This window comes from Pelorhabdus sp. sgz311001, from assembly GCF_055901755.1.
Window position 1 is genome coordinate 572,369 of sequence record NZ_JBVXUT010000001.1, and the last position, 55,434, is coordinate 627,802.

The window sequence follows — 55,434 nt, forward strand, 5'->3', positions numbered from 1 at the left end:
TGATATATAAACTTAATTTAGAAGAGCTTCAGCGAGCGGATTAACTGTGACAACGGGAATATAATAGTATAGGCAATTTTTTATTAATCTGGGAAAGAGGGCTGTCATGTTAATCAAACGCACTCATCGTTTAGATGTATTTTTCATAATCATTGTTTTGGTGTTTGCCGCGCTGATTAGCCGTCTTACCTTTTTACAGATCCTGCAAGGTAAAAATTATGAGCGGCTTGCTGATGGCAATCGTATACGTTTGATTCCCATAATGGCGCCACGAGGCAATTTTTACGATCGGAACGGTAATTCGCTAGTAACAAGTCGACCAGGCTTTACAGTATCAATTATGCCAACGTCAGGACCTCTTTCTAATGAAGTGATTCAAAAATTGGCAGCGATTCTCGGTATGACTCCAGAGGAAGTACGAGCAAAAGCAAGTCAGCCAACGCAAAATTTCGAGCCAATTCGCATAAAAAATGATATTGGCCCAGATGTTGTAACGAAAATTGAAGAGCGTCGTAGCGAAATGCCTGGCGTTATGATCGAAATTCAACCGATTCGTAGCTATGTTTATAATGAATTGGCAGCTCATGTATTTGGTTATGTAAGTGAAATCAATGACGCTGAATTAGAAACAAAGAAAAAAGACGGCTATAAGATGGGCGATATTATTGGTAAATTTGGCTTAGAAAAAGTTTATGATAAGGAAATTCGTGGGGTTGACGGCGGCGATCAAGTAGAAGTCGATGTAACTGGGCGGCCTGTTCAAGTACTGGGGAAAAAAGAACCTATTCCTGGTAAAAATCTTGTGCTGACTATTGATGCTAATATTCAGAAAGCCGCAGAAGATGCGATTGATAAACAACTTGCATATTTGCAGGCTCGTACGCAATTTAAAAAGGCAAAAGCGGCCAGCGCTGTTGTTCTAAATCCTAAGACCGGCGAAATTTTAGCAATGGTATCGCGACCTACTTTTAATCCGAACTTATTTAGTACAGGGATTTCCTCAAAAGATTGGAAAGTGTTAAATGAAAATCCCTTTAATCCTATGGATAATAAAGCCATTTCTGGTGAATATCCGCCAGGGTCGACATTTAAAGTTGTTACTGGTACAGCTGCTTTGGAACTTGGTAAAGTAACACCAGAAGAAAAAATTCTTGATACAGGAAAACACTGGATTATTCCAAAGGGAAATTCGGAGGGCGAGGCTCTTGGCTGGATTAGTTTCCAAGAAGCTTTGGCCAAATCTGATAATGTTTACTTTTATGAAATGGGTAATCGGTTAGGTATTGATAATTTAGAGAAATACGCGCGAAACTTTGGTCTTGGCGTACCTACCGGGATTAATCTTCCTGGTGAAGCTGAGGGGCTTGTAGCCAATAAAGCTTATAAAGAAAAAGTATATGGCGAAGACTGGTATTTGTCGGAAACTTTTGATGCTGCAATCGGTCAGGGATTTCAATTAGCTACACCCCTTCAGGTTGCTCAGATTATGGAGCAGATTGCCAATGGGGGTCATCGCTATCGGCCTTATCTTGTGAGTAAAATGACTGGAAATAATGGTGAAACATTAAAATCTTTCAGTCCAGAAGAAACGGGTCGTGTAGATATTTCACCAAGAACGTTAAATCTGATCCGCGAATCTTTGCGCGATGTAGCAAAAGAAGGCGGTACAGCTGGTAGCATATTTCAAAACTTTCCAATTCAAATTGCTGGGAAAACGGGTACTGCCGAAAATCCCCATGGCAGTGACCATGGCTGGTTTGCTGCCTATGCTCCCTATGATGATCCCGAAGTGGTTGTAGTTGTCATGGTTGAACAAGGCGGTTTTGGTACCTCCTCGGCAGCGCCAATTGCCCGCAGTATTTTTGAAGCCGCTTTTCATTTACCGTCGCAGCCTTAATTACTGAAAGACCCGCTTATGCGGGTTTTTCTCATGGAAAAAGAATAAAATTATCAGAAGGAGATCAGCGAAAGAAAGCGAATCTTGTACCTGAGTATAATCTTTTTATTTGTTATAATGTAGGAGAACGCACTATGCGCAAAACCGTTGTTTTCAAAGGGTATCGAGATGGAATTGAACTTATTATTGATCAATCGGCTGATTTTAGCGCAATTCTCGCCCAACTGCGTACGAAACTAGAATCAGCGGCTAATTTTTTTATGGCTGGCGCTGTTGTAAAAGTACCGACAGCACCTGAGACTTTTTCCGAAAGTCAAAAAGGACAACTTTATAGCTTACTGGCGGACTATGGACTTACGATGCAAGAAGTGGTTCCTGATGAGTCTGCGGCTTTGTCTGAAAAAGAATTAGATACGTCTGATGAATTTTTGGGATCAGAAAGCTACCAAACAAATGCTCTTGTTGTGCGTAAAACTTTGCGCAGCGGGCAGGTTATAAAATATACAGGATCTGTTGTTATTTTAGGGGATGTAAATCCCGGCGCGGAAGTGGTTGCTGACGAAGATATTATGATTTTCGGTGTTTGCCGCGGCATTGTTCATGCTGGTGCCAGCGGTAATGAGGCAGCTACGATTATGGCGAATCGTCTTCAGGCAATGCAGATTCGCATTGCTGGTTTGATTGCTCGTGCGCCTGATGAGAGACTTGAGCCGCCTGGTTGCAGCGAATTGGCGCGGATTGTTGAAGGCCAAGTTGTTATTGAACCTGTAAATAAATAAGGGGGACCACGCTAGATGGGTGAAGTAATTGTAATTACATCAGGCAAGGGCGGCGTAGGAAAAACTACTACTACAGCCAATTTGGGCACAGGATTTGCGTTACTTGGTAAAAAAGTTGTACTAATTGACGCTGATATTGGGTTACGGAATCTTGATGTAGTAATGGGACTAGAAAACCGAATTGTCTATGATCTTGTTGATGTCACAGAAGGGCATTGTCGGCTGAAACAAGCTTTAATTCGTGATAAACGTTATGAGAATTTGTATTTATTGCCTGCGGCGCAGACGCGTGATAAAAATGCTGTGAATCCTGAACAAATGAAAGCGCTTTGTGCAGAGCTGATAGAGGATTTTGATTATGTGTTAATTGACTGTCCTGCTGGCATTGAACAAGGCTTTAAGAATGCGATTGCTGGTGCAGATCGCGCTATTATTGTTACAACGCCGGAGGTATCAGCAGTACGTGATGCTGACCGAATCATTGGGTTATTGGAATCAGAAGGGAAAAATGGACCTAAGTTGATTGTAAATCGGATTCGGCCGCAAATGGTTAAAAAAGGCGATATGATGGATATTGATGATATTATTGAAATCTTATCCATTGATTTATTAGGCATTATACCGGAAGATGAGTATATTGTCGTATCAACAAATCGTGGTGAACCAGCTGTTGTGAATCCAGGTTCACTTGCTAGTACAGCCTACAAAAATATTGTTCGCCGTTTGATTGGTGAAAATGTACCGTTGATGGATTTAACGGTTCATGAAGGCTTTTTAGATCGACTGAAAAAATTATTCGGTATGTAAGGAGGGTGCTTCATGCTAAATTTGCTGCAGAAAATGTTTGGACCAAGTAAAGCTTCGTCTAAAGACATTGCTAAGGAGCGCCTGCGCTTAGTTCTTGTTCATGATAGGGCTAGTGTTTCGCCTGAAGTACTTGAGCTGTTGAAAGAAGATATGATTCGTGTAATTTCAAAATACATGGATATTAATGAAGCGGAAATGGAAGTTAATTTTACGCAAGAAAGCAGCTCTGTCGCATTAATCGCGAACATTCCCGTCAATAGCATGAAACGCCGCTAAGGGCGACAGACGGGAAAGACAAATATTTATTTTTTAGATGGGGGGCATTTACCGTGCTGAGTCAACGCCTGCTCCGCAATTTGGATTATGGATTGATTACAGTTACAGTACTTTTGCTGCTTATCAGTTTAGTTATTATTGGTAGTGCGACCCATATCAATACTCCGAGTGATGACCGTTACTGGTATGTACAGCGGCAAGGTATTTTTGCTGTAGTAAATGTTTTTATTATTTTTATTATGCTGCATTTTGACTATAAGTCTTTGGGCCGTTGGGCCAATGTATTATATGGCGTTAATTTAGTTATGCTCTTAGCTGTTATGTTTTTAGGTCAATCGGCTCTTGGCGCCCAGCGATGGATTCAGATTGGGCCGATTAATTTACAGCCTTCGGAGTTTTCTAAATTGATCATGATTGTTTCGTTAGCCCATATGCTAGATAAACGAGAGGGGCATTTAAATACCTATCGGGAAATCTTACCGATTTTTGTCTATGTTGGGATTCCTTTTCTCCTTGTATTAAAACAGCCTGATTTAGGAACGGCGCTTGTCTTTGGTGCAATTCTTCTCGGAATGATTTTTATTGCCGGTGTGAGCATGAAACATCTTCTCACGTTAATGGGAGGCGCTTTAGCGTTAATGCCGATCTTCTGGCACTTTCTGAAAGATTATCAGAAAAAGCGTCTGACTGTTTTTATTGATCCGAATGTAGATCCTTTGGGATCAGGTTATCACATTATTCAGTCGAAAATTGCGATTGGTTCAGGCATGCTTTTTGGTAAGGGTCTTTTTGGCGGCACTCAAAGCCAATTGAATTTCTTGCCGGAAAATCATACTGACTTTATCTTTGCCGTCATTGGTGAAGAACTTGGCTTTATCGGTGCTGTTATTATTTTATTGTTGTATTTTCTCTTGCTTTATCGTGGTGTAAAAATAGCTGGCGTAGCCAGAGATAATTTTGGCATGATTTTGGCGACAGGAATTACCTCTATGCTGACCTTTCATGTTCTCGTAAATGTAGGTATGACGGCAGGCATTATGCCAGTAACGGGAATTCCGTTGCCACTGATGAGCTATGGTGTTAGTTCGCTTACGACAAATATGATTAGCATTGGTATACTGCTCAATATTTATATGCGGCGTCAAAAGATCCTGTTTTAATTAGTTGAATGCTATTGTTTAGAAAAATATACAAGGCTACTTGTGTATTTTTTTATTCTACGGTTAAAAAAATCCTCACTGTCATATAGTAGTAGTAAAGTTTTAAGGCAGTGAGGTGATTGGATGTTTCAGCGGTGGAAAAAGCAGTTATTGCATCGAGATTTTGAACGTGATTACTGGCCTTATGGCGAGGAACCGTCTAATTATCTCTGGCTGAAGCGGACTATAGTGGCAACAATGATTTTCTTTTGTCTGTATCTCGTGAAACTTTCTAATACAGAAGCTGGTTTTTTTCTGCTTGATGGAGCAAAACAGATTCTTACTGTGGAGACAGATTTAACGCTGTTGCAGTCAGCGGTAACTCCTTATATAACTTCGACTGTTGCGGCTATGACCGGAAAGGATTTTGCCGCCGCGTTTCGACCGATTGATCCCTTTCAATATATGATTTTTCCGGTTCATGGTCAGCTGATTGCATCCTTTGGCGCGCCGAATAAAATAGCGTCTAAAGGTGTGATTCCTGCTTCAAGCCAGCCAGCTAGCACGGGTATTGTAATTAGTGCGCCGCAGGGGACTGCTGTGCGGGCAGCCGCCCAGGGAAAGATTTCTGAAGTGAGTGGCGACATGAGCGGACGGCAAATTGTGATTCGTCATAGCGCGGAACTTGAAACGATCTATGCTGGAATGGCTGAGGTCTTGGTAAAACCGCAAGAACTAGTGTCACAGGGGCAGATACTGGGATATTTAGCGCCACGTGACAAACAAGAAGGTGCTCTGTTTTTTGAAATTCTGGTCAATGGGCAGCCGACTGATCCGTTAAGCCGACTTGTGGATAAATCCCGTTAAGGAAGGGATGCTTTTGCGCGTAGGGAGAATTGGTGATGTTACAATTCATGTTCCGTTACTCCTTCTGATATTTATCGGATTTTTTAGCGTAGTTGGTTTTGGTAGCAAAATTTTGCTTTTGCTTACTGCTTTGTTGTGGCATGAGGCCGCTCATGTTTTAGTGGCAATAAAGTTAGGTTTCCCCGTAGAAAAAGTAGAACTTACGGTATTTGGCGGCGTTGCTTTGGCGCCCAGTCTAGGTGAGGCTGCGGTTCTCGAAGAGTGCCTTGTAGCAGCTGCTGGGCCCTTAGCGAGTTTTTTTTTGGCGGGCGTCGTTTTTTTATTGTTGCATCAAATCGCTTCTGAGTTACTTTCCTTTTATTTTACGGTAAATTTATCGCTAGCTTTGTTTAATTTATTACCAGGCCTGCCGCTTGATGGCGGGAGGATTTTTCGCTCTCTATTGGCTTTAACACTAGGCTATAGCCGTGCTACGGTCTTTACCATTACCGTGAGTCGCTTTATTGGCTACTTCTTAGTCATTCTCGTAGGGTATGAATTTTACTATGTCCATACCATCAATTTAACTTTTTTACTTGCCGCTTGTTTTTTGCAGAAAGCGGCTAAAGCGGAATCAATTACAGCTTCGCTGCGAACAATGCGCCTGCTTGCCTTTAAAAAAGAGCGTATGAAGCGGCTTGGCTGTTTGCCATTACGGCAGTATACTGTATTAAGCCGACTCTCTGTAAAGCGTTTATTACCGCTCTTTCAACCGGATGTGTATCATGAACTCATTATTGTTGATGAACAATGGCATGAAGTCGGTAAGATTTCTGAAGCAAGGTTATGGTTTTTGATTCAGCAAAAAGGTATAAGTCTTTCCTTCGAAGAGCTGCTAAGAGAATAGCAGAAAATGATTATCTTTGAGATGAAAGTGCTATATGATTCTAATTAGGAGGTCTTTTATGATTACTTTGGATCCTGCATTATTAAGTAAGGTGACAAAACCAGCTCGGTATACGGGTTATGAACATAATAGTATTATTAAAGAGCATAGTTCAATTGATGTGACCTTTGCCCTCGCTTTTCCCGATATTTATGAAGTTGGGATGTCTTACTTAGGTTATAAGATTCTTTATCATATTTTGAATAAGCGTTCTGATACGGCGGCTGAACGTGTTTATGCGCCCTGGGTCGATATGGAACAGGAAATGCGGCAGCGAGAAATTCCGTTGTTTAGCCATGAAACCTTTACGCCGCTTTATGAATTTGATCTGCTTGGCTTTACGCTTCAGTATGAGATGAGTTATACCAATATATTAAATATGTTGGATCTTGGTCGGATTCCGCTACGGTCAGAGGCAAGAACCTTAGAACATCCCTTTGTGGCTGGCGGCGGTCCTTGTGTTTATAATCCTGAGCCTTTAGCGCCATTTTTTGATTTCTTTATTATCGGTGAAGGCGAAGAAGTGATTGAAGAAGTTGTTGCTGTTTATAAAGAGTGGAAACTTGCCGGTAAACAAGGAGGCCGTTTAGGCTTTTTGCGTTTAGTTAGTAAGCTTGCGGGAATTTATGTGCCGTCTTTTTATGAAGTAACTTATTTGGCTGACGGCCGTGTTGACGCAATCAACGTCATAGAGAAAAATGCGCCAACAACGATTGCTAAGCGTGTTGTCTGTGATCTCGAAAGCATTGATTATCCCACAAAGCCTGTCGTACCTTATACGGAAATTGTCCATGACAGAGTCATGTTGGAACTTTTCCGCGGCTGTACACGGGGCTGTCGTTTTTGTCAGGCGGGCACGATTTATCGGCCCGTACGGGAGCGAAAACTAGAAACCTTAGTCCGCTTAGCCAAAGAACAGATTGCTTCGACTGGTTATAATGAAATTTCTTTGACTTCTTTAAGTTCAGCCGACTATTCGCAACTGCCGGCATTAATTGAAATTTTAACTAAGGATTTAAAAGAGGACAAAGTCAGTGTTTCGTTGCCGTCGCTGCGTCTTGATAGTTTTTCGATTGAGTTGGCGAAAAAAGTGCAGCAAGTCCGCAAAAGCGGTTTGACCTTTGCGCCAGAAGCAGGTACGCAGCGGTTGCGTGATGTAATTAATAAGGGTGTTACCGAAGAAAATCTAATGGAAGCCGTTGGCGCTGCTTTTCGCTCAGGGTGGACAAGCGTTAAGCTATACTTTATGATCGGACTGCCAACGGAAACAGATGAGGATATTAAGGGGATTGCCGACCTTGCGTATAAGGTAGTCCGTCTCTATCAAACAATTAAAGGTCGACGCGGGGCTAAAGTGACTGTGAGCGTGTCTTCTTTTGTACCGAAATCGCAGACGCCTTTTCAGTGGTTCGGTCAGAATACCTTGGAAGAAATTCAAAGAAAACAGCAGCTGCTGCGCAGTTTTATTAAGGATCGCAGCATTACTTATAATTATCACGAAGGGCCTGTCAGTATGCTGGAAGGCGTTTTTGCCAGAGGCGATCGCCGTTTAGGCGAAGTCCTGTATCAAGCATGGCAAGGCGGTGCGAAGTTTGATAGTTGGTCAGAACAATTTCGTCCTCAAGCCTGGCAAGACGCTTTTAATGAATGTGCTTTAGATCCTGATTTTTACAATCATAGGACGCGTGAAGCCGATGAAGTTTTACCTTGGGATATTCTTAGCCCTGGGGTGCATAAAGACTTTTTGTTGGCGGAATACAGCAAAGCCTGTGCTGAGACTTTGACTGTCGATTGCCGCCGGGAACTGTGCGGTGTCTGCGGCGTTTGTCAGGATCTTAAGGTGAACGTGATTGATTGGAGTGACGAAAAATGAAGCTGCGCTTTCAGATTACTAAAGAAGAAGAAATTCGATTTATTTCCCACTTAGATTATACGCGTACGATCGAACGGGCGCTGCATCGGGCAAAACTGCCGATGGCTTATTCAGAAGGCTTCAATCCGCATATGAAATTTTCTTTTGCATCCGCTCTCGCTGTGGGAACGACAAGCAGCGGCGAGTATCTTGATATTGAATTAACGAAAGAGTTACCGTTACGAGATGTTGTTGCTGCTTTGCAAAACGCTTTGCCGCGCGGCATTTCTCTCCTTCAGGGAAAGGCGATGAAGCCGCCTGTGCGGGCCCTTATGGCTGTCGTTAATTTGGCTGTTTATGATATCGTTATTCCGTCTTCCGTAGACCTAGATTTTCCATGGGAAGCAGCACAGCAAGCGGTAGAAGCTTTTACGAAAGATCCTATTGTTTTTTATACGAAGCTAAAGAATAAAGGGCCCGCCAAGGAGATAGACTTAAAAGAATTTATTGCCGCAAAGCCACGCTTAACAAGGGAAGCGGACAAGGTGATTTTAACACTAGCCCTCCATATTAAACCGACTGGCAGCGTAAAAGCGGAAGAGGTTTTAGCTGCGCTAATTGCTCAGTACGGTTTTCCAGCCGAAGAAAAACAAGCATTAATTCATCGTCAGGGACTCTTTATTTTGGATAAGGGCCAGAAACTGACCCCTTTAGATTTGTAAAGGAGGTGAAGGACCTGTGAAAAAGCAGATCCTTGTGGATATTTGGCCGGAAGAAACGCGTATGGCCCTACTGGAAGCCGGACAACTGGCGGAAGCGGTGATTGAAAGAGTTTCTTTTAGTCATCTTGTGGGCAATGTATATAAGGGAAAAGTGAAGAATGTCTTACCAGGCATGCAGGCGGCCTTTATTGATATTGGCCGTGAAAAAAACGCTTTTCTCTATGTAGGTGAACCAAATAAGGCGCCGCAAGAATACGGCAGCCGGGTTTTAAAGCCTACAGTCGGTCAAGATCTTTTGATTCAAATCTTAAAAGATGAAATTGGGACAAAAGGGCCGCGGGCGACAACTCATATTTCGCTGCCAGGTCGTTATGTAGTACTGATGCCGACGGTTTCTTATATCGGAATATCCCGTCGCATTGAAGATGCGGCAGAAAAAGAACGGCTACGAGGACTGGCAGAGCAATTAAAACCTGCTGACATGGGGCTTATCGTTCGAACCGTAGCAGCAGGTCAAAGTGAGGCGGTACTTGCCAAAGATATCGCCTATTTGACGAGTTTGTGGCATGCAATTTCGGCGCGGGCTAAAATCACTAAGTCACCGGCGCTGTTGTATCACGACGCGGATCTCGTGATTCGTCTGGTGCGGGATTCCCTTGATGACACAATTGAAGCCTTTGTAGTGAACCACAAGCAGGCCTATGAACGAGTCATTGATCTTGTTCGATTTATGTCGCCTAATTTACTGGATCGAATTCACTATCACGAAGGTAATCAGAGTCTGTTTAACGTCTATGGTGTTGAAGAGTCCATGGAACGAATCGGGCAAAGAACTGTAGAATTGCCGTCAGGCGGTTATATTGTCATTGATAAGACGGAAGCACTTACTGTAATTGATGTAAATACCGGTCGATTTATTGGACGGACAAGTTTAGCCGATACAGTGTTGACAACGAATTTAGAAGCGGCGGCGGAAATTGCCAGGCAGCTAAGGCTGCGTGATATTGGCGGCATTATTATTATTGATTTTATTGATATGGATAAGACCGAAGATCAGCAACAAGTTCTTAGTGCGTTAGAGCAGCATTTAAAGCAAGATCGGACCAAGACGAATATTTTAGGTCTGACGCAGCTAGGCCTTGTGGAAATGACCCGAAAAAAGACGCGGCAGAATGTGGAATCGACGTTGTTTACGCCTTGTCCTTGCTGCAAGGGCCGTGGCCGCATTCCTTCGCCGGAAACAGTGGCGCTTCGCATTAAGCGGAAATTGCGTAATTTGGCTGCACAATCTGTTTTAGCGGGAAATGTGAGAATTCAAGTTCATCCAGCGGTAGCAGCCATCTTATCAGAAAAAGAAGCCTTAACTGAACTGGAGACGGCGATTTGTCGCAAAGTTTTGCTGGAAACGGTAGATTCTTTTGATTTTGCTTCCTTTTCGCTCCTTTATGATGAAACGTAGACTTTTGTTTGACAAGAAAAGGGGCTTGTGTTAAAATTTAATTCTGTAGACGGCTGTTTTATAGTCGTTCTTCCTAAACCGCTCGACAAAGGTTATAAATCCGTTAAGGTACCCTACTCGGCGAGTCGAATATAAGGGAGGTGTAATGGATGTACGCAATTATCAAAACTGGTGGCAAGCAGTATCGCGTTGCTGAAGGTGATGTTGTAACAATTGAAAAATTGGACGTAGCTGCAGGCGAAACTGTTGCTTTTGATTCTGTTTTAACAGTTGTTAAAGAAGGCGAAGTTTTGATCGGCAAACCTTTCGTAGCTGGTGCAAAAGTATCGGCTAAAGTTGTTGATCATGGCAAAGATAAAAAGATTCTTGTTTTCAAATACAAAGCAAAATCAAACTATCGTCGTCGTCAAGGTCATCGTCAACCTTTTACTAAGGTTGTTATTGAAAAGATTGAAGCATAATGATTTCGATAGAAATATTTTATTTAGCTGGTCAAATCAAACGATTTTCTGTAGCGGGGCATGCTAATGTAGCGACTCGCGGGAAAGATATTGTTTGTGCCGGTGTATCGGCTTTAACGCAGTCAGCCGTACTTGGACTTATGAATCACTTGGAGCGCGAGCTTGATTTGCAAGTGGCGGAAGGGCAGCTTGACTGTACTTTACGAGAAGTTCCTGATGATCTGACAGAAGCGGTTTGCCAGACTATGCTTTTGGGATTGAAAGAAATTGCAAAAATTTCTCCCAAAAGTGTTCGAATTATAGAACACAGGAGGTGAAGACATGTTTACTTTTGACTTACAGTTATTTGCTCATAAAAAAGGGGTAGGTAGTACCCGTAATGGTCGTGACAGTGAAGCAAAACGCTTGGGTGTAAAACGTCAGGCTGGTGAAGTTGTTACGGCAGGAAGCATTCTCGTTCGTCAAAGAGGAACTCATTTCTACCCTGGTAAGAATGTGGGAATCGGCAGCGATGATACGCTTTATTCATTGATTGAAGGAAAAGTTGCTTTTGAACGCAAAGGCCGCTTGAATAGACAAGTCAGTGTCTACAAAGTGGAAGAAGCAATCTAATACTTAAAAAAGCGCCTGCAACGTCTCTGGTTGCAGGCGTTTTTTAATAATAAAACAAAAATAGCGATTTTTAGGAGACTGACAGGAAATTACGTCCAAGAAGCCGAAATTTTCATCTAATGGTGAATAAGGAGGCTTTACTTATGGATTTAACGCTTCCCGAGGGTGTTTGCCCTGAAATAGTTCGGCTGCTTCGGGCGCAGCGTCATGACTTTGTGAATCATCTGCAAGTAGCTCATGCGCTATTGCAGCTTGGCAAAGCCGATCAGGCTCAAGCTTATCTCGAAAAAGTGGCGCAAGATACGAATATGGTCAATGAAACGCTGCGGCTTCACTACAAAGGGGATCTTTGCTGCAAAGGGGAAAAAGAGTAATTTTTTCTTTATTGGCAAATAGTAAGACCTAGCAAGCAGAGTTAGTGCTTGACCATTGCAATTTAAAGGAGAATTATCATGTTTATCGATAAAGCAAAAATTACCGTCTTGGCCGGCGATGGCGGCAATGGCATGTCCAGTTTCCGCCGGGAAAAATTTGTGGCGAAGGGCGGCCCTAATGGCGGTGATGGCGGCCGCGGCGGCAATGTAATCTTTGTGGTGGATTCTAATATGAATACACTCATTGATTTTCGCTATCGTCGTAAGTTTAAGGCTGAGCGCGGCGCCAATGGCCAGACAAGCAATATGCATGGTCGTGGTGCAGAAGATTTATATGTAAAAGTACCGCGCGGTACTATTGTAAAAGAAGAAGAAACCGGCCGTATTTTGGCTGATTTAACAGAAATAGGCCAAGAAGCAGTTCTCGCAAAGGGTGGTCGCGGTGGCCGTGGTAATGCTCGCTTTGTCAGCAGCACCCATCAAGCGCCGACTTTTGCTGAAAAAGGCGAACCTGGCGAGCAGAAAAATCTGCTGCTAGAGTTGAAGCTGTTAGCTGATGTGGGCCTATTAGGCTATCCTAGCGTTGGCAAATCGAGCATCTTGGCCAGTGTTACGGCAGCAAAACCGGAGATTGCCTCTTATCATTTTACGACACTCATTCCAGTTCTTGGCGTTGTACGTCTGCAAGAAGGAGCGAGCTTTGTTTTAGCTGATATTCCAGGCTTGATTGAAGGCGCTCACGAGGGAGTCGGCCTGGGACACGAGTTTTTGCGCCATGTAGAACGGACCAAAGTGCTCATTCATGTTCTTGATGCAGCGGCGCTGGATGGACGTGATCCCCTCGAGGATTTTGTGAAAATTAATCAAGAGTTGCGTTTATATAGCGAACGTCTGGCGAAACGACCGCAGCTTATTGCTGCTAATAAGGTAGACTTGCCGGAAGCCGCGGAGAATTTGGCACGGATTACCACTGAGCTTACGGCACAAGGCTATGAAGTGTTTCCTGTATCGGCTGCTACGGGCGAAGGAATGGAGCCGCTGTTATGGCGGGCTATGCAGCTTGTCGAAAGCTATGTAGAAGAACCGGAAGCTCTAACCGAGACGATTCTCTATCAGCCGGAAGATGAAGATGCGATTCAGATTAGTCGGACTGATGATGGCGCTTTTGTTGTGTCAAATCGAGAAATTGATAAAATGGTAGCAATGATTAACTTTGATGATGATGAAGGCCTAAGACGTTTTCAATTGGCCTGGCGCCGCTTAGCTGTTGATGAGGCTTTGAAGGCTAGAGGGATTAAAGAAGGCGACACAGTTCGTATTCGCGATATGGAGTTTGAATTTAAGGAGTAGGTGAAGAAAGTTTGTCAGAAATTATATTAACAGGAAAGCAAAAACGTTATCTTCGGTCTTTAGGAATGGATTTAGATCCGATCGTACAATTAGGCAAGGGCGGTATTGCTGAATCGGTAGTAATCAGTGCAAAGCAGGCGCTTACCGCTAGAGAACTTGTTAAAGTCCGGGTGTTGCAAAACAGTCCTCTAGATCCTAGTGATGCAATCTATGAACTCGGCGAGGCTACTGGCGCTCTAGTTGTTCAGGTAATTGGCCGTAATGGTCTTTTATATCTGCCTAACGAAGAAAAGCCTGTTATCACTTTACCCTAAGGGAATGTCAGCGCTAAAGGAGATCTTTATATGGTAACAAGAGCAGATTTGTCAAAGGCGAGGCGGATTGTTGTTAAACTGGGTACAAGCACCTTGACTTATGAAAATGGCAAGTTGAATTTGTTTCGTATAGAAAAACTAGTTCGTGAATTGGCTGATTTAGCCAACCAAGGCAAGGAAATGATCTTAGTAACCTCTGGTGCTGTCGGTGTTGGTATGGATCGGTTAGGGCTTATAGAAAAGCCCAAAACGATCCCGGAAAAGCAAGCTGCGGCGGCTGTGGGGCAAGGGATTTTAATGCATGTTTATGAAAAAATCTTTGGTGAATACGGGCAAACAGTAGCCCAAGTACTGCTTACAAGGGAAGATTCCGTCAATCGGCGTCGTTATGCCAATTCGCGTAGCAGTCTCTTAACGTTGCTAAAGATGGGAGTTATTCCTGTCATCAATGAAAATGATGCTGTTGCTGTAGATGAGCTTAAGATCGGCGACAATGATACGCTTTCGGCTACGGTCGCTGGCCTTGTCGATGCGGATTTACTAATCATCTTATCTGACGTAGAAGGTGTTTATACGGAAAACCCTGCCGTCAATCCGGCTGCTCGACTGATTGGTGAAATTGCTGATATTACGCCGGAAATAGAAGCTCTTTCTGGAGAACCGGGGTCGCTGCGCGGTACTGGCGGTATGTATACGAAGATACAAGCAGGCAAAATTGCTATGAATAGCGGTGTGTCCATGGTGATTGCTTTAAGCAGTCGTGACGGTGTGATTCGCGATATTTTGGTGGGAAAGGCCATTGGAACGCTGTTTTCCCCGAAAGAAAATAGTCTTCATGTAAGAAAACGCTGGCTGGCTTTTGGTTCGCGCCTTTATGGCTCGGTAACGATTGATGCTGGCTGTGAAAAGGCTTTATTAGCTGGTTCAAGTTTGCTTGCTGCGGGGATTCTTGCCGTTAGCGGTGATTTTGAACAAGGCAATACCATTCGCATTGTAAATGAAAGCGGTCGCGAAGTGGCGCGTGGTCTTGTAAATTATAACAGTAGTGATCTTGATAGCATTAAAGGCTGTCATAGTCACGAATTTTCTTCTGTATTAGGTTCTAAACCGTATGATGAAGTCATTCATCGCGACAATCTGGCTTTGTTGGTATAATATACAAAAAAGGAGCAGAGGGAGTCATGGAGCGAGAGTTAGAAGAACAAGCAAAACAGGCGAAAGCGGCTGCCAGAAAGTTGGCTGTCATTTCATCTGAAATGAAAAATCAGGCGCTGCTTCAGATGGCTGATGCTCTATTAACAGAGCAGGCGGCTATTTTTGCCGCCAATGAACAGGATTTGACACAAGGCAGGGCCAACGGTCTCAGTGAGGCTTTATTAGACAGGCTTCGCCTTGACGAAGGCCGTCTTCAGGCTATGGCTGACGGCCTTAGACAGTTAGCGGCTTTATCTGACCCGATAGGTGAAACCCTTTCGGTGCAGCGGCGTCCTAACGGCTTGGAAATTCGTCAAGTCCGCGTTCCACTCGGTGTGATCGCGATGATTTATGAAGCAAGGCCTAATGTAACGGTTGATGCGGCGGGAATTTGCTTGAAAACGGGAAATGCTGTTGTTTTGCGGGGGGGATCGGAAGCCTTTGCTTCCAATCAAGCTTTGGCGAAAATTTTGGTTACAGCCGCCGAAGCGGCAGGGATTCCTCAAGGCGCGATTTCTCTTGTTGCAACGACAGACCGTCAAGCTGTGCAGCTGCTGCTTAAAATGAATCGCTATATTGATGTGATTATTCCCCGCGGCGGCGCCGGACTCATTCAAACCGTAGTGCAAAATAGTACAGTACCAGTCATTGAAACAGGCACAGGCGTCTGCCACACTTTCATTGATGAGTCGGCTGATCTTATGATGGCTACAGAAATTGCTTTTAATGCGAAAGTGTCGCGTCCTGGCGTTTGCAATGCTATGGAAACCCTTTTAGTTCATAAGAATATTGCGGACGCATTCTTGCCGCTCATGCTTAAACGCTATCGCGAAGCTCAGGTAGAACTACGGGGCTGCGAAATGACACAGCGCTATGATTCCCAGGTGAAAGCAGCAACGGCAGAAGACTGGGCTACGGAATATCATGATTATATCTTATCAGTCAAAGTTGTGGCCGATCTGGAAGAAGCTTTAGAACATATTGCCAAGTATAGTACGGGCCATTCTGAAGCGATCGTAACAACCAATTATTTTCAGGCTCGTCGTTTCCAGCGGGAGGTTGATGCTGCAGCTGTGTATGTGAATGCTTCCACTCGCTTTACCGATGGCGGTGAATTTGGTTTTGGCGCCGAAATTGGCATTAGTACACAAAAGCTTCACGCGCGCGGTCCCATGGGATTGAAAGAAATGACGAGTACAAAGTACTTGATTGATGGTGACGGACAAATTCGCTAGACTTTCGTATAAAAGCAGACAGTTTTTCGCTGAAAAGCGGGATTTTGTCTGCTTTTTTTCAAGAGCAAGCAGAGGAGGCTTTTATTCATAAGAAAGGGTTTTCTCGTTGCTTTGTCAAATTTAATTAAAGATTTTACTTTTTAGGGGGAAAGCATGGGTAGAAAAATCTTTTTTTGGGGATGTTTGTGGGTATTCCTTTTTGGCATATTTATGGGAAATAGCGGTGAAGCAGCGCCTTTCCGCGAGGCAAAGCCGATTGTTGTGAAGACGGAAGCTGGTTATGCGCCAATTTCTGATGCGGCCTATGTCAATGCCAATGAAATTCTTGTTTCTTTTGAAACCTTGAAGAACTATGTAGATGGAGACGCTGTTTACCGTAGTGAAGAAAATCGGGTCTTCTTAACTGTACCTAGCGGACGCTTAACTACAGACAATCAAGCAATCAAAAAGTCGCTGCAAGAAAAAATGGTGATGAGTTTTCCGGCGGTAAAGCTTGGCGGACGTCCTTATGTTGATGTAGTTAATCTTGATATGATTACTGGTCTGGCCAGTTCCTTTGACTATAGCGGTCATGTTATTTTAGAGCCGAATAGTAAAACGATAGCGCCTTATTCTGTTCAAGCCTTGCCAGCGAAAGGGATTCCGGCGGGCAAAATTAATTTAGCTTGGGATGTGCGGGCAACAAGCAACGATTTAGCCAAGGAAGAGACGGTGGCAGGTCTAAATGTTCTTTCACCTACTTGGTTTTCTATTGTGAGCGGTAGTGGCGCTATTATGAGTAAGGCTGATAGTCAGTATGTAGATTTGGCTCATAGTAAAGGCTATAAAGTATGGGCTTTAATTACTAATAGTTTTGACCCTGATTTAACCCATGAATTATTGGCCAGTGAAACGGCACAAAACAGAGTAATTGCATCTTTATTATTTTATAGTTCTTATTATGGACTTGATGGGATTAACTTTGATATCGAAAATGTTTATGATCAAGATAAAGAAGCGTTGTCTGCTTTTATCGAAAAAGCATCAGAGATTCTCAAAAAACAAAATCTCGTAGTTTCTGTTGATGTAACCGTACCAAGCAATGTACCGAATTGGTCGAATTGCTATGATCGATCACGACTTGGCAAGGCGGTTGATTATGTTATGGTTATGACTTATGATGAGCATTGGTCGAAAAGCCCGATAAGCGGTTCAGTAGCATCGCTTGCTTGGGTAAAAGCCGGTATTGATAAGACGCTTCGCTTTGTGCCCAAGGAAAAAGTGTTAATCGGTCTGCCTTTTTATATGCGTGAATGGGAAGAGCGGGAGACCGAAGAAGGAACTGTAAAAGTGCGTGCAAGGACCTTATCTATGCCTGATGCGGAAGAAAAAATCAAAAATAATCATTTAACAGTAAATTGGCTGGAAAAAGAAGGTCAATATTATACAGAATATGAACGAGAAGGAAAGCGCTATCGAATTTGGCTGGAAGAGGAACGATCTATCGGCTTAAAGGCTGCTTTAGTCGATGAGTATAAATTGGCTGGCGTTGCTTCTTGGCGCAAGGGTTTTGAAAAAAAATCAATTTGGCAGGTATTACAAACTAAGTTGGGGCAGTAAACTTTACTAGGAGGCGAGACAAGATGGAGCAGATTAAGCGAAAAAAATACTGGATTATAGCTTTGCTTGTTGTTCTTGTTCTTGCGAAGGCTGCTTATTCCTATTATCAAGAGCGCAATAAGCCAAGCGTAACTGTTCAGGTCGTACGAGTAGAGCAGGGAACAATTCATTCTTATGTAAAGGCTTCTGGCGCCCTTTATGCGCGCGATACTACACGAGTTTATGCAAAAAGCGCTGGCGTAGTCAAAGAAGTAGCTGTTAAAGAAAATGATTTTGTCAAAGAAGGCCAGATATTATTGAAGCTTGATGATAGTCTTTTGGCAAAACAGGTACAGGAGCATCAACAGAAACTGCAGGAAGCCGTTCAAAAGCTCGAGCAGATGAGCAGTTTAGTGAAAGACGGATCCGTTTCCGCGCAGCAATTTGCGGCTGCTCAGTTGGAGCGCGATACGGCCCAGAAAACTTATGATTTAGCTGTGGGAGCTTTGCAGCAGGCTACAGTCTCTTCGCCGGTAAATGGCATGGTCATCGGTAAACCGATTGCTGCTGGCCAAAGCATTTTGCCAGGGCAAGAGAATTTGCTGGCATTAGTGACGATTGCCGACTTATCAGAACTGGAAGTAGAAGCGAAGGTTGAGGAAAAAGAAATTAGCAAAATTTTTCCTGGCCAGGAAGTTTCTTTTTCAGTTAATGATTTAGGACAGCAGACTTTTGCGGGAACGGTAAATCGTGTTTTGGCCAAAGCGGAGCTGCGTGATGAAAAGGTCTATTACACTGTTTTAATTACGGTAGATCCTATTCAGGAAGTACTGCGGCCTGGGATGGCGGCAACAATTTCGTTTTTAGCAGGAACCAAAGAAAATGTCTTGCTTGTTCCCAAAGCTGCGTTGAAAGAAAATAACGGCATTTTTTATGTCCAGATGATTGTAAAGGGGCAACCTGTCAATCAAGCGGTTAAAGTGGGGCTGATCTCTGATCGGATGGCCGAGATTACCAGTGGCGTTGAAAAAGGCGATGAAATTCTTGTTACGGAGTCTGTTAAGAATCGGGCGACTCCATGAGAAAATGGCAGAAGACTGCTGCGCTTTGGGATTATTTTATCTATGGTAAAGGTCGTCGCGATGGCCTTGATTATCTAAAGGCAGGGCTTATTATCGTCTTTGTCATGGTTCTTTGCTTTTATTTATTTCGATTATTTGGTGTATAGGACGTCAGGGAGGAACGCAGCTATGAATAGGCCAAAGCAGCGAATTGGATTGATGGGAGGAACTTTTGATCCGATTCATATGGGTCACCTAGTGACGGCTGAGGCGGTACGCAATCAGTTTGATTTAGAAAAAGTCATTTTTATTCCGGCAGGCTCGCCGCCGCATAAGCTAGGCAGTGAGATTACTTCGGCAAGTGATCGATTGTTTATGACCCAATTAGCGGTGGAGTCAAATCCCTACTTTATGGTATCAACTATGGAGCTGGAACGAAGCGGCCCGTCCTTTACGATTGATACGTTGCGTCAGTTTGTCGCTGAATACGGTGAGCGAGCAGAATTTTATTTTATAATTGGCGCAGATTCTTTGGTGGAGCTTCATACTTGGAGTCATGCCGAAGAATTACTAAGGCTTTGTCATTTCGTTGCCGCGGCAAGGCCTGGAACGATTTATTCTCTAAGCGATACTTTGACACATTTTCCCGTAGGATTGCAAAGCCAAATTCATCAGTTGGCTACGCCAGAGTTGGCCATTTCTTCTACAGAAATTCGCCAGAGAATGGAACAAGGACTCTCACTGCGCTATATTGTGCCTGATCCAGTGCGTCAGTACATAATATATAATCGTTTATATGAGAAGTAGTAGTTTCTTAGGGAAATAAAGGTAGGCATGAATCTTGGCAAAAAAGTCAATAATGTGAAGGTACTAAGTTTTGACCTTTTGCGAAAGAGAGGTGACGCTTTATGGGAACCACAACTCTTTATGTAGGAAATCTGCCATGGTCTACTACTGAGGGAATTCTGGCAGACGCTTTTCGTCCTCATGGGGCTGTAATTTCCAGCCGAATCATTACTGACAAAGAGACAGGACGCTCACGCGGCTTTGGCTTTGTGGAAGTATCAACAGATGATGCTTCTAATATGGTTGACGCGATGAACGGCTCTGATTTTTCCGGACGACAAATTGTTGTAAATGAAGCAAAACCCCGCCAGGGATGAGAAGGCAGCCTCCTTACTTGTAAGGAGGCTTTTATAATGGCAGGATATTTACGACCGTTAGCGAAATACAAACACGAGGTGAACTTATTTGTTAATGGAAAAATATGAAGCCCTGTTGCAGGAAAGACTGTCGCCTAAACGGTTTCGTCATTCGCTCGGCGTACGAGATACTGCACTATTTTTAGCGAAAAAATTTGGTGTTGATGAACAGACTGCGGCTCTAGCTGGTCTGCTCCATGATTATGCGCGCGAAATACCTGCTCGGGACCTATTGCAAAAAGCAGAGGCTTTTGGTATAGTGATTAGTGCTGCTGATCGAAAAAGTCCGATTTTACTTCATTCTCCTGTCGGTGCCGCTTTGATTGCAGCAGAGCTCAAAGTGACAGATCCGGTTATTGCCCGGGCAATCTCTGTTCATACAACAGGCATGCCCCATATGACAAAACTTGACAAGATTATTTATTTGGCAGACTGTATTGAACCAAATCGAAAATATTCCGGCGTAGATAAACTGCGTAAGAAAGTAGAACGCGGGCTTGATGCCGCGGTTTTGGCGGCGATGAACCATTCCTTAATTTTTTTAATTGAACATGACGCCTGGATTCATGAAAATACGATTTTAGCGCGTAACGAATTATTGGAAGAAATTGCACCTTTGCAAGGCGCAGATTGAAGGAGAGGTCTAGAAGAGCAACGATGCGTAAATCTTTATCAAGGCAGCCGCGGCGTAAAATTCGTTGGGGGCGCGTTTACTTATTATTGCTGATTTTTGTCGTTATACTAGGCAGTGCCGTCCATGCAGCCTATCAGACTATTCATCGCTTTTTAGATTCCCCAGTGACTGCTACTGCTTCAAGTAATTCTACAGCACCTGTAGTTGATTCATCACGCATTAATATTTTATTATTAGGTCTTGATGACGGCGACATCGACGTTCCTGGTTCGCCTAGCCGGTCTGATGCGATGCTGCTTGCCAGTGTGGATTTGACGCAAAAAAATGTTCATGTTATTTCTATTCCTCGTGACACACGTGTGAATATTCCCGGTCATAAAGGTCTCGAAAAAATTAATAATGCCTATTTTTATGGCGGATCTACCTTGGCTTTGAAGACCCTAGAAGACTTTCTTCATATTAGCATACCTTATTATATGACAGCTAAGTGGCAAGGATTTATAGAAGTAGTCGATATTTTGGGCGGCGTCGATCTGTATGTAGAACATGATATGGATTATGAAGATCCTTATGCCAATCTTGCGATCCATTTACATAAAGGCTATCAGCATTTAAATGGTGAGCAAGCTGGAGAATATGTTCGCTTTCGGCATGATGAGCTTGGCGATATTGGCCGGGTCGAACGACAGCAAAAGTTTCTCAAGGCTTTGTCCGAACAGTTTTGGCGTGCTGAAACAATTGTAAAAATTCCCTACTTGGTTTCGGCTGTTCATCGTAACTTAGAGATGAATATGTCCATTGCTACATCCTTACAAGCGGCAAATGTGCTGCGTGGGTTGAAGTCAGGTCAGTTCGTAGCGGAAATGTTGCCAGGGAATTTTGCTACTATTGATAATATTAGCTATTGGGAACCTGATAAGACCCAAATCAAACTGCTCATAGAACGTGCTTTTGCGGCACAAGCGCTTCCAGTGGCGCCATAATACATACTTTGGGTATTTACCTACAGTTCGCTGTAGGTCTTTTTCGAATAAGCCCGAAACAAGTGACAGATACTAGAACAGACAATTTGAGGAGGAAAATTATGAATCAAAATAATCAAAAACTTTCTAAAGCGATTGCCGCTGCGGCGAGTGATAAAAAAGCTCAAAATATAGTAATTTTAGATATGGAAGGAATTTCGCCTGTGACCGATTCTTATATTATTTGCAGCGCTTTTTCCACAACGCAGGTAAAAGCTATTGCTGATAATATTGAAGAAAAGCTTAGCGAGCAGGGAGTTGAGCCGTCCCGGAAAGAAGGATATAGAGAAGGACGCTGGATTTTACTTGACTACGGTGATGCTGTGGCTCATGTTTTCATCGAAGAAGATCGGTTGTTCTACAGTTTAGAGCGGCTTTGGGGCGATGCTTCCAGCGAGGTTTATGATGCTTAAAGCTGGTGATGTTGTTACTTTAAAAGTAGCTCGTCTTAGTGAACTAGGCGCTTTTCTTGATGCTGGTACGGGAAATACTTCCGATGATATCCTGCTTCATAAAGTACAACAGACAGACGCCGTTGCCATTGGCGACGAAGTGACTGTATTTCTCTATAAAGATCCTAAAAATCGTCTCACAGCGAGCCAAAAGCTGCCTAAAATGAAAGAAGGGCAAGTTGCTCGCGTGAAAGTAATTAATACAACAAAAGACGGCGCTTTTGTTGATATTGGTGCTGAACGAGGAATCTTTATGCCTTTTGCTGGTATGCGCGGACGACTAAAAGTCGGTGATACAGTTTGGGTTAAATTATATCGCGATAAATCCGACCGACTCGCTGTAACGATGGAAGTGGAAGATGAACTGCGTCGCGCTTCGCGGCCAGCGACAGAAGCGAAAATCGGTGATACTGTAACAGGAAGTCTTTATAATTTTGGTGAAAATGGCGCCTTTGTGTTTACGACAGATCGTTATATTGCTTTTCTACATGAGTCCGAGATGATCGGTCGACCTCATGTAGGTGAGGAAGTAACAGGCAGAATTACCTATATTCGCGAAGATGGTCGGATTAACATGTCGATGCGGCCCTTGAAAGAAAAAGCTTTAGTGAATGATAGTGAAGCGCTATTTGCTTTTTTGCTAGAACGAGGCGGGAAAATGCCTTATAGTGATACTTCGTCACCAGAAATTATTCAAGCGAAATTCGGGATCAGCAAAGCTGCTTTTAAGCGGGCTCTTGGCCATTTACTCAAAGAGGGCAAAATCGAACAAAAAGATGGTTGGACCTATAAACGGGAGCAAGAACCGACGGAATAGTCGTAAATTGCAAGCATCTGACAAAATTCATAAAAGTACTTGCTATTTTTATGTAAATGCAGTATAATAATTTTCGTTGGGATTTCTTCAACGAAAATCTTGGGGGTATAGCTCAGCTGGGAGAGCGCTTGAATGGCATTCAAGAGGTCAGCGGTTCGATCCCGCTTATCTCCACCAAGTAAATCAAGGCTTTGCGGTACTTTTCCGCAAAGCCTTTCTTATTTTTTTCTAACATTTTTCTAACGCACGAAACAATAAGCATATAACTAACTACCAGAATCCAGTAATGAATCAATTGCTTTTGCTGCCGTCTTTCTGGTATTTTTTGTTGAATGAGCATAAACGGCATGAGTGAATGAGGAAGAATAATGACCGAGCATCTCGGAGATAGTGGACATATCTACGCCCTGATCGCGCAGCAGCGTGGCGTAGCTGTGTCGTAAATCGTGTACCCTCATATCAGGTAGATCGGCTATTTTTAATAGCTTTTTGAACTCCTTGTAAAGATAATCAGGAGAATGCGGTCTACCGTCTTCCCATACCCACACCCAATCCTCGTCATGAAAGATATGATCGGGGATTTTTTTTATTTCTTCTTGATGATTTTTTTCTTTGGTTAGAACTTCTAACGTCTCTTTAGGAAGGGGAATTGGTCGCTCACTTCGATCACTTTTTACTGGTCCTGGCTTAAGTTCTCCTCTTCTCCAATCTAATGATCTATTCACATAAAGTAGTCCAGTATCAAAATCAATATCCTTCCATTGGATGCCGCAAATTTCGCCGTTACGGAGCCCGCAGGTGATACCAACAGTAACAGGTACGAAAATCCTTGTTTTGCTGGCGAATTTGAGCAAAATCTTAACTTGATCAACATTTAAAATGACAGGCTTATATTTATCTTTTTCTGGAGGCTCTATTGCATCACATGGATTATAGGGGATTTTTCTTTTCCGAGTTGCTTTGTGTAGCGCTGCATTTAAGACGGAAAATTGGTACCGTAAGGAGGTGCGAGAGAGAGGCTTGATGGTTTTAGCTTTAGCTAAATCAGAGTCGGGATTGTTTAAGCGAGCTTCCTTTTGTTCTTTAGCTAGTTTTTTATCTTTTTCCATTTTTTTGCGCTGTCTGATAAAATGACCATCTATATGGTCTGGTGTAACTTGCGTAAGCTGTAGGTGACCAAGGGATGGTTTTAAATAGCCGTCTATGGCCCATTTGTATGTTTTGAGAGTAGAATCGCTTAGATCTAAAGAATCAATCCATTCGTCAAGATATTCAGCCAGTGTTATCTTAGTTGGCCTGATAAATATGCCTTGCCTCATTTCGGATTTTATTCGATCCTCTGCGGCCTTGGCATCTTCTTTTTTGTCATAACCTGAATACCATTTTTGCTTACGCTTTTTTGTTACAGGATCGCGGCCTTCTTCGATTGCAACGTAAAATTTTTTTCCTTTTTTTATTATAGCCATAGCCTTACTCCTTCAGTACGTATGTTCGATTTGCTGGGCGAAAAATTTACCCCAAAGAGGGGTAATAGATACGCGCTTGTATATATTTTATTTAGTGCTCTTTTATTTCTTGTTGCTTTTTTAGAGCTACTAGCACAGAATGCATAGCATTAAGATCGTCAATCGAAAGCTCCTGGAATTTCTCAAGCTTCTTTGCAATTTCTCCGATTGTTTCATCACAGTAGGATGAAGTATGGTCGCGATTAATGAAAAATGTTGCAATTGTTCCTGTTAGCATGCTTAAAAAACCAATTCCGATAAGCATTAAAACCACTGCGATTAATCGGCCTCCTAGAGACTGTGGAGCTATGTCACCATATCCGACGGTTGTTGTTGTAACAAATGACCACCAGAGTGCATCACCTATATCCATATCATCAACGTAACTGATTGCAATTCCTCCGCAGAATACAGTTGAAAAAGTAAACCAGAGAACATGATGAAAATCATTCGTTGTAACAAGAGCACTTAGGCGAGAATGAATTCGGTTGAGATAGACGAATACTCTGAGCATATAGATTAAGCGAAGGATTCTTATAGCTCGGAGGCCTTGAAAGGCCACTTCAAACGGGAGGATAGAAATCAGATCGATAATATTATGACGAAGAAATTGCACTTTGTCTTTGGCCAGTAGAAATCTAGCAATATAATCAATTACAAAAATGATCCACACTGCATAGTCTATTTCTTTAAAAATAATTGTTTGATTATCGCTTAATTCAAAGCGTGCTTCAGCAAATAAAGAACCTATGATTACAACCGCTAAAATAGCCATCAGCGTATCGTAATAGATTTTGTATCGCTGGGGCAGCGTAGCAATATTCATTATTATCATCTCAAATCTGATTGGAATTAGATATCAGTTTTTTTTATTAACATCCACAGCTAGGACTATATCTACCATCACAACATACAGTTCGTCCATTTTCACAGCCGCATACTCCGTGGTGGTGGCTGCAGCATCCTCTTGTAAGCGGGATAACATCTGGATCTTTTATGCCAGCAATTGAGTTTTTATCGGGAGATTGGTGTAAGTCTGCATCAAGGCTGCCAGCAATTGAGTTTGCATCTATTTGAGGGGCGTCAGTAGCTGGAGAACCAAAAACAACAGCGGGAAAAATCATAAAACAGAATAGAGTACAAAGAATTAGCTTTTTCATGATTCTTTTACCTCCTGAATAGGAACTGTTTTTACACCGGAGTCAGTCAATGCTTTCCATCCACCTTGAAGTACGGATACATTTTTAAAACCATTTTTAGTTAGAATCTGAGCAGCGCGTATGCTGTAATTGTCATCAATACAAGAGCAAAAAATAGTATATGAATCACTTTTATCAGCAGAATTCATAAAGCTTTCGAGTGCTGGACCACTATAAGGATTGATCCACTTTGACCCGGAAATTTCTTGCTTACTCTTCTCGCGACTAGAAACAGAGCGTACATCCAACACTGTCGTCTGATCGGCAGCGGCCTTGTAGGCGTCTGCAGTCACAAATTTGACTTCGATTTGGGCTGCGAAGGAAATTGAAGTCATTACCATGAGTGCCATGCATATAAAAATAGGGTAGAATAGATGTCTTTTCAAAAGTGTCACTCCTTTGTGATATAAAAATAATCCGGCGGCATAGTTTTTAAATTCCTAAAGCTGAGCTGGTTTGAGGACCTATTATGCCATCGACATATAGACCTTTGTCTTGTTGAAAACGCATTATTGCTTGAATAGTCATATCTCCGATGATTCCGTCGATCTGACCGCAAGCATATCCGTGAGCAATGAGAGCTCTTTGGATCTTCATTTCATATGTATCAGTGATATAGGGGGCATAACCTTGATGAGGAATGGTGTTAGTAGATAAATTTAGATTGCTGTCTATTACTTTAGGTCCTGGTTTTCCTGTGAATGGATTTACATTTCCTTTAGTACTCCAGTTATTATCAAATATGCTATCAGGCGAGCTGCGATAATGTTCATGAACGTAAGTGCCATCACTTTTATAGTAGCCATTTACATGTACAACCCCAATATGGCCACTATGTCCACCAGAACCACTAGCAAAAGAGATAGGAACTAAAAGTAGAATAATTGTTAAAGCTATTGCAAAAGAAGAAATGATTTTTTTCAAAATTACTCCTTCTGTGCCGCCGGAAGAAAACTATAGATTAATTTTTGTTGATAAAATGCTTAGCTATTAAGTGTTGGTGATGTGTTTTTTCCATTAGACTCGCGTAAGAAAGGCGCAACGATTAAAAAGATAGCACCAATAATGACTAAGGCAAATCCCCATTCAATTTGGACGGAATTAATCATTGTTTCAGCAATACCTTTAAAGGGATTGCCTCTTAATTGCTGGTTCATTTGACTCTGTATTTCTTTGATCTTGTTTTGAAAGTTAAAGAATGTAAAAGCAACCATTCCAAATGATATCAGTCCAGTTGCAATCAATGGATTGTAGTATTTTAAAAATACTAAAATTAATGATATGATGCCTAGGCCTAATACAATAGAGCCATCACCCTGACCATTTTGAAAATAGGTTACTTCGCCTACAATTGGAATTTTTACTATAGGAGAAAATGCTCCAACTATAAGCATTATTGACCCAAGTAATCCGACTAGTTGTTTTGCTGGCATAATTAATCATTCCTTTTAGAGTTTTTTAGATCCCTTTGTTATATTCTTCGCGGAGATCGCAAGTTAAAATATAGTTCCAGTCTTTTAGTGTTTCAGAAGGAATTTCGATTTTTTGTGTCGTTCCATCTGCTAATGCCATTACAATAAAAACTTTTTCTGCCGATAAAAGTTGAGTTAGGTTTTTGTTATTAGTGCTGAAGTTTACAAGGTCATTTGAAATAGTGATGATTTCTTTTAGTTCTAAATCTTTTTCTTTTCCATTTTTTATAAAAGTTATAAATGGTAAATTTCTAGAAGTAAAAGAAATAGTTGTTAGAGGATTGGCATTTTTATTTTCATATCTATCATATACAAAAAATGTTACTATATGGGAGGTATCAACTTTAGTTAATCCAATAAAAGAACTTATATATCCACTTCGAGATATTATTATTTGTATCATTCTATTTGTGGAATTGACACTAAAGTCACTTGTTACATGCATATCAATGTTTTTAATTGCAGGGTTTATCGTTTTTTTTACTTCAGCTGAAGTTATAGATTGAAACATAAATAGAAAAAGAAAAACGAATAAGAATATTTTATTCATAAGAACACCCTTTCTTGAGCTATTTCGCATATTTAGCTAATTCAGTGATCCCCTCCTCACGAATATACCTATCAATATCGCCGTCATAGTGATATTGACAAAATCCCTCGTCAAAAAGTAAGTGCCAAGCAAATTCATTTGCTTCTTTTTCAATTTTACCTGGCAAGAAGAATGTATGCTCAATCATAAAATAATAACCAAAGCCTTTATGCATTTGAGAATGGCCAATTTCATGTGCACAGGTTTGTTTTTGGCGGTGTTCGGGAATATTACTATTTATAACTATATATTTACGGCGAAGTACACGATCCCAAAAACCGTGTACTGGTCCACGAATTGGTTGAAAAATAACGGCTATATCTAAGTAGCCAGCTAATTCATAAGGATTTCTAGTTCTATATTTTTTTGCTAAATTATTCGCCCGAAGTTTGATATTCATACTAGCCCCCTAGGATAGAACATGTGTTCGGAAAGTGAATTAAAATAATACACGACTAAAGGATTAAAGTCGTGTACTAAATCATTCTAATAAAATTGTGCATACCCCAGCTTTAAGTGATACTCCATGGGCTATATATCTTTCTTCGTGGGCCTGCAGACGTTCCTCCATGATCGTCACCTCAAGTCTTTGGTTTTCGTTTATTTCTTTCCTTTGAACGTTTATAAAGATCAAATTCAATGATATGAAGAATGTCTTCTTTAGATTCTTCACTTAAAGGAACACCATCAAACCATATTTCATGTTGCTCAAGGATTTTACGAAGATCCTTGGGCTTTTTATCTGTGTTTTTAGTTTTAACTGAACTTGGATCGTCGGTAAAGCCTAATAGATAATCGCTTGACGTTCCGTAGCGTTCAGCGAGTTTTTCTAAAACATTAGAGCGAGGCACTTTTCCCTTGACTTCCCAATTGGATACAGCTTGCTTAGAATATCCAAAAAGAGTAGCAAGAGATTCTTGGCTATCTCCGAATTCTTCTCTTTTTTGTTTTATCCGTAAAGCAAAGAGCTTATTACCTTCCAAAATACCACCACCCATCTACCTATATTATAGTAAACTTTTAATTTACTTTCTACGTCAACAAAAAGTTTACAAATAACTATTGACGAAAACTTTTAGTTTACTGTATAATGGAGTCAACCAAAAGATTACTACTGAAAGGAGAGCTATGATGAAACATATTGGTATTTTAATTCGCGAGCAGCGAAAAAAGAAAAAAATATCTGCTGAATTTATTGCGAGAAGTCTTAAAAAGCCTATAACTAAACAAGCATTTGCCAAAAAAGAGCGAACTGGTAGTTTTTCTTTTGAACTTGTTGAGGAAGTTGCACAAATTATTGGCTGTGAGATGGATATTTTTTTACCAAATAAGTCAACTAAAAGATTACAAAATTCTAATGGAGAAAAAGGGTCTGAATCAACTAAATCTGCATAATTGTTGCGTATTAATCGTCCTGGTCAATAATGACCTCGCCATTTTCTTCTTCGAAATAGGTGCTTAACTAATCATTTAGTACTATTTCAGTAAGCTTTTTCCATTCATCAATTATCTTTATTGGAATTTCAACTGTCATGGGAGGCTCTTCTTGGACTCTTTCAAAATAGAAAGTTGCAGTTATTTGTTTAGCATTAATCATCTTTTGTAATACATCGATCGGAAGATCAAACGCAGCATAACTGAAGTAACCTTTTGTTTTCATTGGTCCTGTATTACGGAAATATGTCTGGGGCTGATAAATGTAGCCGTCAATATTTATCATGGGAAGCTTGTTTTTATCAAATAGCCAGTAGTACCCAGAATAGGCACTAGAAAATTCAAGCGTAAATCCAGACGGATTTGTTGTCTTTGATGAAAAATTATAGCGCAGTGAAGTATTGAAATACCCTTTTGGTTCAGTGAATTGACTCTTAAAGTCAAGTAGTTTGGCTTCAGTATGACTAATGAAGCCAAATGAAAGAAAAAGGCCGAGACAGAGTAGGCTTAATATTTTTTTCATAAACATCTTCCTTTTGAATTAATTAGTGTGGGGGTGAAAAAGTTGGAAAAACACTTTTCCTGTAAAGCAATTGAGGCATTACCTGGAGTAACGGTCATTTCAACCAATGACAAAGCTTATTATTCTCAGTTAATTGCAACAGGCGGAAAGATGCTTTGTTGCCCCGAGCTTTTCAACAGTTTTAGTCATCAACAGGATATGCCAATACCCCTAAGTCAATCCGTTCCATATGTGGTTCTTCTTCATAGTCCTTTGGATAAATCGGATCAGAATGCTCATCTAGCCACTGATATATGCGAAAGGTATGTAACTGATTTATATCGTGGCAGTCCAATAGAAGAATTGAGTAGTTATAGTATTGCGAAGGAAGAGCTTGCACTATGGGAATTGCGAAAAGCTAGATTAAAGAGATTGCATGAAAAAGCTACTGATTCTAAAGTACGCCAAGATCTTGTAGATGCTTTAGTAAAGCTTGATTGTTACGTTCAATCATTGAAGCAATTGTACGAATCATAGCTTCTTCGCTAGCGACTATTCGTGCAGCATTTAAAGTTTGTGGATCATGCTTTAATTCGTCAAATGCTTGGCAAGTAAGTTCACCATTTATGGCAGCGTATTCCGCTAGTGCTAAAGCTACCATTTCATCTGAATTTAATCCGATTTCAATAATTGATTTCTTATTATCCATTTGAATCATCCTTTCTATCTTTTAAATATTTCATCTTTCGACTGAAAGGATAATATTTCCTGTAAAAATATAGGGATTGCAAACATAGGAGGTGCTGTTTTATGAATTGTAAGTGCGGGTATGAATTAAAAGCTGAAACAAAATTTTGCCCTAATTGTGGCAAAAAGGTGCCTAAACCGAAGAAAGATCCGGTACCGCTGACCATTATTCATACTGATTCAAAACTATCATTTTCAGTGAAAGAAGCCGCTGTAGCGATTGGCGTGAGTCAGTTTTTGATTCGAGAGTTAATTAAGCAAGGCGAGCTTCAGGCAACGATGATTAGGAGGCGGATTGTTATTCGGCGCGCGACACTTGAACAGTATCTCAAAGATCATGAAGTTAGCAATGAGGCATGTCATCTTGACGATGAAGTAAGTTGAAATTTGAAAGGAGTTGTTGTTGTGATTGCTCGTCATAGCGTCAAACAGATTCCGATCTGTAAGAAGCCTCAACCGATATTGCAGAATTCCGATATGGTTTTAATTTTTGCCTTTGTCGGCTTTGTTGCATTAGCTGCATGTCTAACTTTATAAAAAGAGCCCGCCCTGGGGGCAGGACGGGCGATGGGGTGAGGATCTATCTTTATTATCTCCTGAAAGGAGGTGAAAAACGATGCCAAGAAAAGGCAGGACGATTTATCAAAGCGCTAGATTTAATACAGGTTTGACTGGTGAACAAGCCGCCGAGATTCTAAATGTGAGCATTGAATCCATTCGCGATTATGAAAGAGGAGCTACATTGCCGCCAGCAGCCGTTGTTCTTCAAATGGCTCAGATTTATGAGCAGCCATGGCTTGGGTATGAATACCTCAGGACAACGAATCCAGTTGGCGAATGGCTTCTTCCAGAACTTTTATATAGGGATATTCCGGCCAGCCTTTTGGACCTACAAGTAGAACTGCTTCATGCGAATGATTGCCAACGTGAAATGGCTGAGGTTGGTAGAGATAATCACATTGATGAGCATGAGCAGCCAATATGGTCAAAAGGGTTGTTAGAGATACGACATTTGCTTAGAGCGGCATTTTCCGTAATCTTAGCGCCAGACAAAAAAGAAAAAGCCGCCTGCGTTGCACCGCAGACGACTACTTCTGTAAGCCCTACAATTAATAATTTTCGAAATCAGTATAACATAGCCAAATAGTCAGCGTCAACGGAGGCGAGGGCATGAGAAATTTTTTGGTTTATGACTACCCAATTGAGTTTAGTGTTTTTCTCGGTTTTCTCCTGGTGATCACTGAAATTTACATATGGGGGATACGCGTATGACTGAGTTGACAGAAAAGTATGTTGCGCGATTGGATAGGGCCAGAGAATCGGAGGACGCTGGCTATCACAAAGCCAGAACATTTCATCTTTCGACTGGCAGAAAGCCAAGTTTGAAGAAGCTGCAGCATTTTGTAGAAAGTCTTCACAAGTATAAAAAGCCTTATTTTCATGGTATTCGACTTTACCTGATTGAGTTATTGGAAAAACAGCGGCAGAGCGAGGCGGTGCGCAATGAAACGGCCTGAAAAATGTGAGATTTGTGAAATGAATCCACCTCGGCGCCGACCGACGATTGCTGTTTGGTGCTGCCGCATCTGCTCTCAAAGAGTCATGCGCAGACGAAAGGCGATCAGGAAGATGAGTGCATGATGAGGTTTTATACCTTTCTACAATACTAAAAAATAGGGGGAATATTCATGAGCGTAGCTCTTGATCAACTGGAATTAACGAAGCAGGTTGAACTGCTGAAACGGCAACATGTTGCTTGCCTTGGCGATAATGAAGTTTTTGTGAAACGGCTGGCAACCGGTCAGATTCGTACAGTGAAAGGCAATGTGAAACTGAGCGAGTCGGCTAGTGAAATCGCCGTTATTCAAAATAAAGCCATGACTACCGCCAAAGGGTTTTATCATGCCAATCAAATTGCAGGTTTATCTATTATTACGCCGCAGAACTTGACTTTGCCAACTGGCGAAGTCGTTGTGAATCCTTATCCAATTATTGATCCGGACAGCCAAACAATCCGGAAAATTTGGGTTAAGAAAATGGCCATTGGCTACGGTCCTACAGGTAACTTGGTTATTACTTCGGCTACGCTTCTCTATGATATCAATATGTATTTTATCCAGGACCTTATTAAAAAAGTTCAATACAGTGCCGATGCAGGCCGTATTTGTATGGAAAACATGCTTACAGAGGACGAAAAAAAAACCGGCATATTCTACAAAATCGACGGAATTATGGGCGTTTGGGCTAAGGTTTCACACAAAGACATTTTAAAGTGCATTGATACTTTCGTAAATAAAAAGCAATTTGCCGAGCGAAACGCTCAAACAATTGCAGAACGACTTGCAATGCAAAAGCATCCAGCGCTTGCCCATATCGCTTATGTAGAGGCAAAAGGAAACGAGAAACAGCGAACTGCTACAGTCTCTGTTATTGGTTTTGTCCATGAGCTGACGCAGGACAAAATGCTTGATATTGCCGAGAAGGCCGAACGGGGCGAGGAGATTCGCTTAGATGATGGCCAAAAAGCCGATGTGATTGAAACCACGGCGACAGCATCTGTCGATGATATGGCGGTTGAAAAGGATGATGAAGAAACCATGACTGCCGCTACTGCGCCTGAGACAGTAACTGCAAATCAAAATGGAGGTGTATTCTTTTGAGCAAAGTGCAAGCTATCGAATTGAGAAACTTTAAAGGTCAATGCCTATGCCAGCCTCTCACTGGTAAGGATTTATTCATTGGCCGGAACGGATCAGGAAAGACAAGTCGTATTCAAGCGCTTGGGCTGTCTATGCTAGGATATGTTCCTAAAAACGGCAAGACTGCAGCAGAAACATTTAAGTTAGCTACTGGCGATGAAATGTTTGTAGGCGTTAAAACGGATACCTTTTCATTTGGACGATCTTTTGAAAGAAAAGAAAAAACAAATCGTGCCACAGGCGAAAAATCTGTGAGCGTAGCGGAATCCATCACACTCTCCCCAGGTCGGGGAGAGAAAAATGATACATCGAAAAAAGTTCGCATCGCTGATGAAATCGGCGACTTCCCTGTAATGCTGGATGTTAATGAGTTTCTCAGTTTATCGGATGCAAGGCGGCGTGACTTTATTTATAGTCTTAGCCCTATTAAATCCTCCGTATGGAACAAGGATCGAGTAAGACAGTACCTTGAAGCAATGCTGACATTAGAGCTGAAAACGAATAATTTTGAGCACTACCAAGCCATCAATGAAATGATTGGCAAAGCAATGGCGCAATACCCTGAGGGCTATTCGGTACAAGATGGCCTGCAGTCCATGCTCGATTGGGCCGAAACGGAACGAAAGTATTGGGAGTCCAAGAATAAAGATGCAAAAGGAGCTGTGCGGCAATTCTCTGATTTAAAAAACCAGATGGCCGAAACGGAACGAAACCTGAAGGCCGCGCGCGAAGAGATGGATCAATTGCAAAAAGATTTGATTGATCGTGAAAAGCAGATTTCTACTGATATTGAGAAGAAGAAGGCTATTGATGCAAAGATCAAACGAATTGCAGAACTTGAAGAGTTGCTTCAGGTCGAAAGATTGAAACCTGTTACCGATCTAACGGCTATGGATCGAGAGATCAGCGAGCTTCAAGCCAAGGTTCAGGAAGTTCCTGATGTTGAAGCCGAAGCTAGTGAGATTCTCAAAGAAGTGAACGTAACGCGGAGTCAAATGGATCAAGTGAAATTGGAAAACTCGAAGATTCTCACAGAAATCCAAGCTTTAGAAAATACTCTAAAATCAATCACCGCCGCTATTGAGCAGACCAAAGGGATTGACGGCATTTGCGTAATTCACCACATGATTCGGTGCCCTAAAGATTTCTCTGGTGTAGGCGACCAGGTTAAGGCTTGGAAAGAGAGCCAAGTAGATCCGAAACTTAATACTTTGAAGGGGGATCTTGAAGCTTCTCAACGTCAACTGAAAACAATTCAAGAAAATGAAAAAATCCTTACTGAAAAACATGCCGCGCTATTAAAGAAAGCGCAGGCAGCGATTAGTCACAATAACACTATTAATAAATCCGTAACAGCAATTCAAAAGAAAAAACAAGACGGAATGGCTGAGTCGGCTGAAAGAAAAAGCCGGATGCAGTCTTATCAGGAAGAGATTGATCGACTCCAGAAGCAACCGCATGAATTCATTGCACCAATAGATGTACTTCAAGTTCAGACGGTGGGCATGAAAACACGAATTGAAGAATTGAAAAAAGACATCTCGGAAAAAGAGAAGGCTAAGCAAGCCGTAGCACTTGTTCAGCAGTCTATGATCGATAACCGTATGGCTGAGTATAACGCCATTGCAATCAAGTCCATTTTAGAAAAACTTGGTCCTAAGGGCGTACAAGGTGAAATCGTAAAAGAAGTCTTGGAGCCGATCCGCGAGTCGATTGCAGCTAACCTAAAAATTTGTGGTTTTGATTATGAGCCATTTTTTCAAACCCAATCTGATACGGGCAAAGAAATTTTTCAATTTGGTTGGCAAAATGAAAAGGGCCATCAAGTAAACTTCGACGCTTTAAGCACTGGTCAGCAAACGATTTTTCTAGCCGCCATGATGGTTACGATTATTGAACGAGCACAGCCAAAGACAAGAATCTTAGTCATGGATGATTTAAACCACTTAGATCGCCAAAACTTCCAGCTGTTTATTAATGGAGTGGATCGGTTATCAGACAAGCTCGATAACATCATCTTAGCTGGCGCCATTGAATTTGATTTTTCATGCGAAGGTTGGCAGGTATGGAATTTAAGCGAATCTGTCGCTACGCAAATTAGTGCATAAAAATCTGCTAGAGCAGAGAAAGAGGTATCGATATGTTAATTCCTGATGATATCGCTCATCTAACAAACGTCGTTCAAGAAATAACGGAGCTAGTTGTATATCAGAAAGTTCCTTTACCGCTTCAGACTGGGAATATACGTGAGTATACCAAAAGGCCTAGAAACCGTGATGAGATTGATTTTATCATTCGCTCGCTAGATGTGGTACTCGATCAAATCATTACGTCTATTGATACTGAGAAGCAAACTCCAAGTACAGCTGCCATCAAGGTGATTCATTCTTCGAAATTTCCACCGGAACTGTTAGATGCAATTAGTGCAGCTTTAAAGTCTGGGGAAAAACCTAACTTCCCATTTGGAGGCGCATGATTATGGCCTTATTAGATGGGTTGAACAAGGAACAGTATCAGGCGGTCACTTCGACCGCCCCCAATATTCTTTGCTTAGCCGGAGCTGGAAGTGGCAAAACAACCGTTTTAACTCGCAGGATTGCTCAGCTTCATCAAGAGTATAGAGTTGGCACGAGCAACATGCTGGCACTGACATTCACGCGTTTGGCGGCTCTAGAAATGAAAGAGCGAGTGATTCGGCTGATCGGAGATGAGCAGGGGAAACAACTTACCTGCAGTACATTTCACGCCTTTGCCGTTAGTGTTCTCCGTCGATGGGGCCACAAACTCGGAATTGATGAGAACTTTACCATTTACGATCAAGAAGATCGCGATCTGATTATAAAGCAAATCATCTCTGATTTTGGGAGTCGCATCACATTTAAAAAGGTTATTACGCGCTATGAATTATGTGTAGATGTCAGAGAAGAAGATCGCAAGTACCCAGAAGAATCTAAAGTCTTGAAGGAATATGGGTATCGATGCAGGCGCAATAATGCAGTCGATCTAAACCGATTGGTAGACCTGGTAGTAAGACTATGGGAGCTTCATCCAGATATATTGGCCGAATATCAACAGCGCTTTACTTATGTGTTTGTAGATGAATATCAAGATACAAATGATGAGCAGAATCGGATGTGCGAATTGCTCAACCCTAAAAATAGTTTTCTAGTCGGTGATGACTTTCAGGCTATTTATGGATGGCGAGGGGCCAATGTAGAGCACATCATCAAACTGGCGCAGCGCCCTTGTATTGAGGTTATAAAACTAGAAGAAAATTATCGATCTACCTCTTGTATTGTTGCGGCGGCTAATGCCCTTATTTCAAATAATCTAAAGCAGACTAAAAAGATACTGCAAGCACGAAGAACCGGTCACTTTGTTCAAGTCAAATTGTTTGAGAATGACAGAGAAGAAGCCAAGGCAATTGCAAATAAAATCAAATCTTTGAGGGGAACAAAAGGGCTTCAATATCAAGATTTTGCCGTGTTAGCAAGGACTAATAAGCAGATAGAGAATATCGATGAGATTTTTAAAAGCGTAGGCATTGCAAGTAAGAAAGTCACAACTTCTAGTGATCCCTACAAAGCCTATGCAGTTAAGGGGATTCTAGATTGGATGCAATTTCTTTTTAACCGTAAAGATAATATGGCATTAAAAAAAGTCCTTTGGAAATTTAAGAGCAAAGCGCTCTTGATGGAACAGATTGAGCTTATGGCGATACAAAAAGACATCTCGTTATATGATGCCATATGCGAAACCAATAGCATGAGCAAGTTAATTCAAACGGTTCGGACGCTCGATGAGGGGATCGAAAGACAAAACATTTATTTACCGTCGGAAATGTTTGATTTTATAAGCAGCACCGTGGGCATCAATCAAAACGTTGCTCAGTTAGCGGCTGCGAAAGAGGCTATTGAAACCTGGCAAAAATCAAAATTTGCTGTTGGTGAAAACGTTACGGTTCAGGGGTTTTTAAAATACCTAAGATATAAAGACGTTCAAGAAAAACTTGTAGAAAATGTCGATGCGGTCAAGCTTATGACCGTTCATGCAGCGAAAGGCCTTGAATTTGATACTGTCTTTGTAGTCGGAATGAATCAGAATGTTTTTCCTTCTAAGCGATCGGAAGACTTGGAAGAAGAGCGGCGTTTGTTTTATGTAGCAATAACTCGAGCAAAGGAACGCCTATGTATTACATATTCCAAGTTTGCACCTGATTGGTCAGGCGATCTTCAGCCAATGGAACCTAGTGACTTCTTGTACGAGTTAGGGGAGGCGCCGGTATATGAACCAAACTTACTCGGATGTTAAGATCGTCTCAGATTGTCCCAAATGTGGCGCGGAAGGCGTCGCATGGCATCTAAAAGGCAATTTGCTTGAAATGCGTTGTCCTAAGTGCTATGCGCAGTGGAAAACCGCTTCAGCTCGCTGCGGACATTGTTTTAAACCAAACGGAACGACAAAGCCGGGGCTTTGCCCAAAGTGCAATTTTAAGAATAAATATGGGAGGGAAGTCAAGTGAAATCAACAGGAATTGTTAGAAAAGTGGACGAGCTTGGACGTATCGTAATGCCAAGGGAGCTTCGTCGAACCCTTGATATTAACGAAGGGGATCGCATGGAAGTATGCGTCGATGGTGATCAAATCATCCTCAAAAAGCATGTTGACTCTTGTGTTTTCTGCGGCGCAGCCGAAGGCCTTGCCAGATATAAAGAAAAGCCAGTCTGTCTAGCCTGCGCAGCTGAACTCGGCAAATTGAACGCGGTGTCATGAAACGTTGCCGCTGCTGCCATAGGGAATTAAAAGATCCTATATCTATTGAGCGCGGCTGCGGACCAACATGCTATGGTAAGCGTCCTAAAGAGTTTATCTATCAAACGGAATTAAACTTTGAGCCGAAGTTTAGTGAAGAAAAATCAGCTCTCGAAAAGCATCAAATTGTCAAAAATATATTGGGATTTGGGCGAGCTACATAAAAGTAGTTTGCCCTACTCTACAGTTTTAATACGGGGGTTTTAAGATGTGCTATACTCTCGAAAATGTTTTACATATGGAAGGTTGGGCTGCGCTTGCTCTGGCAATATTGGCGCCAAAGTACCTTACAACTGATCAAGCCTGTGAGGCTCTGGGTAAAGGAAGTATTTCAAATCAATCCGTAGTCAGCCGTATGTTTGCTCTTCGAGAGAAAGGCTTGGAGTGGAAGGAAATTGCCGATCTTGTTGGCCTATCACCTGATCGGGCCGCCGCACTTGCAGCAGCACATCGAAAGCGACTGCGATACGGCAGCCTTCCTAAAAATACGGCGTACAAAGTTGAACTGTCGGCTAAAGACATGGCTGACATGATCAAGCTACGTGAAACGATGACCTATGAGGATATCGGTAATATATACGGTATGACTGATCAAGCCGTATATCGGCGGATCAAGCGTTTTAAACAAAAACATTTTGCGGGGTGAGTAATTTGGCGTCAGAATTCTACGATGCATCTGATGATCTTATTGAAATGGCTAGTGAGCTAATTCAGGAAAACCATAGTCACTTGGTTGAGGCCAAAATCAAATATTTGTTTCGAGACGGAACCTGGGAAGTTAAGCGGCGCGAAACATGGGGACAGGCTAAGAAAGTTGGTAAAGAGCTGAATTTTCTTACCGGATACGATTTTATTGTTACGATTCACCAAGACGTTTGGTGGCAGCTTGGCGTGGAGCATAGAAAAGCACTCTTAGATCATGAGCTGCAGCACTGCAGCGCCGGAACGGATGATCATGGTAATAAGACATGGTATATACAAGGTCACGACTTTGAAGACTTTCAAGCCATTGTCAGGCGTCACGGGCTGTGGTCACCGGCTCTTAAAAAGATCGAAAACTTGCTTAACCAAACGGAACTGCAATTTGAAGATCCTAAGCCCCCTGAAGAAGAACTTCCGGCACTTGCGGGGCGCCCAGATTTGAAAGTTATATCTTCGCAGCCTGTCAAACAGCTTGAGGCACCAGCGAACGACGAAGATGATGAGTCACAAGGTCCTAAGCAGCTCCCTTCTGGGAAAGATGACGACATTATCGAAGCTGAGATTGTTGAAGAGTCAAAAACGGTAAGCGAAGATCCTGGTGATGTAACGGATCATGAGCACTTAGAAAGTAGCTCAGGGACCGGAACTGAGGGGTAATGCACTACCAAGCAGGCCGCGTAAAAACGGCCTGCACAAACAGATTTAAGTAAGGATGTGCAATGATGGCAAGGAAACGAGAAATTCACCCAGGCTTTTTTAAAAATGAAGACATTGCCGCTTTACCGGCCCTCGCCAGACTGTTGCTGATTGGTATGTGGACTATCGCTGATCGGGAAGGTCGGCTAGAAGATCGGCCTAAGAAAATAAAGATGGAGCTTTTGCCGGAAGATGAATGTGATGCGGAAGCCCTTGTTAATGCCATTGCTGATAAAGGGTTTATCATGCGGTATGAAGCGAACGGAAATAAATACATTCAAATTAATAACTGGAAAAAGTATCAACACGTTCATCCTAAAGAGACTCACAGCGCTATCCCTGCAATGGAAAGCGACACTCTTTTAACGGAAGAGAAGAGTCCTGAAATAACCTCGGGCGAATTAAAAGTAACTCCTGCTAATGCCGAAGAACAGCCAAAGGTTTACCCTAGGCAAACCCAAGATGAATCTTTTCGGGCTATTCCTTCTTTTACTTCTTTTCCTTCTTCTACTTCTTTTAAAAGAGATGATGATACGCGCGCGCGTGATGTTGTGGATAACTCAGAACGACAAGGCGATCTTTCACTTGTCCGTAAACTGGAAGGCAAATATGGGCCTCTTTCGCAGATCGAAATCAATTGCGTATCCGAATGGCAGCTATCTTTCCCTGAGGATGTTGTTGAGGATTGTTTTGAGAGATATAAGTCTCAAGGTGGTAGTGGTCGAAAATACATGGACACGATTTTTATTAACTGGAAAAAAGCCGGAGTCAAGTCCATCGCTGATGTTAAAGAGCAAGATGCCCTGTTTGAGCAACGACGGAATAAGACGTTTGGATCAAGAGACAGACCACCAGATAATGTGTCTAGTGTAATGGCTGCAGCGTTGGGAGGTTGATGATAGTGGGCTATGAAGTTGCAAAGAAATTTGATTTGTTACAGGTTAGAGAGCTTACTGATCATGAGAAGCAATATGCTATGCAGTTGACGCCTCTATTACATACCTGCGTAAATGCCAAAAATGTTGATGCGAATCAGATCAGGGCCTATGCAATTGCGCTTTCGGACATGGACTTAGGGGCTGTATCTGCAGGGGTTACGCGGTGCATGCGGACGAATACATTTTTCCCTTCGATTCCTGAGATTCGCGAAGCCGCCCAGGTCATGGAAGAGCATGTGATGGGAACGGCTATGAAGACCGCTGATGAAGCATGGAAAGAGGTTCTAGAGCAAATTCAGGTCGCGCATATTTACAAGACACCGCAATTTTCAACGCCAGAAATTGAAGTTGCCGCTAGGCGCATGGGATGGATTGATTTGTGCCAGACGCAATCGGATAAGACGTCAATCGTTAGAGCTCAGTTTTTTAAAATATATGCTTCTGTTTGTCAGCAAAAACGTGAAAAACGTATTAACGATCAAGTCTTACAGACTCTGAGTGGATGTCAAATGATCAAGTCTCAGGCAGTCACGAAGCTGATTGATACAACGGCGAAGGAGATGAGCTGATGGACATTCGTAAAATTTCGCCTGTGATGCCGCCGAGTATCGTTCAAAACTCTTTACAAAAGCAGGAGAAAGAAGCGAGAAAATCTGCCAAGGCAGGAGATTTTAAAGCGCTGCTGCAGCGGGAACTTTCGAAAAGAGCGGGGGGAAAGACGTGAGCGAGCTAGATAGACGAAAGTGCGGACTTTTAAAGGCTGCAGCCATTGAGACGGCCAATAGCGAACGAACGCCAATCGTGGGCGGCTTTAGTCACAGTGATCGGCGTGAATACTGCGTGAACGGTATGTCTGTTAGAAAGATGGACCCGGAAAAAATTGAGCAGCTGCTCGCTAAAGATCAGAAAAAATGGGGGAAGAAATTGAGACCCGTAAAGGAAGGCGTTTATGGCAATTATAAACGGTTACGCAAATAGTTACGCCAACAGGGGGCAGCCTCTTGAGCATTTCATCATCCAGGCAAATGCGTATTATCGCCATCGGCAGGTTGCTGTGATTGAGAAGATGCCAACGGAGTGGATTCCTCTCAGAAACAATACGGGAAGAATTATTTCGGCAAAGGTGGAGCATAAAGCTGCAGTCGATTTCTTTGGAATATATAAGGGGCGTGCGGTGGCGTTCGATGCTAAGAATACAAATAGTGACAAGATTGAATTCAAGCGAGTTGAAGACCATCAGGCAGCTATTCTAGATGATTGGCAGGCTCTCGGTGGAATTACCTTTATCTTCGTTGGCTGGCAGATGAAGCGGTTTTTCGTAGTTCCGTGGAGTTACTGGCGAGAGTGCTTGACGGTTTATAAAGCAAAGAAAAAGCCAGCATCAATAAAGATTGCTGACTTTCGCCCGGAGTGGGAGGTTCGCGAAGGTGGGCCATTCATTTTAGATTACCTAGGAGTTGCAGAAAGATTAGGGCTGATTTCATAGGGGGAATGGATCGTGGAATCTTTAAAACAGTTGAATTCGCGTGATTTGATATGCCCACGATGTGAGAATGAAGAGCTTCACCCAGGGCAACGATTTTGCCAGATTTGTGGGCTGGAGCTGAATAAGGAGGCTGATCGCTAGTGGCATACGGTAAAATCAACACGCTTTGCGTTTACGGTCCGAATAGAATGGAAACATATGCGGTTGGCGACAAAGTTGCTGGGTTAGGTGAGTTACGGGAGATTGCAGAAATCAATGATGTTAGTGTTGTTGTTGGAAACACCATATTTTGCGGCTACGAGCTGCTTGATAAAAATGGAGATATTATTGCTCGTTTTGAATTTGGAACGTATGCAAAATGGATAGATGAGCCGGAACCGGAGTTAGGAGGCGCAGCGAGTGACAGCGGAAGACATCAGGAATGCCCTGGAAAATCGCTATAAGCAGCCAGAGTGGGCGCTGTTTTTCGAAGTAGCCAACGGCACTGGCTCCAATTGCAAAAGACATGCTGATGCATTGGCAATGAATATGTATCCTAGCCGGGGTCTTGCAATCATTGGTTTTGAGATCAAGGTTAGCCGCAACGACTTAAAGAAGGAACTTGATAATCCTGATAAAGCCGAGGAAATTGCTCAATTTTGTGATGAGTGGTGGCTTGTAGTGCCAGAAGGATTAATAAAACCAGATGATTTAATTCCGGCCAAATGGGGCGTTTTGGAGTGCAAAGGGGATAAGGTCAGGATTAAAAAGAGGGCTGGCAGTTTATTGCCTCAGCCGGTAACCCGGGAGTTTGTAGCTGCTATTTTTAGATCTGCGGTTAAGGCTGATAATGAGGCTTTGGCGCTAGCTCGTGAAGAAGCCTATCAACAGTACAGAAAAGAATTTGATACGGAATTGGAATCACGTGTGAAAACTGAAACTCGGCGCTTGCAAAATGTTGTTGAGAAAATACACGAATTTGAAAAGATTACCGGCGAAAAATTCAGTGGCTATATTGATGCAGAGGAGCTGGCCGAACGGTGGCAGCTCGCAAAAAATATTCAGTCTCTATACGGGAAATATGGTACCTTGCAGCGAGTAGCCAATGCGGCTGAAAAATTTTTAGAGGAATTCAACGGGGTCGTTGTTACCAAAAGTTGATATTTTTGTAAATACACAATATTGGGGGAGGATTAACCATGAATTCTTATTTGTCAAAAGAGGAAAAAGATAAATTTGTTCGGGCGACAGCAATGCTCGCTTTGATTGATGAGGCCATCGAAGAGTATTCCCAAGTGAAAAGTATTCCATCGGAATTTTTGAAGTACTTGCGCATGGGGCGAAGCTGGCTTAATAAAGCTCTCGAAATGCGGTCAGCGGCTTTGGATGATGATGCAAAAAGAGATTTCATGAAATATGTACTTGATAGAGAATATGTCTTTGTTCGCACCGCTGAAGCGAAAGAGAGATGCATGGAAATGGCCGCAATGGACACGGTTCTTCACATTGACCTAGCGGATTTTGAAGCATGGTATTCATCTGTGATCGAAACGACTTGCAAGACTTGTTATAGCAAGGAATATAAAGAATGCCAGATTCGCGAAGTATTGACCAAATATGGAGTATATCCGATCGATGCGGCGGCAACAGATAAATGCCAGTATAGCTATATTGGAACGCCAGAGGCCGAAGATCTGCCGGGGACAGCCGTGGAAAATGTGCCCTTAGAGGTCTATAATGCGGCACTGGCAACACTCAACTTCATGCGAGACACCGTGAACGAAAAGTACTTACCTCGAATTAAGCAGCTTGAAGTAGAGATTGAGCAGTTTCAAACAGTTCATGAAGATGATCAACTCAAGGAAAAACTTGTTGATCTCCTGTATTTTCAAGATGACAGATCTGAAAATCCAAGCAATGCTGACATTATTGACTGCGTAAAAGATCTTTGCAATCAGTTTGATGAGCAAGCCAAAGAAAATAAATTGCTTCAGGCTCAGGTTAAGCAGCTCGAAGAAAAAATTACAGATGCAGCCGCCGATCAGGAGCAGGCAAAAGAAAAATACCCCGTTCAAATCATCTTGAACAGCGGCATCAGTTTCGAAAATTTATTGCCTGCGCATATGACGGAAATCATCATTGACGAAATTCAGCGGCCCAAACATGCACGAAGCACTGTAGCTCAGTTTGTAGACGGCGAATTTATTGCGATTGATCTACAGGAGATTGCTGGTATTCGTGCGGACAAGCTGCCTACAGGCGAATGGGTTAAGCAGCGGACGGAAAGAAGGCATACTCCATATGGCGTGGATAAAGGACCAATCACACCGGCAGCAACGAATCATCCGGCATCAGGACATTATCGAGTCGAGTGCCGTTGTGGCGCCGAATATTTTGCGACCATGAGTAAAGGGAGAAATAAAGCTCTTTGCCGGATCTGCTCGGCTGCAGTTTTTTCTGATTATAATGCGGATGGCGGAACCGATCAGGAAGGGAATCACTCCACATTGATGACGAACCGGTATTTTGTTAAGCGAGAGAATATGATGCCCGGCATGGCGAGTGAAACTCTGGTAAAAGAATCGGAGTCTACCGAGCAGCCGGAACCGAAAACAAATATCGGCAAAGATTATGTTGATCCACTGAACTCTTTGGTGGGGTAGGAATATTTATATAAACCATTTTCTGGAAATACAGTTGATGACTTCGTGGCTAGGGGGGCACAGCGCCTCCCTAGGAGCACAGAGCGTGATTGTCGGTTATCTATTAAGCGTGGTCAGGCAGTAATTTCTCTGCGGATTATTAGCTGTATGGAGACAAGGATATAAATTGGGAAGGTGATATTTAGATTCATGATTACGTAGATATCTTTTCTTCTGAATATTTTTTTCATGTTTCGTTTGGGCAGTGATTGTGCTATGTAAGTACGAATTTTAAAGGAGTTTTACTTTTCTTATTGAAATAATATCAGAATTCGCTAAATTATGTGGGAGGTTATGGTTTCTATAATGGCTAAAAAAACATATATTATTAGCAAAAGTTATCAGGAAAAATTGCATTCAGTTTTAATAAAAGGCCTTATATTAGGATGGCGATCTCGAGGCGGGGCTGTAGATGATATATTAGAAAAGGTTAGTAGTATTTCGAAATATTTTGACATAGAAAATATGGAAAAGGTTCTTCGAAAGAAACATCATACCTTATTAGAAAAAGAGTATAAGGTATTGCATAGTTTGGCTAAAAGATATTCGATATATTTGTATGATTATTCAAAAGATAATACACTTGGATGTTTACATAATTCTAAAATTATTGATGATAATACAATTGCTTTAGCAAAAAGTGAATTAATAGAGAGTAATATGAGTATATGTCATATGTATCCTTGTAGGCCAGAGTTTATGTCAAGCGTTGTTAGTAACAGTAGAATTCTTTATTGTAAAAAAAGGGGCACAGAAAGAGGGAGTGGAGTACAGCTTGAAAGATTCGGATCATTTGCATTCGCAGGAGAAGCTGCAAAAATCAAGTTCAAGCCAAGAACAGAAGTCAAAGGAGCAATTGCAGGAACAGAAGCAGGAGTACGTAAATGGGCAATTGCGAGGACAGGGTCATGTGCAGTTGCAGGAGGAACTAAGAAAGCCAAGCTTAAGACAAGATCAGGAGTCAAAGGTGCAAGAGCAGGAGCAAGAGCTAGAGCAAGATCCATCACAAAAGCAATTGAAAGAAGGAGATCCTAGAAAGACGGATGTTTTTCCTGATGATGATAGTAAAAATAAAGCAGTTGGTTATATTATAGAATCTTTAAAAATGTATATAACTATTTCTCTTGGATTCATAGCAGCATTAATAACTTTTCATGTTAAGTTTGTCCTACCTAATTCTATTCCCTGGTCAAGTAGTTTTTTGTATGCACCAATTGTTTGTTGGAGTTTATGTGCTGTGCTTAGCGTAATAACAATCAATTGTTTCATAGAGGATGTCTATTTTAAAAAAATCAATATTTACGAGAAATGGAAAACAGTCTTAAATAAAGCGGCTATTATTTTCTTTTTAATAGGTCTAGTATGTTCAGGGGTTTATATTTATAAAACAACCTTTATTGAATTGCCAAAAGATCATACGAATGATGATATGAAAGTAAAAATTCATATGAATCAAGTAGAAGTTGAAGGTAATAGAACGAGAGTAAATGTAATAAATGATGAAAGCGGAAATATAAAGCAAGTCATCATAAACGAATAATTTATATATTTTAATGGGACTGTAGAATGTGTGAAGAATTCTCTGTATCTTGGATCTTCTATAATAAATTTTAAAATGATTTTTAATAACTAACATAAAGTTAGGAAAACAGGTATTTGCTTGTTTTCCTAACTTTATAACTTTTTATAGCAGTTAGACTTCATATAAAATCAATAACTTTCCATAGATTTTTATAAAATTACGGATATGTATGCTCCAGTTTTTTTGTGTTCTAAACTGGCAGTTTATCCAAGAGAATCAATTATTGACTTTAGCAGATGAATAAGAACATCTTGTATATCGGTAAGTTTTGTTCCGTCAGTATCAATTAATTCATTTTTTCCTTGAATCATTTGATATTGTAAGCTCGAATTAGCCGCATCTGACATTTCTGCTTTGGTCAGCAGAAACTCGAATACAGTTTCAACAAAAACGATTAATTTTGAAATATGTACCCCCCAATAGCGAGAATAATATATCAATCCGTTATCATTTGTAAAAAAGATGTCCTGTTGGTTTTTCTGTTCGTTATCTAAGGCGTCTGTAGTCATAACCTTAAACAATAAATTTTTTTTATCCCCAAAAACGAAGCATGTAGCACCATCATGTATTATGAAATCCCTGTCTATGCGGAGTTGTTGAAACCAATTCATATTTAAGAGAGTGCTTTTTACTTCTATGTTATTTGCAACATACTTTTAATTAAAGAAGGTAGTAAAACGAAATGAAAGGATTGGTGTTGTATGGATAGTCAAACTGTTGAAGCATTTGCGAAAGTACTTGGTAATATAATTAGTCAGAATGCCACGTTGGAAGCTGCTAATAAGGCTTTTTATGCCTCTATGGCTGCGTCAGTTACATCTATAATAGTATGTATTATTACTGTTTGGGTGAATTATCAAATGACTATGAGTGCGAAAAATAAGGAATATAAAAATGATTACTATAAGAAAATTTTAGATAAAAGAATAGAAGCCTACGACGAGTTGAATAAACTATTATTTTTGCTTGATCAATTTCAGACAATTATAGTGAACGGTCATTCTCGTTATCTTCACCATATATTCACGAATTCAGAAGTTTTTGGTAAAAGCATAGATCAAATGCATTCTGCAGCTAAGTTACACACTTGGTTAGAAGAGGATACATTGCAAGAGTTGAATAGAATTAATACATTTCTAGTGGCGTCAGGTGATTATATACGAAGTCACCGTAATACGCAACTACTTCAATATTTTATTGATAAATATGAATGGAGTAGTGAAAAACAGATTGAGCAAAAGGGAAACATGGAAGCAGAAATCAAAAAAAATAAGTCGATATTTAAGGAAGTAGGATATCAAATAATAAATGGGGATGAAAACTATATAATAGTTGGGATGATGCTGGTCGTAGAGATGGCTATTATTTGTAAGAGTTTAAGAAGTTGCATCTCTAAAGATATGCTAAGTTTGCATGAAGTAGATAAATTTCTTAAAAATAGTAGGAATAAGTTAACTGTTGAAAGCACCGACTAAGGTGCTTTTTTTATTTCAATAATAAAAGCAGACCAGACAAATTTTTAAAAAGTTTGTATACTATGTCAGATGAATAAGCAAGTAGTCAAAAGAGGGGGACAGGCGGTGAATGACAGGCAGCGACTGATAGCTAAAACCAAGAACAATCTAGTTATGGTCAATAAGAATCGCCAAGATGTAATAGAGCTAACAAGTAAGTTATTCGAAAGAGTTTTTTTGTCATTATATTCTGCAATTGTTTCTCCGATGAAAGTGCTTGGGGAAAAATTACATGATGCGGGGAGGCTAATTAATGAAAGGAAACTGCCCAATTGCACTTCGGCTTGTGTGTCGCCAGACATGCGGCTGTTGCCAAAATTGTAAGAAGTATTGCCGAGATCGATGCGGATTCAGCAAGAATAAATAAAAGGTGGTGGATTGTATGCTCGAAGTGGCAGAGTTCATATTTCAAGATTTTGGGCACTGGTTTGGCGCTTTCTTATTAATCGTGGCTTTATCCGGTGGGGTTCAAAGATTTTTTAGAGAGATTTTTAAATAAATAAAATTGGGCGGTAATGACCGCCCTTTTGGTGTTTTATTTTATAAGGCGCTTTTTAGGGGGAGGATTGATTTACATGGGGAGAAATAATACTAAACAAAATTTTACGCAAGAGATGATTATTAAAATTGCAGCGGAAGCTGCTGTCCAGGCTACTATAAACTGTTTGCAGCAAGAAAAAATTAAGGAAGTCAAATCTCGCCAGAAGCGTCGTCTATTTAATACAAAATTATTATTAAAACATTATCCATTACTCAAGGAACACTGCGAGGAAGCTGTATATGACTTACCTAAAGCGGCTATCAATGAAAGTGCAATCGACATTTTAGATGTTTTGGATCAATGTGATTCTGACATTTATATTGAATCAATCAAAAAGAGTATAACTCGAACCTATATTATACTTACACATATTGAAAAAATGATGCGGCTTTATAGAATCTATTGTGAGACCTATGGGAATAAGGAAGATGAGCGGCGTTATAGAGTAATTAATAAAGTTTATTTCGAACAAGTAAAAGTTGATGATGTTGCTGAGCAAGAAGGCATTGATAGAAGAACATGTTATCGTGACATAAATGATGGTTGCGAAAAGATAAGTTCGCTTATCTTCGGCATTGATGGCCTTTCCACAATGTCACAAAGTCGTCACTGACATGTCATTTCAACCGTGATATAATGATAGTGTGAAAATTTTATGAGGAAATGAATTGAGCCGCCTTGAATTGGCGGCTTTTGCTTATATTAGAGGTTAACCGATAGCCTTATTAGAATACTTTAAATTACACTGAAAATATAGATGGGGCTGTTAGAATTGGGCGGTTTATTTGAAAATCTATTATTTATATTTTTATTCATTAGTGCATTTTGCTGGTGGACGAAGAAATACAAAAAGAATACGTGGTTTGTAGTGCTTTGGTTTATAGCGATGCCAAGTTTAATTTCTATGATTTTTGTCTTGCTTAGCAAAGAGGTTATGGAAAACTATCAATTTATTTTATTGTTGTTTAGTTATCCTTTGGTCTGGTGGATAGGCATCTACATATTTGATTCTGCAGAATATAAAGTAGCAATGTCTTTAATTGCAGCTGTTTTTACTTCTGTACTATCATATGTGGCTTATTACTGGTATGCTAAAACAAATCCAAGTCCAAGTCCCTCTGAACTTGACTGGCAAAGGTTTTTAAGTATTCTAGTTTCTCCATTAATTAGCGCGGTTGCGTGGGGGAAGTTCTTTAATGATTATAAAGATCGGCTTAAAGAGAAAGGAATAACATTGAAGCAACATTTAATAAATAAGATTTTGTCTTGGATTTCTGAAAGAGATTCATTTAAATTATTTAAGGATATAAAAAAGGGCTTTACACAGAACTCAAAGCAAAGTAAGAAATTTCAGAGCTTGGTTGCAAGAAGCAATTCGTCTTCAAGTCGGATTGCAGATAGTGTGCTATTAGTCTCATCTGTCGGCGTATTATTTATAGTAGGGCTATTTTCTTTTCCTCAGTTATATTTTCAATGGAATGATAATATGAAGCCTTTAAATGAACTCATATCATTTGCGAGTTTTTTTATTACTTTGTTAGCATTAATTGTTGCTGCTTTAGCTTATAAGAATAGTATTATGAGACCGCGTCTGTCTTTGAGCGTGTACCCTTATTTACAGAGTAGTTCTGAAGTGAAAATAGAAGTTAATGAAAAGGGGATTATAGTTGGAGGCCGACCTCATAATGAATGGTTTATTAATTTATCAAATATAGGGGAAGCGGCTGCAAAGTACTCTATGGTTGAAATGATATTTAATTTTGGTAAGCATGACGCAAAATATTTTAATGAAGATGAGTTTAATGGATGGCAGGGCGTTGCATATGCTTATGGTAGAGGTTTTTACAGTTTTCAATGGGTACCAGTAAATCCAGAAATAATACATCCTGGTTTTTCAGTAAAGTTACCTACTCTTTATTTTTTGGGTAAATGTCTTATGACAGATTTTACTGTGACTTTTAAATTTGTTGCTGACGGTGTTAAAGTAGCAACACTAACAATTCCGGTAAAAGTAGAATACAAGTCAAGTTAGATTGATATTAATAATGAAAAGAAAAAGTAGGATCGTCGAATATTGGCGATCCTACTTTTTTACAAATTGGTTAAATAGTGCGCCATCTGACAAGAGCATCCATGACACTATTTAACAAGATATCTAACATGGTTGGGTTTCTTTTAGCTTTGGGGTTATTCAGACGGCTAGTGATGGTATCATGAGAAACTCAATGAGTTTCTGCAAAATAAACACCCCCTTTGGATAAGAATATTATAGCATATTTTAGTGGCTTTTATAGACGATTGTAACATAACTGCCGGGATAAAGAGGTCAATACCATGGCTAATAGATGTAATTTTTGTAAATACTTGAACCAGAAGCGTGGCTTTTGTTTTGAAGGAACCTACATTTTTTTAGCGAATTTTATTTAAAGGTGATATTTTTATGAAAAAACAGGTTATATTAGCTATTATTTTATCTCTATTGTTTGGAGTTGTATCTTTAGCCGATGCAAGTGAGAAAAAAGATACTCCTATCATTGCATTCGGAACATTACACATTCCGCTTCGCTTTTTCCAAGAACATGTGGGAGAAAAAATGAAACTTGTTGTAAGTATAAGTGTTTTAAAGGACGGGATATTAAAAAGCGCTCAAATAGAGCAAAGTTCAGGTTATAAGGTTTTTGATAATGCATTTATTGATGCTGTTAGGAGAGGGCATTATTCTCCTCCTCATGATAAAGAAGGTAATCCTTGTGATTATTCACGTAAGATGCCAGTAATATTTGTATTTCAAGAGAAATCATCAGATGATACAGCAAAATAATCATTATAAGACTATTTTTAGAGCCGCGAGGCTCTTTTTTATTTGCAGAAAGAGGTGATAACCTTGCCCGATACATGCAATTTTAGAAAATGTTTGGACCAAAAGAACGGCTTTTGTATGGCGAAGGGAAAAGACATTGTGGATGGCCGCTGCCAGAGCATAGCTTGGTGCGATGATTTGGGTTCCGAGAATGCGCCGCCAATTGAGAGAAAGAACGGCAGTCTGAGGCGTCCGGATAGGAGACCGATAAGATGAAAAAAGCTAGTGAATTTACAATTCCACTGCATCCGACACCGCACCAAATTGAGGCCATGCTTGCTACTTGTTCAAATCAGATCGCTACTCTAGCGGATAAGCTGACGCAGTACAAGTCTGATGTGGCCATAAAAGATACGGCATATAAAAGAGCATTGGCTCGGGCAATTATAGCATCGCGGGGGAATGGAGTACCGGCGTCGATTGTTACAAAGACCGTGGAAGCTGATGACGCGGTGATTGAAGCAAGAGACGCTCTGGATATAGCTAATGCGATCTATGAGCTTGCTAAGGGGGAGTTTGATGGATGGGAGTCGCACTTCGTCGCCTTACGCAAGATAGCGGAAATAAGAAAGACTGAGATGCATACCGGCACAGGGCCGAGGTAAGGAGGATTTTATGGATATAGCAATACACTGCGCGTATGACGAGCTTATAGATGTCGCAGCGCTAATACCAAACCCGCGAAATCCTAATACGCACCCTCAAAGGCAAATTGAATTATTGGCTAAGATCATTAAGAACCAGGGCTGGCGCGCTCCTATTACCGTGAGCAACCGCTCTGGTTTTATTGTTCGCGGCCATGGGCGTTTGCTTGCTGCTCAGCATTTGGGATTAGAAAAGGCGCCAGTAGATCGGCAGGACTATGCATCGGACGCAGATGAGTGGGCTGATCTGATCGCAGACAATCGGATAGCGGAATTGTCATCTATAGATGATGCCTTGCTTGGTGAACTGATGTCAGAGATCAATGATATCGGTTTTGATATGGACCTCACTGGCTTTAGTGAAAAGCAAGTAGACAATCTTCTGTCTGACTTACGTGTGATCGAGGTTAAAGAAGATGATTTTGATGTTGCGGCTGCAGTCGAAGAAATCAAGGAGCCTATTACGAAGACGGGCGATATATGGCAACTTGGGGTACATCGGCTTATGTGCGGTGATGCCACAAAGATGGATGATGTGGAAAAGCTAATGGCTGGCGACTTGGCTGATATGATATTCACGGACCCGCCATATAACGTGGCCTACGAAGGTGGTACGAAAGATAAGCTCACGATCCAAAACGATAACATGTCGAGTGAGGCTTTTAATCAGTTTTTACATGCTGCTTTTTCGTCGATGTACGCTGTAGCTAAGCCAGGCGCTGCTATTTATGTTTGTCACGCAGATTCAGAGGGGAGTAACTTTCGTGGGAGCATGCAGGCAGCAGGATGGATGTATAAACAATGTTTGATTTGGGCCAAAAATCAGTTTGTACTTGGTCGCCAGGATTATCAATGGCAGCATGAGCCTATTTTATACGGATGGAAGCCTGGAGCTTCCCACCAGTTTTATGGTGGCCGCAAGCAAGGAACGGTAATAGAAGAAACAGCGCCTCTGACGATCAAGGAAGATGATCAAGGGGCGCTGCTTACATTTTCGGATGGTGTGAGGTTTGTGACGGTCCGGGTACCTGCTTACGAAATGCTGCAGTCAGGTGATGATAGCTTATCGACGGTATGGAGATTTGACAAGCCTATACGCAATGGAGCCCATCCAACGATGAAGCCGGTTCCTCTATGTGCCAGGGCAATTCAAAATAGCAGTAAGACTGGAGAGGTGGCACTAGATTTCTTTGGTGGATCCGGCAGCACGTTGATGGCTGCTGAGCAGACTGGCCGAGAAGCGCGGGTAATGGAGATCGATCCAGTATATTGTGAGGTAATTGTCCGACGATGGGAAGAGTTCACTGGTAGAAAGGCCGTGCAATTGCGATGATATGGTAAATAAAATGACAAAAGGCCGGATGCAGTAACATCCGACCCTTGCCCCAGAGATAGTAGAACGCCTGTGGCCACAGATGAGAAAAGACTACTATCTCGCCATTATTTTACATTATGGCTGGGGGTGTCAGCAATTACCAGGAAAAACCTAAAAGTCACAAAAGATGGTAAAGACTTGCTTTTACAACATCAAGCGACTGTTTTCGAAGGAATTCAAGAATCCAAAGAAAAATATCGCAAGATAGTTCAGGCTGGTATAGCCAAGTGGGTAAGCGATTTTCAAAAAGGTCAAATTGAGATCAAGTCTGTCGATGATTTAAAAAAATTAATCGAGCTTGATATTGAGCTGCAGCGTGACGAACTGTAGCTCTTTTATTTTATTGCGGGAGGTGGTGACTTGATGTAATGCCAAGAGAACGAAGTCCGAACAGAGATAAAGCAAAAGAACTCTGGATTGAAAGCGGCGGCAAAAAACCACTGATTGAAATTGCTGAGGAATTAGGCGTGTCTGATACTCTAGTCCGAAAGTGGAAAAATCTTGATAAGTGGAACGCTGCATTGAATGGTAACGTTACTAATCAAACGAATGGTAACGTTACCAAACGAGGAGCCCCAAAAGGTAACAAAAACTCTAAGGGGCATGGAGCGCCGAAAGCCAATAAGAATGGGCTTAAGACAGGCGCCTATGAATCTATTTGGTATCACTGTCTGACTGATGAGGAACGCGCAATTTACGACTCAATCAATACCGACACTCTTGCCCAGGTTGAAGAGGATCTTCGCCTCATTACCATTCGTGAGCGCCGCATGATGGAACGGATCAAACTCCTGATGGATGGCCTCACTGAAAACGAGAAGAAAATCCTCCAGGAACGCCTTGTTGAGAAGAAGGCCGTCGAAGTCTACGACGAAAAGTCCGGCCAAGTGAAGACAGTGACTGTGCCTGAGGAAAAGATGATTACGACCGAGATCCGCGAGACTCACTTTCGTGTGATTGATGATATCGTCAGACTGGAAGAAGCGCTGACCAAGGTTCAAGAGAAGAAAACGCGGCAACTGGCTCTGAAGCATACGATTGAAAGCGCAAACCAAAGCGGCAGCGGCACTGAGGCGGCAAAAACTCATGCTCAAGCGCTTGAGGAGGCTTGGAAGAACCGATGATTGAAGTCAGTTCGATTCTTCTTGAACCACGGGCCATGATGTTTTATGCGGATCATCCTGTTGAGTATGTGAAAGAGGTCATTGGTGCTACTCCTGATGAGAACCAAGGGCAGATTTTAGAAAGCTGTGGAAAGAATCAGCTTACTTCTGTTCGTTCTGGTCATGGCGTTGGTAAGTCAGCTGTCGAGTCCTGGGTGATCAAATGGTTTATGTACTCGAGGCCTTTCCCGAAGGTGCCCTGTACGGCACCGACTCAACATCAGCTGTATGATATTTTGTGGGCCGAGCTCAACAAATGGAATAGGCAATCGGCTGACGGAGATCTTTTTGAGTGGACAGCCGAAAGGTTTTATCACAAGGCACATCGCGAAGAATGGTTTGCGGTACCACGAACGGCATCAACACCAGACGCGCTGCAAGGGTTCCATGCTGACCACGTTTTTTACATACTGGATGAGGCATCGGGCGTAGCGGATAAGATATTTGAGCCTGTTCTTGGTGCTCTTTCTACCGAGGGAGCGCAGCTACTTGCTTGCGGAAATCCGACGAAGCTTGTTGGATGGTTTTTCGATAGCCATAACGATAACAGCGAATTGTACGCGACTTTTCACATTGATGGTCGTAAGTCCGGGAGGGTATCACAAGCCTTCGTTAAGATGATCATTGATATGTACGGTGAAGACAGTGATGTTTTCCGTGTGCGTGTTGCTGGAGAGTTCCCCAAAGCCATGCCTGATAGCTTAATTGCTATGGAATGGGTAAGGCAAAACAGCGAAAAGAAACTGCTTGTTGTTTTTCCTAAAGTCGTTGATATCGGCATCGATGTGGCTCGCTTCGGCGACGATGATAGTGTTATTTGTCCGTTATTTGATGATTACTACCAGCAAAAGCCTGAGGAGTATCACCATAACGACACGATGCAACTGACTGGCCGGACTGTTCAAATGATCGAGCGGTACAACGAGAAATATGATTTACCTCAGATCAATGTGAAAATCGACTGTGACGGCCTTGGCGTTGGTGTGTATGATCGCCTCAAGGAAATTATCAAAGAGAAGCAATGGAAGAATGTCAAGGTTTATGAGTGCCACTTTGGCGGTCGCGGTGGACGTCTCAGAGCAGAAGATCCGGTCAATTATGCAAACTCAGGCGGGTTGATGTGGGGCATGCTTCGTGAGCGCCTGCGTACTGATACCATTGTGCTTTGGTACAACGACAAGCAAATCAGTCAGATCAGTAACCGTAAGTATCGCGTTAACTCTGGCGGCGAAATCGAACTTGAAAGAAAAGAAGACATGAAAAA

At 41.6% G+C, this 55,434-nt stretch carries 73 protein-coding genes and 1 tRNA gene (2 of these 74 only partly in view); 62 read left to right on the forward strand and 12 right to left on the reverse strand.

All coding sequences use genetic code 11. From position 1 onward, the window contains the following. The 29 genes from mreD to AC0MXB_RS03035 form a co-directional block, all read left to right on the forward strand. Positions 1–44: the 3' portion of a rod shape-determining protein MreD gene (gene mreD / locus AC0MXB_RS02895; protein ID WP_474038089.1), read on the forward strand. It extends 451 nt beyond the left edge of the window; the window shows 44 of its 495 coding nt (coding positions 452–495); the start codon falls outside the window, past its left edge; it ends in the stop codon at positions 42–44. A gap of 62 nt (positions 45–106) precedes the next feature. Beyond that, positions 107–1,897 (forward strand): penicillin-binding protein 2, encoded by a 1,791-nt coding sequence (gene mrdA / locus AC0MXB_RS02900; protein WP_474038090.1) that lies wholly within the window; start codon positions 107–109, stop codon positions 1,895–1,897. A gap of 134 nt (positions 1,898–2,031) precedes the next feature. Beyond that, on the forward strand, positions 2,032–2,676 hold the full coding sequence (gene minC / locus AC0MXB_RS02905) for a septum site-determining protein MinC (protein WP_474038092.1): 645 nt from the start codon (positions 2,032–2,034) through the stop codon (positions 2,674–2,676). Between the two features lie 15 nt (positions 2,677–2,691). Further along, positions 2,692–3,483: a septum site-determining protein MinD gene (minD, locus tag AC0MXB_RS02910; RefSeq protein WP_474038094.1), complete on the forward strand. Its 792-nt coding sequence runs from the start codon at positions 2,692–2,694 to the stop codon at positions 3,481–3,483. A 12-nt stretch (positions 3,484–3,495) separates the two neighbouring features. After that, a complete protein-coding gene (minE, locus tag AC0MXB_RS02915) occupies positions 3,496–3,759 on the forward strand; it encodes a cell division topological specificity factor MinE (protein ID WP_474038096.1) in 264 nt (87 codons plus the stop codon). A gap of 53 nt (positions 3,760–3,812) precedes the next feature. Next, on the forward strand, positions 3,813–4,919 hold the full coding sequence (gene rodA / locus AC0MXB_RS02920; RefSeq protein WP_474038097.1) for a rod shape-determining protein RodA: 1,107 nt from the start codon (positions 3,813–3,815) through the stop codon (positions 4,917–4,919). A 123-nt stretch (positions 4,920–5,042) separates the two neighbouring features. Then, positions 5,043–5,765 carry a murein hydrolase activator EnvC family protein gene (locus tag AC0MXB_RS02925; RefSeq protein ID WP_474038098.1) on the forward strand — a complete coding sequence of 241 codons (723 nt, stop codon included), beginning with the start codon at positions 5,043–5,045 and terminating at the stop codon, positions 5,763–5,765. A gap of 13 nt (positions 5,766–5,778) precedes the next feature. Continuing rightward, entirely contained in the window at positions 5,779–6,651 is an 873-nt protein-coding gene (locus AC0MXB_RS02930) for a site-2 protease family protein (RefSeq protein ID WP_474038100.1), read from the forward strand. A gap of 58 nt (positions 6,652–6,709) precedes the next feature. Next, positions 6,710–8,563, forward strand: a complete 1,854-nt coding sequence (locus tag AC0MXB_RS02935) for a TIGR03960 family B12-binding radical SAM protein (RefSeq protein WP_474038101.1) — start codon at positions 6,710–6,712, stop codon at positions 8,561–8,563. After that, on the forward strand, positions 8,560–9,264 hold the full coding sequence (locus AC0MXB_RS02940; protein ID WP_474038102.1) for a TIGR03936 family radical SAM-associated protein: 705 nt from the start codon (positions 8,560–8,562) through the stop codon (positions 9,262–9,264). Before AC0MXB_RS02935 ends, AC0MXB_RS02940 begins: the two co-directional genes overlap by 4 nt. 16 nt (positions 9,265–9,280) lie before the next feature. Next, positions 9,281–10,723, forward strand: a complete 1,443-nt coding sequence (locus AC0MXB_RS02945; RefSeq protein ID WP_474038104.1) for an Rne/Rng family ribonuclease — start codon at positions 9,281–9,283, stop codon at positions 10,721–10,723. A gap of 149 nt (positions 10,724–10,872) precedes the next feature. Beyond that, complete coding sequence (gene rplU / locus AC0MXB_RS02950) at positions 10,873–11,184, forward strand: 50S ribosomal protein L21 (protein ID WP_474038105.1); 312 nt, start codon at positions 10,873–10,875, stop codon at positions 11,182–11,184. Further along, entirely contained in the window at positions 11,184–11,501 is a 318-nt protein-coding gene (locus tag AC0MXB_RS02955) for a ribosomal-processing cysteine protease Prp (protein ID WP_474038106.1), read from the forward strand. Before rplU ends, AC0MXB_RS02955 begins: the two co-directional genes overlap by 1 nt. A gap of 4 nt (positions 11,502–11,505) precedes the next feature. Next, entirely contained in the window at positions 11,506–11,796 is a 291-nt protein-coding gene (gene rpmA, locus AC0MXB_RS02960; RefSeq protein ID WP_474038107.1) for a 50S ribosomal protein L27, read from the forward strand. A 143-nt stretch (positions 11,797–11,939) separates the two neighbouring features. Beyond that, positions 11,940–12,170 carry a Spo0B domain-containing protein gene (locus tag AC0MXB_RS02965; protein WP_474038108.1) on the forward strand — a complete coding sequence of 77 codons (231 nt, stop codon included), beginning with the start codon at positions 11,940–11,942 and terminating at the stop codon, positions 12,168–12,170. A 78-nt stretch (positions 12,171–12,248) separates the two neighbouring features. Then, positions 12,249–13,520, forward strand: a complete 1,272-nt coding sequence (gene obgE / locus AC0MXB_RS02970; RefSeq protein ID WP_474038110.1) for a GTPase ObgE — start codon at positions 12,249–12,251, stop codon at positions 13,518–13,520. A gap of 11 nt (positions 13,521–13,531) precedes the next feature. Continuing rightward, complete coding sequence (locus AC0MXB_RS02975; RefSeq protein ID WP_474038112.1) at positions 13,532–13,834, forward strand: YhbY family RNA-binding protein; 303 nt, start codon at positions 13,532–13,534, stop codon at positions 13,832–13,834. A 30-nt stretch (positions 13,835–13,864) separates the two neighbouring features. Beyond that, positions 13,865–14,989, forward strand: coding sequence for a glutamate 5-kinase (proB, locus tag AC0MXB_RS02980; RefSeq protein WP_474038114.1), 1,125 nt, complete (start codon positions 13,865–13,867; stop codon positions 14,987–14,989). A 26-nt stretch (positions 14,990–15,015) separates the two neighbouring features. Further along, positions 15,016–16,263, forward strand: a complete 1,248-nt coding sequence (locus tag AC0MXB_RS02985) for a glutamate-5-semialdehyde dehydrogenase (protein WP_474038115.1) — start codon at positions 15,016–15,018, stop codon at positions 16,261–16,263. Between the two features lie 153 nt (positions 16,264–16,416). After that, positions 16,417–17,862: a glycosyl hydrolase family 18 protein gene (locus tag AC0MXB_RS02990; protein ID WP_474038116.1), complete on the forward strand. Its 1,446-nt coding sequence runs from the start codon at positions 16,417–16,419 to the stop codon at positions 17,860–17,862. Between the two features lie 23 nt (positions 17,863–17,885). Continuing rightward, the gene (locus AC0MXB_RS02995; protein WP_474038117.1) at positions 17,886–18,923 is read left to right on the forward strand and encodes an efflux RND transporter periplasmic adaptor subunit; all 1,038 of its coding nucleotides are present in this window, start codon (positions 17,886–17,888) and stop codon (positions 18,921–18,923) included. Continuing rightward, entirely contained in the window at positions 18,920–19,069 is a 150-nt protein-coding gene (locus tag AC0MXB_RS03000; RefSeq protein WP_474038119.1) for a hypothetical protein, read from the forward strand. Before AC0MXB_RS02995 ends, AC0MXB_RS03000 begins: the two co-directional genes overlap by 4 nt. Positions 19,070–19,091: 22 nt before the next feature. Beyond that, on the forward strand, positions 19,092–19,709 hold the full coding sequence (gene nadD / locus AC0MXB_RS03005; protein WP_474038121.1) for a nicotinate-nucleotide adenylyltransferase: 618 nt from the start codon (positions 19,092–19,094) through the stop codon (positions 19,707–19,709). A gap of 101 nt (positions 19,710–19,810) precedes the next feature. Beyond that, positions 19,811–20,065 (forward strand): RNA recognition motif domain-containing protein, encoded by a 255-nt coding sequence (locus AC0MXB_RS03010; protein WP_474038122.1) that lies wholly within the window; start codon positions 19,811–19,813, stop codon positions 20,063–20,065. Positions 20,066–20,159: 94 nt separating this feature from the next. After that, positions 20,160–20,738, forward strand: a complete 579-nt coding sequence (yqeK, locus tag AC0MXB_RS03015; RefSeq protein WP_474038123.1) for a bis(5'-nucleosyl)-tetraphosphatase (symmetrical) YqeK — start codon at positions 20,160–20,162, stop codon at positions 20,736–20,738. 23 nt (positions 20,739–20,761) lie between these two features. Further along, positions 20,762–21,721: an LCP family protein gene (locus tag AC0MXB_RS03020; RefSeq protein ID WP_474038124.1), complete on the forward strand. Its 960-nt coding sequence runs from the start codon at positions 20,762–20,764 to the stop codon at positions 21,719–21,721. Positions 21,722–21,822: 101 nt separating this feature from the next. Next, positions 21,823–22,173, forward strand: coding sequence for a ribosome silencing factor (gene rsfS, locus AC0MXB_RS03025; protein WP_474038125.1), 351 nt, complete (start codon positions 21,823–21,825; stop codon positions 22,171–22,173). Further along, complete coding sequence (locus AC0MXB_RS03030; protein WP_474038126.1) at positions 22,163–23,029, forward strand: CvfB family protein; 867 nt, start codon at positions 22,163–22,165, stop codon at positions 23,027–23,029. Before rsfS ends, AC0MXB_RS03030 begins: the two co-directional genes overlap by 11 nt. Before the next feature lie 101 nt (positions 23,030–23,130). Further along, positions 23,131–23,206: transfer RNA gene (locus AC0MXB_RS03035), tRNA-Ala, on the forward strand. A gap of 89 nt (positions 23,207–23,295) precedes the next feature. On the opposite strand, the gene AC0MXB_RS03040 is transcribed toward AC0MXB_RS03035, so the two are convergent. The 9 genes from AC0MXB_RS03040 to AC0MXB_RS03080 all read right to left on the reverse strand — a co-directional run bounded on the left by AC0MXB_RS03040 (position 23,296) and on the right by AC0MXB_RS03080 (position 28,777). Then, positions 23,296–24,495 carry a tyrosine-type recombinase/integrase gene (locus AC0MXB_RS03040; RefSeq protein ID WP_474038127.1) on the reverse strand — a complete coding sequence of 400 codons (1,200 nt, stop codon included), beginning with the start codon at positions 24,493–24,495 and terminating at the stop codon, positions 23,296–23,298. Positions 24,496–24,586: 91 nt separating this feature from the next. Further along, positions 24,587–25,360, reverse strand: coding sequence for an ion transporter (locus tag AC0MXB_RS03045; RefSeq protein WP_474038128.1), 774 nt, complete (start codon positions 25,358–25,360; stop codon positions 24,587–24,589). Between the two features lie 46 nt (positions 25,361–25,406). After that, positions 25,407–25,694: a hypothetical protein gene (locus AC0MXB_RS03050; protein ID WP_474038130.1), complete on the reverse strand. Its 288-nt coding sequence runs from the start codon at positions 25,692–25,694 to the stop codon at positions 25,407–25,409. After that, entirely contained in the window at positions 25,691–26,119 is a 429-nt protein-coding gene (locus tag AC0MXB_RS03055; RefSeq protein ID WP_474038132.1) for a rhodanese-like domain-containing protein, read from the reverse strand. Before AC0MXB_RS03055 ends, AC0MXB_RS03050 begins: the two co-directional genes overlap by 4 nt. 46 nt (positions 26,120–26,165) lie before the next feature. After that, the gene (locus AC0MXB_RS03060; protein WP_474038133.1) at positions 26,166–26,657 is read right to left on the reverse strand and encodes a peptidoglycan-binding domain-containing protein; all 492 of its coding nucleotides are present in this window, start codon (positions 26,655–26,657) and stop codon (positions 26,166–26,168) included. Positions 26,658–26,716: 59 nt separating this feature from the next. Next, complete coding sequence (locus AC0MXB_RS03065) at positions 26,717–27,166, reverse strand: hypothetical protein (RefSeq protein WP_474038135.1); 450 nt, start codon at positions 27,164–27,166, stop codon at positions 26,717–26,719. A gap of 25 nt (positions 27,167–27,191) precedes the next feature. After that, positions 27,192–27,755, reverse strand: coding sequence for a hypothetical protein (locus AC0MXB_RS03070; protein WP_474038136.1), 564 nt, complete (start codon positions 27,753–27,755; stop codon positions 27,192–27,194). Positions 27,756–27,774: 19 nt separating this feature from the next. Then, complete coding sequence (locus AC0MXB_RS03075) at positions 27,775–28,194, reverse strand: ImmA/IrrE family metallo-endopeptidase (protein ID WP_474038138.1); 420 nt, start codon at positions 28,192–28,194, stop codon at positions 27,775–27,777. A 181-nt stretch (positions 28,195–28,375) separates the two neighbouring features. Continuing rightward, a complete protein-coding gene (locus tag AC0MXB_RS03080; RefSeq protein WP_474038139.1) occupies positions 28,376–28,777 on the reverse strand; it encodes a helix-turn-helix domain-containing protein in 402 nt (133 codons plus the stop codon). 148 nt (positions 28,778–28,925) lie between these two features. Between AC0MXB_RS03080 and AC0MXB_RS03085 the strand changes: the two genes are divergently transcribed. Further along, positions 28,926–29,189 (forward strand): hypothetical protein, encoded by a 264-nt coding sequence (locus AC0MXB_RS03085; protein WP_474038140.1) that lies wholly within the window; start codon positions 28,926–28,928, stop codon positions 29,187–29,189. Between the two features lie 67 nt (positions 29,190–29,256). Here AC0MXB_RS03085 and AC0MXB_RS03090 read toward each other — a convergent pair whose 3' ends face one another. Together AC0MXB_RS03090 and AC0MXB_RS03095 are read right to left on the reverse strand one after the other, a co-directional pair. After that, positions 29,257–29,751: a hypothetical protein gene (locus AC0MXB_RS03090; RefSeq protein ID WP_474038141.1), complete on the reverse strand. Its 495-nt coding sequence runs from the start codon at positions 29,749–29,751 to the stop codon at positions 29,257–29,259. 433 nt (positions 29,752–30,184) lie between these two features. Then, a complete protein-coding gene (locus tag AC0MXB_RS03095) occupies positions 30,185–30,439 on the reverse strand; it encodes a hypothetical protein (RefSeq protein ID WP_474038142.1) in 255 nt (84 codons plus the stop codon). Positions 30,440–30,540: 101 nt separating this feature from the next. Between AC0MXB_RS03095 and AC0MXB_RS03100 the strand changes: the two genes are divergently transcribed. The 22 genes from AC0MXB_RS03100 (at position 30,541) to AC0MXB_RS03205 (ending at position 46,031) form a co-directional block, all read left to right on the forward strand. Continuing rightward, a complete protein-coding gene (locus AC0MXB_RS03100) occupies positions 30,541–30,861 on the forward strand; it encodes an excisionase family DNA-binding protein (protein ID WP_474038144.1) in 321 nt (106 codons plus the stop codon). A 232-nt stretch (positions 30,862–31,093) separates the two neighbouring features. Continuing rightward, on the forward strand, positions 31,094–31,624 hold the full coding sequence (locus tag AC0MXB_RS03105) for a helix-turn-helix domain-containing protein (protein WP_474038145.1): 531 nt from the start codon (positions 31,094–31,096) through the stop codon (positions 31,622–31,624). Between the two features lie 121 nt (positions 31,625–31,745). Next, the gene (locus AC0MXB_RS03110; RefSeq protein ID WP_474038146.1) at positions 31,746–31,994 is read left to right on the forward strand and encodes a hypothetical protein; all 249 of its coding nucleotides are present in this window, start codon (positions 31,746–31,748) and stop codon (positions 31,992–31,994) included. Between the two features lie 171 nt (positions 31,995–32,165). Next, on the forward strand, positions 32,166–33,137 hold the full coding sequence (locus AC0MXB_RS03115) for a hypothetical protein (protein ID WP_474038147.1): 972 nt from the start codon (positions 32,166–32,168) through the stop codon (positions 33,135–33,137). Then, positions 33,134–35,284, forward strand: coding sequence for a P-loop NTPase family protein (locus AC0MXB_RS03120; protein ID WP_474038148.1), 2,151 nt, complete (start codon positions 33,134–33,136; stop codon positions 35,282–35,284). Before AC0MXB_RS03115 ends, AC0MXB_RS03120 begins: the two co-directional genes overlap by 4 nt. Before the next feature lie 32 nt (positions 35,285–35,316). Beyond that, positions 35,317–35,652: a hypothetical protein gene (locus AC0MXB_RS03125; protein ID WP_474038149.1), complete on the forward strand. Its 336-nt coding sequence runs from the start codon at positions 35,317–35,319 to the stop codon at positions 35,650–35,652. Between the two features lie 2 nt (positions 35,653–35,654). Then, entirely contained in the window at positions 35,655–37,487 is a 1,833-nt protein-coding gene (locus AC0MXB_RS03130; RefSeq protein ID WP_474038150.1) for an ATP-dependent helicase, read from the forward strand. Next, positions 37,462–37,698 carry a hypothetical protein gene (locus tag AC0MXB_RS03135; RefSeq protein WP_474038151.1) on the forward strand — a complete coding sequence of 79 codons (237 nt, stop codon included), beginning with the start codon at positions 37,462–37,464 and terminating at the stop codon, positions 37,696–37,698. Before AC0MXB_RS03130 ends, AC0MXB_RS03135 begins: the two co-directional genes overlap by 26 nt. Further along, positions 37,695–37,949 carry an AbrB/MazE/SpoVT family DNA-binding domain-containing protein gene (locus AC0MXB_RS03140; protein WP_474038152.1) on the forward strand — a complete coding sequence of 85 codons (255 nt, stop codon included), beginning with the start codon at positions 37,695–37,697 and terminating at the stop codon, positions 37,947–37,949. Before AC0MXB_RS03135 ends, AC0MXB_RS03140 begins: the two co-directional genes overlap by 4 nt. After that, on the forward strand, positions 37,946–38,152 hold the full coding sequence (locus AC0MXB_RS03145) for a DUF6011 domain-containing protein (protein ID WP_474038153.1): 207 nt from the start codon (positions 37,946–37,948) through the stop codon (positions 38,150–38,152). Before AC0MXB_RS03140 ends, AC0MXB_RS03145 begins: the two co-directional genes overlap by 4 nt. A 44-nt stretch (positions 38,153–38,196) precedes the next feature. Then, complete coding sequence (locus AC0MXB_RS03150) at positions 38,197–38,634, forward strand: hypothetical protein (protein WP_474038154.1); 438 nt, start codon at positions 38,197–38,199, stop codon at positions 38,632–38,634. After that, a complete protein-coding gene (locus AC0MXB_RS03155; protein WP_474038155.1) occupies positions 38,631–39,347 on the forward strand; it encodes a putative metallopeptidase in 717 nt (238 codons plus the stop codon). The genes AC0MXB_RS03150 and AC0MXB_RS03155 overlap by 4 nt, the downstream gene beginning before the upstream one ends. 62 nt (positions 39,348–39,409) lie before the next feature. Continuing rightward, positions 39,410–40,282: a DnaD domain-containing protein gene (locus AC0MXB_RS03160; protein WP_474038156.1), complete on the forward strand. Its 873-nt coding sequence runs from the start codon at positions 39,410–39,412 to the stop codon at positions 40,280–40,282. Between the two features lie 5 nt (positions 40,283–40,287). Further along, positions 40,288–40,893 carry a hypothetical protein gene (locus tag AC0MXB_RS03165; protein ID WP_474038157.1) on the forward strand — a complete coding sequence of 202 codons (606 nt, stop codon included), beginning with the start codon at positions 40,288–40,290 and terminating at the stop codon, positions 40,891–40,893. Then, positions 40,893–41,048, forward strand: a complete 156-nt coding sequence (locus AC0MXB_RS03170; RefSeq protein WP_474038158.1) for a hypothetical protein — start codon at positions 40,893–40,895, stop codon at positions 41,046–41,048. Before AC0MXB_RS03165 ends, AC0MXB_RS03170 begins: the two co-directional genes overlap by 1 nt. Further along, positions 41,045–41,302, forward strand: coding sequence for a hypothetical protein (locus tag AC0MXB_RS03175; protein ID WP_474038159.1), 258 nt, complete (start codon positions 41,045–41,047; stop codon positions 41,300–41,302). The genes AC0MXB_RS03170 and AC0MXB_RS03175 overlap by 4 nt, the downstream gene beginning before the upstream one ends. Further along, entirely contained in the window at positions 41,274–41,810 is a 537-nt protein-coding gene (locus AC0MXB_RS03180) for a Holliday junction resolvase RecU (RefSeq protein ID WP_474038160.1), read from the forward strand. The genes AC0MXB_RS03175 and AC0MXB_RS03180 overlap by 29 nt, the downstream gene beginning before the upstream one ends. 140 nt (positions 41,811–41,950) lie before the next feature. Continuing rightward, a complete protein-coding gene (locus tag AC0MXB_RS03185; RefSeq protein WP_474038161.1) occupies positions 41,951–42,253 on the forward strand; it encodes a hypothetical protein in 303 nt (100 codons plus the stop codon). Beyond that, positions 42,210–42,950: a hypothetical protein gene (locus tag AC0MXB_RS03190; protein WP_474038162.1), complete on the forward strand. Its 741-nt coding sequence runs from the start codon at positions 42,210–42,212 to the stop codon at positions 42,948–42,950. The genes AC0MXB_RS03185 and AC0MXB_RS03190 overlap by 44 nt, the downstream gene beginning before the upstream one ends. Positions 42,951–42,988: 38 nt before the next feature. Further along, positions 42,989–44,452: a DUF5651 domain-containing protein gene (locus AC0MXB_RS03195; protein WP_474038163.1), complete on the forward strand. Its 1,464-nt coding sequence runs from the start codon at positions 42,989–42,991 to the stop codon at positions 44,450–44,452. Between the two features lie 345 nt (positions 44,453–44,797). Next, the gene (locus AC0MXB_RS03200; RefSeq protein ID WP_474038164.1) at positions 44,798–45,526 is read left to right on the forward strand and encodes a hypothetical protein; all 729 of its coding nucleotides are present in this window, start codon (positions 44,798–44,800) and stop codon (positions 45,524–45,526) included. Further along, the gene (locus AC0MXB_RS03205; protein ID WP_474038165.1) at positions 45,459–46,031 is read left to right on the forward strand and encodes a hypothetical protein; all 573 of its coding nucleotides are present in this window, start codon (positions 45,459–45,461) and stop codon (positions 46,029–46,031) included. The genes AC0MXB_RS03200 and AC0MXB_RS03205 overlap by 68 nt, the downstream gene beginning before the upstream one ends. 245 nt (positions 46,032–46,276) lie before the next feature. On the opposite strand, the gene AC0MXB_RS03210 is transcribed toward AC0MXB_RS03205, so the two are convergent. Next, complete coding sequence (locus AC0MXB_RS03210) at positions 46,277–46,684, reverse strand: hypothetical protein (protein ID WP_474038166.1); 408 nt, start codon at positions 46,682–46,684, stop codon at positions 46,277–46,279. Between the two features lie 90 nt (positions 46,685–46,774). Between AC0MXB_RS03210 and AC0MXB_RS03215 the strand changes: the two genes are divergently transcribed. From AC0MXB_RS03215 to AC0MXB_RS03260, 10 genes are all read left to right on the forward strand, one after another. Then, positions 46,775–47,548 (forward strand): hypothetical protein, encoded by a 774-nt coding sequence (locus tag AC0MXB_RS03215; RefSeq protein ID WP_474038167.1) that lies wholly within the window; start codon positions 46,775–46,777, stop codon positions 47,546–47,548. A gap of 105 nt (positions 47,549–47,653) precedes the next feature. Next, positions 47,654–47,911, forward strand: a complete 258-nt coding sequence (locus AC0MXB_RS03220; protein WP_474038168.1) for a hypothetical protein — start codon at positions 47,654–47,656, stop codon at positions 47,909–47,911. Between the two features lie 251 nt (positions 47,912–48,162). Continuing rightward, positions 48,163–48,741, forward strand: coding sequence for a hypothetical protein (locus AC0MXB_RS03225; protein WP_474038169.1), 579 nt, complete (start codon positions 48,163–48,165; stop codon positions 48,739–48,741). 159 nt (positions 48,742–48,900) lie between these two features. After that, the gene (locus AC0MXB_RS03230) at positions 48,901–50,160 is read left to right on the forward strand and encodes a hypothetical protein (RefSeq protein WP_474038170.1); all 1,260 of its coding nucleotides are present in this window, start codon (positions 48,901–48,903) and stop codon (positions 50,158–50,160) included. 408 nt (positions 50,161–50,568) lie between these two features. Then, positions 50,569–50,949, forward strand: coding sequence for an energy transducer TonB family protein (locus AC0MXB_RS03235; RefSeq protein ID WP_474038171.1), 381 nt, complete (start codon positions 50,569–50,571; stop codon positions 50,947–50,949). Between the two features lie 251 nt (positions 50,950–51,200). Beyond that, entirely contained in the window at positions 51,201–51,593 is a 393-nt protein-coding gene (locus AC0MXB_RS03240) for a hypothetical protein (RefSeq protein WP_474038172.1), read from the forward strand. Between the two features lie 10 nt (positions 51,594–51,603). Then, positions 51,604–52,965, forward strand: a complete 1,362-nt coding sequence (locus AC0MXB_RS03245; protein ID WP_474038173.1) for a site-specific DNA-methyltransferase — start codon at positions 51,604–51,606, stop codon at positions 52,963–52,965. Positions 52,966–53,037: 72 nt separating this feature from the next. Beyond that, complete coding sequence (locus AC0MXB_RS03250) at positions 53,038–53,337, forward strand: hypothetical protein (RefSeq protein WP_474038174.1); 300 nt, start codon at positions 53,038–53,040, stop codon at positions 53,335–53,337. A 38-nt stretch (positions 53,338–53,375) separates the two neighbouring features. Continuing rightward, complete coding sequence (terS, locus tag AC0MXB_RS03255) at positions 53,376–54,131, forward strand: phage terminase small subunit (protein WP_474038175.1); 756 nt, start codon at positions 53,376–53,378, stop codon at positions 54,129–54,131. Continuing rightward, positions 54,116–55,434, forward strand: the 5' portion of a protein-coding gene (locus tag AC0MXB_RS03260; RefSeq protein ID WP_474038176.1) for a terminase. Its footprint extends 94 nt past the window's final position; only the first 1,319 of its 1,413 coding nucleotides appear in the window; the start codon lies at positions 54,116–54,118; its stop codon lies off the right edge, out of view. The genes terS and AC0MXB_RS03260 overlap by 16 nt, the downstream gene beginning before the upstream one ends.

Excerpts from the sequence above, each read along its gene's own strand:
- mrdA (WP_474038090.1), top strand. The coding sequence starts at position 107 with ATGTTAATCAAACGCACTCATCGTTTAGATGTATTTTTCATAATCATT.
- minC (WP_474038092.1), top strand. The coding sequence starts at position 2,032 with ATGCGCAAAACCGTTGTTTTCAAAGGGTATCGAGATGGAATTGAACTT.
- minD (WP_474038094.1), top strand. The coding sequence starts at position 2,692 with ATGGGTGAAGTAATTGTAATTACATCAGGCAAGGGCGGCGTAGGAAAA.
- minE (WP_474038096.1), top strand. The coding sequence starts at position 3,496 with ATGCTAAATTTGCTGCAGAAAATGTTTGGACCAAGTAAAGCTTCGTCT.
- AC0MXB_RS02925 (WP_474038098.1), top strand. The coding sequence starts at position 5,043 with ATGTTTCAGCGGTGGAAAAAGCAGTTATTGCATCGAGATTTTGAACGT.
- AC0MXB_RS02935 (WP_474038101.1), top strand. The coding sequence starts at position 6,710 with ATGATTACTTTGGATCCTGCATTATTAAGTAAGGTGACAAAACCAGCT.
- AC0MXB_RS02940 (WP_474038102.1), top strand. The coding sequence starts at position 8,560 with ATGAAGCTGCGCTTTCAGATTACTAAAGAAGAAGAAATTCGATTTATT.
- rplU (WP_474038105.1), top strand. The coding sequence starts at position 10,873 with ATGTACGCAATTATCAAAACTGGTGGCAAGCAGTATCGCGTTGCTGAA.
- AC0MXB_RS02955 (WP_474038106.1), top strand. The coding sequence starts at position 11,184 with ATGATTTCGATAGAAATATTTTATTTAGCTGGTCAAATCAAACGATTT.
- rpmA (WP_474038107.1), top strand. The coding sequence starts at position 11,506 with ATGTTTACTTTTGACTTACAGTTATTTGCTCATAAAAAAGGGGTAGGT.
- AC0MXB_RS02965 (WP_474038108.1), top strand. The coding sequence starts at position 11,940 with ATGGATTTAACGCTTCCCGAGGGTGTTTGCCCTGAAATAGTTCGGCTG.
- obgE (WP_474038110.1), top strand. The coding sequence starts at position 12,249 with ATGTTTATCGATAAAGCAAAAATTACCGTCTTGGCCGGCGATGGCGGC.
- proB (WP_474038114.1), top strand. The coding sequence starts at position 13,865 with ATGGTAACAAGAGCAGATTTGTCAAAGGCGAGGCGGATTGTTGTTAAA.
- AC0MXB_RS02985 (WP_474038115.1), top strand. The coding sequence starts at position 15,016 with ATGGAGCGAGAGTTAGAAGAACAAGCAAAACAGGCGAAAGCGGCTGCC.
- AC0MXB_RS02990 (WP_474038116.1), top strand. The coding sequence starts at position 16,417 with ATGGGTAGAAAAATCTTTTTTTGGGGATGTTTGTGGGTATTCCTTTTT.
- AC0MXB_RS02995 (WP_474038117.1), top strand. The coding sequence starts at position 17,886 with ATGGAGCAGATTAAGCGAAAAAAATACTGGATTATAGCTTTGCTTGTT.
- AC0MXB_RS03000 (WP_474038119.1), top strand. The coding sequence starts at position 18,920 with ATGAGAAAATGGCAGAAGACTGCTGCGCTTTGGGATTATTTTATCTAT.
- nadD (WP_474038121.1), top strand. The coding sequence starts at position 19,092 with ATGAATAGGCCAAAGCAGCGAATTGGATTGATGGGAGGAACTTTTGAT.
- AC0MXB_RS03010 (WP_474038122.1), top strand. The coding sequence starts at position 19,811 with ATGGGAACCACAACTCTTTATGTAGGAAATCTGCCATGGTCTACTACT.
- yqeK (WP_474038123.1), top strand. The coding sequence starts at position 20,160 with ATGGAAAAATATGAAGCCCTGTTGCAGGAAAGACTGTCGCCTAAACGG.
- AC0MXB_RS03020 (WP_474038124.1), top strand. The coding sequence starts at position 20,762 with ATGCGTAAATCTTTATCAAGGCAGCCGCGGCGTAAAATTCGTTGGGGG.
- rsfS (WP_474038125.1), top strand. The coding sequence starts at position 21,823 with ATGAATCAAAATAATCAAAAACTTTCTAAAGCGATTGCCGCTGCGGCG.
- AC0MXB_RS03030 (WP_474038126.1), top strand. The coding sequence starts at position 22,163 with ATGATGCTTAAAGCTGGTGATGTTGTTACTTTAAAAGTAGCTCGTCTT.
- AC0MXB_RS03040 (WP_474038127.1), bottom strand. The coding sequence starts at position 24,495 with ATGGCTATAATAAAAAAAGGAAAAAAATTTTACGTTGCAATCGAAGAA.
- AC0MXB_RS03045 (WP_474038128.1), bottom strand. The coding sequence starts at position 25,360 with ATGAATATTGCTACGCTGCCCCAGCGATACAAAATCTATTACGATACG.
- AC0MXB_RS03050 (WP_474038130.1), bottom strand. The coding sequence starts at position 25,694 with ATGAAAAAGCTAATTCTTTGTACTCTATTCTGTTTTATGATTTTTCCC.
- AC0MXB_RS03065 (WP_474038135.1), bottom strand. The coding sequence starts at position 27,166 with ATGCCAGCAAAACAACTAGTCGGATTACTTGGGTCAATAATGCTTATA.
- AC0MXB_RS03070 (WP_474038136.1), bottom strand. The coding sequence starts at position 27,755 with ATGAATAAAATATTCTTATTCGTTTTTCTTTTTCTATTTATGTTTCAA.
- AC0MXB_RS03075 (WP_474038138.1), bottom strand. The coding sequence starts at position 28,194 with ATGAATATCAAACTTCGGGCGAATAATTTAGCAAAAAAATATAGAACT.
- AC0MXB_RS03085 (WP_474038140.1), top strand. The coding sequence starts at position 28,926 with ATGAAACATATTGGTATTTTAATTCGCGAGCAGCGAAAAAAGAAAAAA.
- AC0MXB_RS03090 (WP_474038141.1), bottom strand. The coding sequence starts at position 29,751 with ATGAAAAAAATATTAAGCCTACTCTGTCTCGGCCTTTTTCTTTCATTT.
- AC0MXB_RS03095 (WP_474038142.1), bottom strand. The coding sequence starts at position 30,439 with ATGGATAATAAGAAATCAATTATTGAAATCGGATTAAATTCAGATGAA.
- AC0MXB_RS03100 (WP_474038144.1), top strand. The coding sequence starts at position 30,541 with ATGAATTGTAAGTGCGGGTATGAATTAAAAGCTGAAACAAAATTTTGC.
- AC0MXB_RS03105 (WP_474038145.1), top strand. The coding sequence starts at position 31,094 with ATGCCAAGAAAAGGCAGGACGATTTATCAAAGCGCTAGATTTAATACA.
- AC0MXB_RS03110 (WP_474038146.1), top strand. The coding sequence starts at position 31,746 with ATGACTGAGTTGACAGAAAAGTATGTTGCGCGATTGGATAGGGCCAGA.
- AC0MXB_RS03115 (WP_474038147.1), top strand. The coding sequence starts at position 32,166 with ATGAGCGTAGCTCTTGATCAACTGGAATTAACGAAGCAGGTTGAACTG.
- AC0MXB_RS03125 (WP_474038149.1), top strand. The coding sequence starts at position 35,317 with ATGTTAATTCCTGATGATATCGCTCATCTAACAAACGTCGTTCAAGAA.
- AC0MXB_RS03130 (WP_474038150.1), top strand. The coding sequence starts at position 35,655 with ATGGCCTTATTAGATGGGTTGAACAAGGAACAGTATCAGGCGGTCACT.
- AC0MXB_RS03135 (WP_474038151.1), top strand. The coding sequence starts at position 37,462 with ATGAACCAAACTTACTCGGATGTTAAGATCGTCTCAGATTGTCCCAAA.
- AC0MXB_RS03145 (WP_474038153.1), top strand. The coding sequence starts at position 37,946 with ATGAAACGTTGCCGCTGCTGCCATAGGGAATTAAAAGATCCTATATCT.
- AC0MXB_RS03150 (WP_474038154.1), top strand. The coding sequence starts at position 38,197 with ATGTGCTATACTCTCGAAAATGTTTTACATATGGAAGGTTGGGCTGCG.
- AC0MXB_RS03160 (WP_474038156.1), top strand. The coding sequence starts at position 39,410 with ATGATGGCAAGGAAACGAGAAATTCACCCAGGCTTTTTTAAAAATGAA.
- AC0MXB_RS03170 (WP_474038158.1), top strand. The coding sequence starts at position 40,893 with ATGGACATTCGTAAAATTTCGCCTGTGATGCCGCCGAGTATCGTTCAA.
- AC0MXB_RS03180 (WP_474038160.1), top strand. The coding sequence starts at position 41,274 with ATGGCAATTATAAACGGTTACGCAAATAGTTACGCCAACAGGGGGCAG.
- AC0MXB_RS03195 (WP_474038163.1), top strand. The coding sequence starts at position 42,989 with ATGAATTCTTATTTGTCAAAAGAGGAAAAAGATAAATTTGTTCGGGCG.
- AC0MXB_RS03200 (WP_474038164.1), top strand. The coding sequence starts at position 44,798 with ATGGCTAAAAAAACATATATTATTAGCAAAAGTTATCAGGAAAAATTG.
- AC0MXB_RS03210 (WP_474038166.1), bottom strand. The coding sequence starts at position 46,684 with ATGAATTGGTTTCAACAACTCCGCATAGACAGGGATTTCATAATACAT.
- AC0MXB_RS03215 (WP_474038167.1), top strand. The coding sequence starts at position 46,775 with ATGGATAGTCAAACTGTTGAAGCATTTGCGAAAGTACTTGGTAATATA.
- AC0MXB_RS03225 (WP_474038169.1), top strand. The coding sequence starts at position 48,163 with ATGGGGAGAAATAATACTAAACAAAATTTTACGCAAGAGATGATTATT.
- AC0MXB_RS03235 (WP_474038171.1), top strand. The coding sequence starts at position 50,569 with ATGAAAAAACAGGTTATATTAGCTATTATTTTATCTCTATTGTTTGGA.
- AC0MXB_RS03240 (WP_474038172.1), top strand. The coding sequence starts at position 51,201 with ATGAAAAAAGCTAGTGAATTTACAATTCCACTGCATCCGACACCGCAC.
- AC0MXB_RS03245 (WP_474038173.1), top strand. The coding sequence starts at position 51,604 with ATGGATATAGCAATACACTGCGCGTATGACGAGCTTATAGATGTCGCA.
- terS (WP_474038175.1), top strand. The coding sequence starts at position 53,376 with ATGCCAAGAGAACGAAGTCCGAACAGAGATAAAGCAAAAGAACTCTGG.